Source organism: Streptomyces hokutonensis, from assembly GCF_000376565.1.
GTDB lineage: Bacteria > Actinomycetota > Actinomycetes > Streptomycetales > Streptomycetaceae > Streptomyces > Streptomyces hokutonensis.
On record NZ_BARG01000031.1, the window covers coordinates 111747 to 168437 of the forward strand.

A 56691-nucleotide genomic window follows, 5' to 3' on the forward strand; every position below is an offset into this window, starting at 1 on the left:
CGCGGCCTGGTCGCCGAACTCGACGTCGACCGCGCCGCCGCCGACCGGGCGAAGACGGGCACCTGACCTGCGTGCCGGTCGCGCCGTCGCGGAACCCGCCGAGCGCGATCGGCGGGAGAAGGCCGCCGTAGCATGAGCAGGCGCTTGCGCGAACCAGGTCGGAACTGAAGGCGGCACGCATGGGTATCGGGGACGGCACGGATTCCCTCGACGAGGCGGCGGACGTGTTCATGGCGGCGCGCCCCCAGCTCTTCGGGATCGCCTACCGCGTGCTCGGCAGCGCCACGGAGGCCGAGGACGTCCTCCAGGAGGCGTGGCTGCGGTGGCAGCACACCGACCGTGCCGTCGTCCGCGAGCCGAAGGCGTTCCTCGCCACCGTCACCGCGCGGCTGGCGCTCAACGTCGCCCAGTCCGCGCGGGTGCGCCGCGAGTCGTACGTCGGCCCCTGGCTGCCGGAGCCGGTCGACACGCGCGCGGACCCGCAACTGGGCGCCGAGCGGGCCGAGGCGCTCGACACGGCGGTGCTCTTCCTGCTGGAGCGGCTCAACCCCGTGGAACGGGCCGCCTATGTGCTGCGCGAAGCCTTCGACTACCCCTACCGGCAGATCGCGGACATGCTCGAGACCAGCGAGACCAACACCCGTCAGCTGGTGAGCCGCGCGCGCAGACACCTCGCGTCGGAACGCCGCAAGCCCGTCGACGCGACCGAGCACCGGCGGCTGATGGAGGTCTTCCTCGCCGCCGCGCAGACCGGCGATCTGGCCGTGCTGGAGAACATCCTCGCCGAGGACGTGGTCAGCTACACCGACGGAAACGGACTGCGCGGGGCGTCCAAGTTCCCGGTCGTCGGCCTGGCACACGTCTCCAGGTACCTCGCCGCCTTCGCGCCGCGCTTCTGGCCGGAGAAGGAGATCCACTGGGTCGAGGCCAACGGCGGTCCTGCCGTCCTCGTCACGGCTGGGGATACGCCGGTGGTGCTGCTGACCCTCGACATCTCGGAACGCGGCGTCGAGCGGGCCATGTGGGTCATGAACCCGGAGAAGCTGGCACCCTACGTCGCCTCGCTGGGCGGCGGCACCACGTCCTGAGCTGTCACAGATCGCGGGGCTGTCCGGTCGTACCGGATGAAGACCCCAGTGATCGGAGTGGACCGTGGCTGTCACCGAACAACGTCTCGCCACCATGGTGCTGGTGATCGGCACCGGAGGAGCCGGTCTGCGGGCGGCGATCGAACTGGCCGAGGCCGGCGTCGACGTCCTCGCCGTCGGCAAGCGCCCCAAGGACGACGCCCATACGGCACTGGCGGCCGGCGGCATCAACGCGGCGCTGGCCACCATGGACCCCGAGGACAGCTGGCAGCAGCACGCCGCCGACACCCTCAAGGAGAGCTACCTCCTCGCCGATCCCCGCACCGTGGAGATCGTCACCCAGGGGGCCGCCCGGGGCATCGAGGACCTCGAGCGCTACGGCATGGACTTCGCGAGGGAGGAGGACGGCCGGATCTCGCAGCGCTTCTTCGGCGCGCACAAGTTCCGCAGAACCGCCTTCGCCGGCGACTACACCGGCCTGGAGATCCAGCGCACCCTCATCCGGCGCGCGGAGCAACTGGACATCCCCGTGCTGGAAGGGGTGTACATCACCCGGCTGCTGGCCCACGAGGGCGCCGTGTTCGGCGCGTACGGCTTCGACCTCACGAGCGGACGGCGCTACGTCATCCACGCCGACGCGGTGATCCTGGCCGCGGGCGGCCACACCCGCATCTGGCGGCGCACCTCCTCGCGGCGCGACGAGAACACCGGGGACTCCTTCCGCCTGGCCGTGGAGGCCGGGGCCAGACTGCGCGACGCCGAACTGGTGCAGTTCCACCCCTCCGGCATCATCGAACCGGAGAACGCCGCCGGCACCCTGGTCAGCGAGGCCGCCCGCGGCGAGGGAGGCATCCTGCGCAACGCGCTCGGGGAACGCTTCATGGCCCGCTACGACCCCGGGCGCATGGAACTCTCCACCCGCGACCGCGTGGCCCTGGCCGCGTACACGGAGATCAAGGAAGGGCGCGGCACGCCCAACGGCGGAGTCTGGCTCGACGTCTCGCACCTGCCCCGGCAGACGATCATGACGCGGCTGCCCCGCGTCTACCAGACCCTGCTGGACCTCCAGATGCTGGACATCACCCGCGACCCGATCGAGATCGCGCCCACCGCGCACTACTCGATGGGCGGGGTGTGGGTACGCCCCGAGGACCACAGCACCGACGTACGCGGCCTGTACGCCATCGGTGAGGCGTCGAGCGGGCTCCACGGCGCCAACCGGCTCGGCGGCAACAGCCTCATCGAACTGCTCGTGTTCGGCCGCCTCACCGGCCGGGCCGCCGCGGCGTACTCGCAGTCCCTGACCGCCCAGCCGCGGTCGGCGTCGGCCGTCGCGGAGGCCCGCGCCGAGATCGACGGGCTCCTCGCCGCCGACGGGCCCGAGAACGTGCGGGCCCTGCAACGCGCCATCCGCGACACCATGACCGAGCACGCCGGTGTCGTACGCGACGAGGACGGCCTGCGTGCCGGGCTGGCGGAACTCGCGGTGATCGAGAAGCGCATCGAGGCCGTGGGCATCCACCCGGACATCGCGGGCCATCAGGATCTGGCACACGCCTTCGATCTCAAGTCGGCCGCGCTCGCGGCCCGGGCCACCCTCGAATCGGCGCTGGAGCGCCGTGAGACGCGTGGCTGCCACAACCGCAGCGATTATCCCGAACAGGATTCCGCGCTGCGGGTGAATCTCGTGTGGTCCCCGACGACGGGCGTCACGCGCGAAGCCATTCCAGCCGTCCCGGACGAGATTTCCGCCCTGATGGAGGAAGTCTCGACCACGGGAAAACTCGTCGAATAGGTCGTGTCACAAACAGATCCCGTGCCTGGTCTCTACTGATGCAGGCATCAGACAAACCCGAAAGGAATTCCGTCATGAAGGTCGTAGTGATCGGTGGCACCGGACTCATCGGCTCGAAGGTGGTCGCCGGGCTCGGTGAGCACGGGCACGAGGTGATCGCGGCGGCGCCCAGCACCGGCGTCAACACCCTGACGGGCGAGGGACTGGCCGAGGTACTGAAGGGCGCGTCGGTGGTGGTCGACGTGTCGAACTCGTCGTCGTTCGAGGACCAGGCGGTCATGGACTTCTTCCGCACCTCGACGACGAATCTGCTGAAGGCGGAGACCGAGGCGGGCGTCGCGCATCACGTGGCACTGTCCGTCGTCGGCACCGAACGCCTCCAGGGGAGCGGGTACTTCCGCGCCAAGCAGGTCCAGGAAGACCTCATCAAGGCGTCCGGCAATCCCTACTCCATCGTCCACGCCACCCAGTTCTTCGAGTTCGCGAAGGGACTCGCCGACGGGGTCACCGAGGGCGACACCGTGCACCTGCCCGACGCGAAGATCCAGCCCATCGTCTCCGACGACGTCGCCGAGGCCGTCGTCCGCACGGCGGTCGGAGACCCGGTGGGCGGCGTGGTGGAGGTCGCCGGCCCCGAGGCGTTCCAACTCGAGGAGTTCATCCGCATGGGGCTCACCGCCCAGGACGACCCCCGCAAGATCGTCACGGACCCGCAGGCGACGTACTGGGGCGCCGAGTTGGAGGAGAACACGCTCCTGCCGGGACCTGACGCACACATCGCCGGTACGCGGTTCGCCGACTGGCTGACGCGACAGAAGTAGAGTCCGTTCGTTCCGGGTGGCCCTTTCCTCCGAAAGGGCCACCCGAGCTGTTTCAACCCTCGACGAACGTGACCGTCTCCCCGATCGGCGCTCTGCCCGTACGGGCGTCGTCGACCGTGACGTCCTCGTATCCGATCGACATGCCGCAGAAGAGCATGAGCTCGGCCGGGGGTGACAGGACCTCCGCGACGCTCCGGTAGAACTTCGCCCATGCCATCTGCGGACAGCTGTGCAGCCCTTCGGCCCGCAGCAACAGCATGACGGTCTGCAGAAACATGCCGCAGTCGGACCACTGGGCCGGGCCCAGATCACGGTCGATGTAGCAGAACAGGGCAGCGGGCGCGCCGAAGCAGTCCCAGTTCGCGGAAGCGGCCCGCTGCCGCGCCTCTACGTCCTCGCGCGGGATGCCGAGGGCGCCGTAGCGCTGCTCGCCGAAGGCGGACCGACGCTCTCGGTACGGGGATTTCAGCACGGGCGGGTATTGCTCGTACTCCGGCTTGTCCCAGGCGTCGCCCGCGGCCAAGCGCTCGCCGGCGCGCTTCTTTATCTCGGCCAGTGGCCCGCCGGTCACCACGTAGGGGTGCCACGGCTGGAGGTTCGATCCGGACGGCGCCCAGGCCGCGGCGGACAGTACGCGCTCCAGCACTTCCCTCGGGACGGGCCGGTCGGTGAATCCGCGCACCGCCCGCCGGCTCGTGACCGCCTCGTACACGTCCAAGTTCGTCCCACTCCTCATCTGTTCAACTGCGTGTCCGCTCAACGGGTTTGGTCACCCCTGAACTTCTTTGGCCGGTATTTCCCTGTCGTCGTATTCCTGTGCCGTCGGTTTGGTGATCTGTGTGCCCTCGCCGTAAAGGCTCTCGCTGAGCCGGGAGCGCAGATTCCGGGTTCCGGTGTCGATCGGAAGGTACTGGTCGTGCTGGGTGAGAAGGTGGAGTTGATCCTGGGTGAGTGGCTCGTGCAGCTCGACGAATTCGCCGTCGGGCAGGCGTTTGACGATGCCGGTCTCGCGGCCGTGGAGTACCTTTTCGCGGTCGCCGCGCTGAAGTCCGAGCGCCCATCGCTTCGTCAGTGAGTAGGCCGCGACAGGCACGACGAAGAGACCGATGCGGACAGCCCAAGTCACCGACTCGACCGCGAGATGCAGACGGACGGCGATGATGTCGTTCCCCGCGCCGATCAGCGCCACCGCGTAGAAACTCAGCCAGGCAACGCCAAGTGCCGTTCGTGCAGGACGGTTACGCGGTCGGTCCAGCAGGTTCTGGTCGCGCCTGTCACGGGTCACCCAGTACTCGATGAACGGATATACGCCCAGGGCCAGGAAGAAACCGACACCCGCGGTCAACGGGATCAGGTTGTCGAGCGCGAGGGTGTGGCCCCAGAAATTGATCTCCCAGCCCGGCATCACCCGCAGCAGTCCGTCCGCCACGCCCATGTACCAGTCGGGCTGCGACCCGGCCGAAACCTGGTCGGCGCGGTAAGGGCCGTACTGCCAGACGGGGTTGATCTGCGCGACCGCGGCGATGACGAAGATTGCGCCGGTCACCAGCAGGAAATACCCGGCCGACTTGACGGCATGGACCTTGGCCGGCACGCCCACGACATTGCTGTTGGTGCGTCCACGGCCCGGGTACTGGGTGTGCCCGTGGTGGAGCACCAGGGCCAGATGGGCGGTCAGGAGGCCCACCATGAGGGCGGGGATGATCAGTACGTGAATGGTGTTGAAGCGGGCCACGAGTTCGTGGCCCGGGAACTCGCCCCCGAAGAGGAACACCGACAGATACGTTCCCACGATCGGAATCGAAAGGATCGTGCCGTTCACGACGGCGAGGCCGGTCCCCGACAGCAGGTCGTCCGGGAGGTCGTATCCCGTCAGTCCCGCGAACATGGCGAGGACCAACAGCAGGAATCCGAACACCCAGTTGACTTCGCGCGGCTTGCGGAAGGCGCCCGTGAAGAACACCCGCATCATGTGGGCGAGCAGGGAGGCGACGAAGACCAGCGCCGCCCAGTGGTGGGCCTGCCGGATCAGCAGACCGCCGCGGACGTCGAAGGAGATGTGCAGGGTCGAGGCGAACGCCTCCGACATCATCCGGCCGCGCAGCGGTGCGTAACTGCCGTTGTACTGCACCTCCTTCATCGACGGATGGAAGTAGAAGGTCAGATACACGCCCGTGACGACGAGAATGACGAAGCTGTAGAGACAGATCTCTCCCAGTAGGAAAGACCAGTGGTCCGGAAAGGCACGTCGCGCCTTCTCTCTGACGATGCGGCGGAGGCCAAGACGTCCGTCGGCCCAGTCGGCGAGCCTTTCACCATTGCCCATACCGCTGCCGCCTCTCATAGATCGCTCGGCCAGCGTTGTGCGCGCGAGATGTCGAGTCCGCGCATCGCACGGCGTTCCCTTTCCGTTGTTCCGCCCCAGATGCCGTCCGCCTGCCCCACCCGCATCGCCCATTCGAGACACTGCTCCGCGACCGGACAGCGGCCGCACACGGCCTTCGCTTCGTCGATCTGCCGAAGCGGGAGACCACTGCTGGATATGGGGAAGAAGAGCTCGGGATCTACGTGCAGACAAGCTGCCCGTTCACGCCAGTGCATGGCATGGTCACCTCGTTCGGCAGTGAAGGAAAAAAATGCGGTGCTGCCCTGTAAGACCGCGCAGCCGCCGAATGTGTGACATGCGAGCACGGCGGGCCGTGTCACAAGATCCGGGAGTTCCCGGTCTCAAGGGGTGAGCCCATGCCCCTGCCGTGTGAGGGGCCGTGCGAGCGAGAGGGCGGGTGCGACGTGGACCAGGGTGATGCGGTGCCGATCGCCGAACTGTGGGAGGAGCGCCGGTACCTGCTCGACGTCGCCCACTGGATGCTGGGCGACCCGGGTGCTGCGGAAGCCGTCGTCGACGAGGCCTATCGGCGGTGGTACGGGCTGTCCGGCGCGGCACGCCGACAGGTCGCCGTTCCCCGGTCCTGGCTGGCGAGGACCGTCGGCGGGATCTGCCTGGGCCGGCGCGCACTGCCCGGCCGGGATACGGCCGGCCACGAGGCGGGGCACGGACGGCCCTCGGAGGCGGAGGCGGAGGCCGGCCGGGTCGTCCTGACCGCGCTGGAGTCGCTGACGACGGCCGAGCGTGCCGCGTTCGTGTTCCGCGCCTTCGGGATGGCCCCCGGCACGGTCGCCGACATCGTGGGCCGCCCGGAGCCGGAACTCACCGAACTCGCCGCACGGGCCCGGCAGTTGGTCCAGTCGCAGCGCACCCGCTCCACCGCGCCGCACCAGCACGACACCGTCGTCCGCGCCGTACACCGGGCATGCCTCACGGAAGACGGTGCCCTGCTCACATCGCTGCTGTGCCCGGACGTCACGGCGTTCTTCGACGGCGGCGGCAAGATACGCGCGCTGACCGGACCGCTCCACGGCAGCCGGCCGGTCGCCGACAGCCTGCTGGCCCTCCTGGCCCGCCGCCCGCACACCACCCTGAGCACCCACTCCGTCAACGGCCGGACCGGCCTCGTCGCCCGCTACGGCCACCAGGTCACCGCCGTCATCAGCCTCGACGTCGCGCACGACCGGGTCGCCCTGTTCTGGGTCATGCTCAACCCCGACAAACTGCGGCCCTGGAACCGGCCGCCCACCGACGGCGCTACCCGCCCGGACGCGAGCCCGTGACAGCGGCGAGCTTGCCCGGCGCGAACACCCACAGCAACTGGTGGATGCCGTCCTTCGAGGCGGCCGCGGTCATGAATGCGAGAGGCCGGCCGTCCCGGCGGACCACCACCCCCGTGGAACCGTTGGCCTCGACGAACTCGGGCTCCGCCTCCCGCCAGAACCGCCGATGGACCGAGAGCCTGGCCACCCGGGCCCGGCCCAGCACAGGCACCCGGGCACAGCCCCGTACGCCGTTGCCGTCGGAGAGGCTGACGGCATCGGGTGTGAGCAGGGCCTCCAGTGACGCCACGTCTCCCGTCCGGGCCGCCGCGACGAAGGCGCCCAACAGGCGCCGGTGCTCGGCCGCGTCCACGCTCTCCCGCCGCTCGTCCAGCAGATGACGGCGGGCACGGCTGACGATCTTCCGCACATTGACGACGCTCAGTTCGAGCATCTGGGCGATCTCGGCGTAGCCGTAGGCGAACGCCTCGCGCAGCACATAGGCGGCGCGCTCGACGGGAGTCAGCCTCTCCAGTACCAGCAGCAACGCCAGCTCCACCGCTTCCGCGCGCTCGGCGCCGAGCGCGGGGTCCGCGCTCGTGTCGACGGGTTCCGGCAGCCACGGTCCGATGTACGTCTCCCGGCGCACGCGTGCCGACTGCGCGACGTTGATGGCCAGCCGGGTCGTGGCGGTCGAGAGGAAGGCCACGGGACTGACCACCGCCGCGCGGTCGGCCTTCTGCCAGCGCAGCCACACCTCCTGGACCACGTCCTCGGCCTCGACCGCGCTGCCGAGTATCCGGTAGGCGATCCCGAAGAGCCGTCTGCGGTGGCGCACGAAGAGGGCGACTGCCTCGTCGAGATCGTCGGTCCGGGTGGGGGACGGTTCGACATGCATGATCCGGTGACCTCCGTTGCTCCGCTCCATTCGCTGTATGGACCGGGGCCGACGGACGCCTGTGACAGAACCGGACAGTGTCTCTTCGCGGACGTCAGCGCGACGAGCCGAGGACCACCACGACGCAGGCGCTCATCGCCAGGGTGACCAGGACCATGGCGACGAGCGTGCCCCGCAGCCACTGCCGGACCCGGACCCGGTGCCGCGCTTCCATCGCGGCGACCTGTTCGGCGATGTGGTCGGTCACCATGCGGGCGACGTGTCGCTGCTCGTCGACGTACCACTTCCCGATGTCCCGCTGCTGCTCGGGAGTGAGCCCCTCCACACGCGCGGTGAGGTCCGCCACGCGGCGGTACGCCGCTCCCATATGGGCCTCCCGGTACAGGAAGCCCTCGATGTCGGTCAGGCCGCGAGCGGCCTCGTCATGTGCGGTCATGGCGTACCCCCGGTGGAAACGAGAACCCCGCGCGGTCATGCCGTGCTCCCCTCCTTCGTGCGGTCGACACCGTCTCCCTGTGTATGCCCACTCGTGACGAAGGCGTCCCGCGGATGCTGCACGGAGGCGAGGGACACGAGGTCCCGGCCCGTCAGCGCCGCGGTGAGCCAGACCGCCAGCACGCGGATCTTCCGCTCCCAGCTGGGCACCGCCAGCACGTGATAGCCCCGGTGCATCAACCATGCGGGGAATCCCTTGATGACGATGCCCTTGTACTGGAAGATTCCCCGCCCCAGCCCCAGCGTCGCCACCACGCCGAGGCTGCTGTGGCGGTAGTTGCGGACGTGCTTGCCGCGCAGGTCGGCCACGAGGTTCCGGGCGAGGAGCCTGCCCTGCCGTACGGCGTGCTGGGCGTTCGGCACCGTGCGGGCCCCCGGCACCGGCGAGGCCAGGTCGGGAACGGCCGCGTCGTCGCCGGCCGCCCACACGTCGGGCACCGGTGCGGCGTCCGTGCCCACGCGCAGATCGGCGCGGACCAGCAGCAGGCCCCGCTCGTCGACCGGCAGGTCCGTGTGGTTGTGCACGACCGGGTTCGAGGCGTTGCCCGCGGTCCAGACGATCAGCGTGGAGTCGTACGACTGCCCGTCGGAGAGGACGACATGGCCGCCCTCGGCGGACAGCAGCTGGGTGTTCAGGTGGACATGCGCGCCCCGGCGTTCCAGATCGCGCACCACCCAGGCACCGGGTTTGTCGCTCACCTCGGGCAGGACGCGGTCCCGGGCCTCGACCAGGTGGAAGGACAGGTTGTCGGCGGTCAGCTCCGGATAGGACCCGAGCATCGAGGTCGCCAGCGAGAGCAGTTCTCCGAAGCCCTCGACGCCGGAGAACCCGCCGCCCACGAACGTGACGGTGAGCAGCTTCCGCCGCTCGGGGCCGGGCGGCAGCGACGCGGCCTGGTCGAACGCGGTCATCAGCCGGTCACGGACCGCCACGGCCTCCTCGACGTGCTTGAGGCCGATGGCCTGCTGCGCGAGACCGGGGACGGGGAAGGTACGCGTCACGGCACCGGCGGTGACCACGAGGAGGTCGTAGCGCAGCTCGTAGGCGGCTCCGCGCACCGGGCGGACGGTCACCGTGCGGTCCGCCGCGCTGATCCCGGTCACGGTCCCCGCGATCAGCCGCGTGCCGCGCAGATGACGCCGCAGTGAGACGACGGCGTGCCGAGCCTCCACCGAACCGGCGGCCACCTCCGGCAGGAAGGGCTGATAGGTCATGTACGGGCGCGGATCGACGACCGTGACCCGCGCCTCGCCCGGACGCAGCCTCTTCTGCAGGCCCCATGCGGTGTAGAAGCCCGCGTAGCCGCCGCCGACGATCAGAATCTCTCGCATGATTCCCTCTGCTTCGTTGTCCGTCACCACATAGACCGTGCGGGCGGCCCGGATGTGACATGCGAGGCGGTCAAGGACACCGCATGGGGAATCCGTGGGCGTGAACGAGGAATGGACGGGCACACGGAGGATCGGAGGTTGAAAACTATGATTCCCCTGCTTCTTGTTCTTCTGCTGGCCCTGATTCTCTTCGGTGCGGGTTTCGCACTGAAGATTCTCTGGTGGGTCGCGATCATTGTCCTGGTGCTGTGGCTCGTCGGCTTTGTGGCCCGTCCGAAGGGTGGGAGCGGCCGGTGGTATCGCTGGTAGCACTGTTTTTCGGCACGTGGAATTAGTTCCCGTGCCACCGACGTGGAAAAGGGGACCGGCGGCATTGTCCGCGGGTCCCCTTCCCCGCGTCAGCGCCTGTCGGGTCCGGCGTACCCTACGGTGCGGATGTCGACAGGGTGGGGGGAACATGGGCGACATGGTCGTGGTCGAGGACCTGCGTCGGACGTACGGCATCGGCGACACCGCCGTGCACGCCCTGCGCGGTGTCTCCTTCGGCGTGCCGCGCGGTGAGCTCGTCGCCCTGAGAGGCCGATCCGGCTCCGGCAAGACCACCGTGCTCAACCTGGTCGGCGGGCTCGACACTCCTGACGGCGGCCGGATCACCCTGGACGGCACCGACCTGGCCGGCCTCGGCGAGGACGACCTGCTGGCGCTGCGCCGGGACCGTATCGGCTTCGTCTTCCAGTCCTTCGGGCTCATCCCGATTCTCACCGCTGCCGAGAACGTCGGGGTCCCGTTGCGGCTGCGGAAGGTCCCGGCCCGCGAGCGCGAGGCCCGCGTCGGCCTCCTGCTCTCCCTCGTCGGGCTCGCCGAGCATGCCGGCCAGCGTCCCGGCGAACTCTCCGGCGGCCAGCAGCAGCGCGTCGCCATCGCCCGCGCGCTGGCCAACAACCCGGCCCTGATCATCGCCGACGAACCCACCGGCCAACTCGACGCGGACACCGGTCTCACCGTGATGGACCTGCTGCGTGCCGTCGTCCGCAGCGAGTCCGTCACCGCGCTCGTCGCCACCCACGACACCCAACTCCTGGCGCTGGCCGATCGCGTACTCGAACTCCGCGACGGCCGCATCGTCGAGGACGCCTGACCGCACCCGCCGCCGCGTACTCCACGCGCCGTTCCGCACTAGCCTGGCCGCTGTCCCACCGCTTCGGTGCCAGACCTCAACTCCCGGGAGTCCGCGTGGCAGTTCCTCAACAGCCCACCGGGGCACCGGACTTGGACGAGCTGCGGCGGCGGGCCACCGCGGCTGCCGCCCCGCGACGCGAGGAGGGGCTGGTCGTCTGCGAGAACCTGGTGCGGATCTACCAGACCGAGGGAGTCGAGGTGCAGGCCCTCCAAGGGCTCGACCTGGCCGTCGCCGAGGGCGAGATGATCGCGGTCATCGGCGCCTCCGGCTCCGGCAAGTCCACCCTGCTGGGCATCCTCTCCGGCCAGGACGTGCCGACGGCGGGTGCCGCCGAGGTCGCCGGACACGACCTGCTCGCCATGAAGCGCCGCGACCGCCTCAACTACCGCCGTACGACGGTGGGTTTCGTCTGGCAGCAGACCTCCCGCAATCTGCTGCCCTACCTCTCGGCGGCCGAGAACGTGATGCTCCCGATGTCGTACACCGCGGTCAAGCGGTCCCAACGGCGGGCCCGCGCCGAGGAGTTGCTCGACCTGCTGTCCGTCGGCCACTGCCGGGACCGCACCCCCGACACCCTCTCCGGCGGTGAACAGCAGCGGGTCGCGGTCGCGGTCGCCAACGCCAACGAGCCCCGGGTGCTGTTCGCCGACGAACCCACCGGTGAGCTCGACACCGCCACCAGCGACGAGGTCTTCGCCGCACTGCGCCGGGCCAACGAGGACCTGGGCGTCACCGTGATCGTGGTCACCCACGACGCGCTGGTGTCCGAACAGGTCCAGCGCACCGTACTGATCCGCAACGGCCGCACCTCGACCGAGGTACTGCGCCGGGTCGCCACCGGCGAGGACGGCGTCGACGTGCTCACCGCCGAGGAGTACGCGGTCCTGGACGCCAGCGGCCGACTGCAGTTGCCCAGCGAGTTCACCGAGCGCCTGCACATGCGCAAGCGGGTGCGGCTCGCGTTGGAGAGCGACCACATCGGCGTCTGGCCGGACGAGGCCGCACGGCGCGCGAAGTCCGAGGCCGAGGACGCGAGTTAGCAGGCGTTCATGTGAGGCGCAGTACCGCCCCCAAGCGGCGTCGGCGGGCGAGGACCGTCTCGGTGGCCGCCGCCGTCAGGATCAGCGCGGTCACTCCGGCGACTAGGGCCAGGGTCAGTGAGTAGTCCGTCCGCAGCGCCGGCTGGGCGGGGCCGCCGGTGAACTGCCGCAGGTCCAACGTCCCTGCCATCAGCCGTGGTTCGAGCAGCCCGAGCAGGGTGCCGCCCACTGCCGAGGCCACCGCCAGCGGCAGCAGTTGCAGGAAGTGCAGTGCCCCGGCCTCTCTGCCGCCGAGTCCCAGTGTGCGCAGGAACGAAGTGGTGCGGCTGCGCTCGTCGGAGGTGAGCGTGAGTTCCAGGGCGAGTGCGAGCAGGCCCGTCAGCGCGGCGAGGATCGAGGTGACGGTGTAGATCGTGCCGAGCCCTCGCGTCAGACCGTCCGCGCGCAGGGTGTCCAGCGTCTCGGAGCGGACCCGGATCCGGGCCAGCGGCCCGAGCGTCCTGGCGGCCGCCGACCGCAGTGCGGCGGGTGGTGTGGTGGTGGGAGTGCCGCCCTTGAGGAGCAACACCGTGCTTCCCGAGGGTTGTTGGGGCAGCAGACGGTCGGCGTCGGCGGTGGTGATCAGCAGCGGGGTTCCGGCGGGGATCAGTGCCGTGACCGGTCCGAGGAGGGGGTCGTCGAGTTGCGCGGCGGTGAGGGTGCCGACCGGCTTGAGGGTCCGGTCCACCGGAGGCCGGCCCGGGGTCACGACGGTGGTGGTGAAGCCGCCGGTGCGCTCCCTCGCCCGGAGACCGGGGGAGAGGAAGGACGGCAGCGGGGTGCCCGAGTCGGCCGTGAGTCCGGACTGCAGGGCTTCGGCCAGCGGTGACTTCGGGGCGACGGCGGCCAGTTGGCGGGGATCCACGGTGACCACGGCGACCTGGGGGATCGCCGCACCGTCGGCCTGTCCCGCCAGGTCGAGCATGCGCAGCCGCTGGACGGCGGTCCGTACACCGGTCGTGACGGCCCCGGTGGAGGCCGCGGTCCCGGACACGGTCGCGCTCGCGTCGGCGCCGGTGGTCCAGGCCGCTCCCGTGGTCAGACCGTCGTCGATCGTACGGTGCACCAGGCCGCCGAACACGGCCGTCCCCAGGGTCAACACCAGGACGAACAGGGCCAGTCCGGTCGCCGGCGCGTCATGGGCGGCCCGGGCCGCTCCGACGAAGCCCACTGTTCCCCGGCCGCGCCGGGCCCGCCGTAGCACCAGGCGCAGGACGAGCGGATAGATCCGCAGCAGGAGCAGTACGACGGCCAGCGCCACCAGCACCGGAACCGCGCCCAGGATCCCGTCGGGGCCCTGCGAGCGCAGCGCGACCACCCCGGCCGCCGTCGTGAGCAGCACCGTCAGCTCCAGGACCAGGCGGCGGCCGACGACCGTCCTCCGGCGCGGGCGCCGCAGTCGGCCGGGTCTGCGCGGTTCGCGGACCGCGAGCCAGGTCATCAGCGGCACCGTCAGCGCCACCACGGCGGTGGCACAGGCGGCGGGCACCGGTTGCGGCGATCCGGAGGTGCCGGTGGGCGCGAGGGCCCGTCCCGCCGCCCAGCCGAGCAGCGCGGCGGTCAGGACCACCGGCCAGGCCACGGCACAGCGCAGCAGCACCAGCCGCGCGGTGGACGCGCCCCGCGCCCGCTGCAACCGCAGATGCGCCCGCCTTCGGCGCAGCAGCAGTCGTACCGCTACCGCCGCAGTGGCCAGCGTGACCGCGGCCAGCGCGTCGACGGCGAACGTCGCGAGGGACCTGGCCTGTTGGTCCTGTGCGGTGAACGCGGCGAGCATCGGTGTCAGGAAGTCGGTCAGCAGCAGGGGGCCGGTGGTCTGGCCGTCGACCTGGCAGGCGATGTCGTTGGTGATCGGGTCGACTCCCTGGCACAGGGCGGCGCTCAGGTCCGCGCTGTAGTGGGACAGCGGTCCGGTCAGGGCGCGGGCCCGGTCGAGGGCAGCCCCGGACAGGTCCGCGCGCAGCTGCCAGGTCACGCGCGGGCCGCCCACTCCGGCGCCGGCCAGCAGGTCGGCGGCGTCGAGGCCGACGAGACCGCGGACGGCGAGCACGGTGCCCGCGGAACGCTCCTGAGGGTGGCGCGACGGCTGGTCCAGGGTCTCCCGGCCGGTCCAGAATCCGTCGGTCGCGGCCGTGGTGCGATAGACCCCGCTCACCACCAACTGCGCCTGGGGCGGGGCGTTCTGCGCCCCGGGCGTCTTGGCGAACCCGAGCGTCAGCCGGCTGCCGACCCGGACACCCAGCGCCCGCGCGATGGTCTGCGACAGCGCGATCTGGGGCGTGGTGGCAAGCGGTGTGCGGTCGGCCGGCGCGTGGCCGCTGACGTAGCGCAGATGGGCCCGCGCGGACGGCAGATAACTGACCGTCAGCTGGGTGCTGGTGGTCGCCGGTCCTGGTGGTCGCGGTGAGAGCAGGGACGCCTGGTCGTAGTCGTAGCTGCCGCCGCCGGTGAAGGACACGTGCCGGGCGGCTCCGCCGCCGAGCTGCTTGGTGAGGGTGCGGCCGGCGCCGAGCAGGGTGGCCATGTCCACGGCGGGCGGCTGGGTGTTGAAGACCTCCGGAGTGGTGCTCAGGCTGATCAGCGGCGCCTGGGACTGCGCCGCGTCGACCCGCTGCCGTAGCGCCCGGTCCTCCTGGCCGCCCGCGAAGGCGGGGGCCCAGGCGCACAGTGCCGTCAGGGCCAGGACCAGCGCGGCGAGGCAGGCCAGCAGGGGTAGGTCGCCCCGGGTCTCCCTGCGGATCAAACGGCGCGTCACTGAATCGATTCCGGCCGTACGGCTCAACGGTCTTCCCCCGCTCGCAGCACACGCACCAGGTCCACCCGGGACAGCAGGCGGGCCAGTGCCAGGACGACCGCGCTGATGACGAGCGCCGTCGCCAGCGCGGTCAGGGCCACGGTGCCCCAGGGGATGATCTGCGGGAGCGGCGGATAGGGGGCCTGCCCGCTGTCGTCCACGGTGACCAGCGGCAGGACAGCCGCCGCCAGGGCCATGCCCATCAACGCCCCCGGGACCACCGCGAACAGCGCCAGACTCAGCTGCTCGGCGCCCAGCAGCGCGGACAGGCTCTGGGCGCGGACGCCGATCGCCCGCAGCAGGGCGAACTCCTTGCGCCGCTGCCGGGTGGAGACCACCGCGTGCACGGTGAAGGCGATGACCGCGAAACCGGGGGCGAGATAGCGGACCAGTTCCAGCGTCCGGCGCAGTCCGGTGCGGAAGGGGTCGGCCCGGAGGGACGCGGCGGTCTGCGCCGTGGTGGTGACCCGGCCCAGCGCCGGCTGTGCCTCCACGGCGGCGGCCGTACGCGCGCTGTCGCTGCTGTCGAGCCACCAGAACGCGGGGTCCTCCTGGTCCACGCCGGCCTGTGTCATCGCGGTGGCGAGTTGCCGCTGATCGGCGATCAAATGCCCTTGACCGCGGCCCAGTCCGGGCAGCGAGTCGACCTTGCCCACGATGCGGGCGGTGATCCGGCCCTCGCCCAGGTCCAGGGTGGTCGTGCCGCCCACGCTCAGCCGTGCCTGGCGCAGCGTCGTCGCGTCGGCGCGCACCGGAAGCGGCGCCGGACCGCCCGCCGGACCCGCGACCAGCCGCACCTGGCTGCCGGCCTGGGTGTCGTAGTCGCTGTCGGACAGACCGCCGAAGGCGTCCGAGGTCGCCCGGGAGGGCCGCATGCCGGTGCTGATGACGGTCCGGAGCACGTTGCTGCTGCCGGGAGCGATCGAGCACACCCCGGAGGTGCCCGGTTCGTAGCTGTCGGTCAACTGCCCTTTGCAGGCGCCCTCGGTGGAGTCGGCGGCGTGGTCCGTGCCGTCGGCCCAGACCTGCCCGCCGGGGAGCCGGGTGACCCAGCTGTCCGTGGTGGCGCGCGCGCCGACCCGGATCAGATCGAGGTCCAGGCGCGCGGGAGGCGTGTTCGGCTGTGGCAGGACGTTGACGGCCGTCACGGTCAGTGGATAGGCCCTCGGGTGGCCGCCGCTCAGCGCCACGCCGAGCGGGATCGCGACGGTGTGTCTGGTTCCGTCGGCGGTGGGCAGCCGGGTGGTCACGACGCCGACGAGGCCGGACGCGTCCTGCACGGTCAGCTCCAGGCTCGGTGCCACGCGGTTGCCGTCGCTGCGCAGCCGCTCGTCCAGCAGCAGCGCGGTCGGACGCCCGGGGAGCGGTATGCCGGGGACGACCGGTGCCGGGGTGCGGGGAGCGGGTCCGCCGACCGTGCCGACCAGGTCCTCGGTGGCGCCGCCGGGCAGGTTCACCGTCGACCGGGTCACCGGGGCCACGTCGGTCACCGCGGGTAGGGCGCGATAGGCGGCGCCCAGGACGGAGGAGGGGTAGCCGTCGTCCGCCGACGGGGTGATCCGCACGTCCGCGCCGACGGTGAACGCGGCCCGCTCCGACGCCAGACCGCCAAGACAGGCCAGCGCGGTGGTGGCGAAGGCGCTCACCGACATGGCCAGGCACATCAGCACCACCGGGCCCGCGTTGCGCGCCGCCCGCCGGCCCAACTGCCAACCGGCCAGCGGGAGTACGAGCCCCCGACCGCGTCGGCCGTACGCGTCCAGCAGCAGCGAGGTCAGCGGCAGCAGCCGCAGCAGCAGGAGCGCGGCGGCACCGGCCACCAGGGTCGGCACCAGGACCAGCACCGGGTCGGCGGAGGCGCTCCCGGTGCCCATGTCGGCGATCAGCGAGTGGTGCCGCCGTAGCTCCAGATAGCCCAGGGCCGCGACGGCCAGCAGGGCCAGGTCGGCACCCAGCCGCTGTGCGGCGGCGGCCCGTGCGCCTCGGGTCGGCCGCGAGCGCGCCGACGGGAGCACGGGCAGCAGGACCGCCGCCGCATGCACCAGCAGGGTCAGCCCTACGGCCGCCCACGCGTCGGTGCCCCGGCTGCCGGGGTGCAGCAGCCCGGCCAGGAAGGGGGCGGCGACGGCGGCCGGGACACCGGTGAGCGCCCACTCGGCCGCCGCGCCGCGCAGCAGCCTCGGGGTGCCGGCGCCTCTGGCCTGCTGGAGCGCCAGTTCCTCGCGCCGGCGCACGGTCAGTTCGCGGGCGGCCAGCACCAGAGTGGCGAGGGCGAGGACCGCCAGCAGCACGCTGGGCAGGTACAGCGAGGACCGGGCCGCCACCGTCGGGACCGTCAGGTCGTCGATCGCGCCCGGCAGTCCGGAGGCCACCGTCACATCGGCCAGCGACGGCTGATGTCCCCGGAACACCGACACTCCGCTCTGGCTGCCGGAGAAGGCGCGCAGCCGGTCGCGCAGCGCGGTGAGGCCGTCCGCGTCGAGCCGGGAGAGGTCGGGCTGCACACTCCAGTGGGCCGTCAGATGCCCGTTCAGGACGGCGCTGCCGTTGAGAGCCGACGGCGAGACCACCAGCAGGTCCTGGTCCGCGGTCTCTCCTTCGGCGAGGTCGCCGGCCATCGCGGGCCAGAACCCGACGGCACCGGTCGCCCGGAAGACGCCGGTGATCCGCAGGGTCATGGCGCGGTTGAAGGCGTCCCGCACGCGGAGGGTGGAGCCGGGACCGAGGCCCAGACGTTTCGCCAGCGCGTCCGGCACCGCCGTGTCGACCGGGGCGGTGGACCCGGTGGAGACCCTGACCTCGGGCAGCGAGGTGAACGCGCCGGCCGGGGCGTCTGCGGTGCCGGCGGGCCACCGCCCTGCGGTCAACCGCGCGAACCCGCCCCCGTCCTGCACCGCGACCGGATGCAGCCCGGTGCCTCCCGGGGTGCGCGGTGCGCCCGCGACCCCGTCGACGCCCGTCACCGAGACCGGCGAGGTGCCCAGCAGCCCCACATACGTCCGCTGCGGCACCCCGGCGAACACCCGGTCGGCGGCGGCCCGCACATCGCGGTCGGCGGCGGCCATGCCTCCGGCCCGGAAGGAGGCGTTGACGTTCACCTGCGCGTCGAGGTCGGCGGCCAGCCGCCGTACGGCACCGGCCTGCACCGAACTGCCCGCGAGTGCCGCGAGGGCGGCCAGTGCCGTCGCGCACAGCAGTACGGTCACCGCGACGGCGGCCAGCACCAGCCCGTGCTGGGCGGCCCGCCTGGCGACCACGGGAAGCCGCCGCCGGGCCGGACGCGGAGCACCCGGGCCTCGCCGCGGCGAAGACCTGACGGCCGTGGCGACCACATGAACCCCCGCAGAATCGAACATGTGACGTACGGCGCGCCACAGTCCTACCAGGCACGCTTCGGGCGACGCAAGAAACGCCGATCACCGGCGCCCGCGAACTGACCTTGCGGATGGCCTCGGTTGAGGGGCGGGAACGGTGCTTGTACCACCGGCCGCACGCTGCTGACCAGGGATTCGGCCGCCGCGTTCAGGTTGTGTTCAGGCTCGGACGGGCCTCGGCCAACTCACGCACCAGAAGCACCAAAGCTCTGGCAAAGGGGGCTGGGGCCAGCGCCGGACACCGTGCCATCGTGCCTGCCATGACGACAGATCACCTCACGCACCGACGGCCCCCGGGCCACGTACGACACACGGCGAGCAAGGTGCCGGAGGTGACCGTCTACTTCTGGATCATCAAGGTACTGACGACCGGCATGGGCGAGACGGCCTCCGACTTCCTGGCGCACGCGTTCGGCCCGATCCCCGCCGTCGGCCTCGGCGGCCTCGCCCTGGTGGCCGCCCTCGTGGTGCAGCTCACCGTCCGGCGCTACGTGGCCTGGATCTACTGGACCGCGGTCGTCATGGTCAGCGTCTTCGGCACGATGGCCGCCGACGTCTTGCACGTCGGCCTCGGTGTGCCGTACGCGGTCTCGACACCGTTCTTCATGCTCGCGCTGGCCGCGGTCTTCGCTCTCTGGTACCGCTCCGAAGGCACCCTGTCCATCCACAGCATCCACACCCGGCGCCGCGAACTCTTCTACTGGGCAACCGTGTTGGCCACCTTCGCCCTGGGCACAGCCGCCGGGGACCTCACCGCCACGATCGGCCTCGGCTACCTGGGCTCCGCCGTCCTCTACGCCGTCGCGATCGCCGTTCCCGCAATCGCCCACCGGTGGGGCGCCCTGAACGCGGTGGCCGCGTTCTGGACGGCGTACGTCATCACCCGCCCGCTCGGCGCCTCCGTCGCCGACTGGATGGCCGTAAGCCACGGCCGCGGCGGCCTCGCCATGGGGCTCGGCCCGGTCACACTCTCCTGGACGGTGGCCATCCTCGGCTTCGTGGGGTACCTGGCGTTCACCCGCAAGGATGTCGGGCAGGGCGCGGCGTCGGCATGAGGTGAGGGGCAGGTGCGCGGTCGGCCCGCGGGCAGTGTGACCAGGAACCGTGTTCCGGGTGCGTGCCCGGGGTCGTACGTCACGTCGCCGCCGGCGGCGGAGCGGGCGAGGCGTCGGGCCAGGGGCAGATCGAGGCCCGTCCTGCCAAGGATGTTGGGCAGGGCGGCATGAGGTGAGGGGCAGGTTCGTGGTCGGCCTGCGGGGAGTGTGACCAGGAACCGTGTTCCGGGTGCGTGTCCGGCGTCGTATGTCACTTCGCTGCCGGCGGAGCGGGCGGGTGTCGGGCGTGGGGTACTTCGAGGCTGGCCCCGCCAAGGATGTCGGGCAGGGCGGTTCGGGGTGGGGGCAGGTTCGTGGTCAGCCCGCGGGGAGTGTGACCAGGAACCGTGTTCCGGGTGTGTGCCCGGCGTCGTGCGTCACTTCGCCGCCGGCGGAGCGGGCGAGGCGTCGGGCCAGGGGCAGGCCGAGGCCCGCCCCGCCGTGGCCGTCGGCCGGGTCCGCCCGTCGGCCGGGCTCGAAGAGCAGCCCGGTGAAAGCGGGCGGTACGCCCGGGCCGTCGTCGGTGATGTCGACGCCCACACCGTCGGGCGTGCGGTGCACGCGGACGGCGACGGTGGAGCGGGCGTAGCGGCAGGCGTTGGCGAGGAGTGGGCTGACGATGCGTTCGAGGAGGGCGGGCGGTACTCCGGCCACCAGGGACGGGCCGTCGACGGTGACCGTCAACTCGCCCGGCACACACAGGACTTCGGCCGGCCGCCGCAGCGTGGACAGCATCTGCGCGGTGCCCGGAGCGGTGAGCGTGCCGTCGCGGGCGTCGGCCAGCAGGGTGTCGCAGATCGTGCGCATGGACTCGGCGGCCTCCGCGATGACCTGGTGGCTGGCGTCGGTCTGGTCGGCCGTGCGGGGTCGGGCCCGCCACCAGTCGAGCTCGGCGATGATCCGGCTCAGGGGCGTACGCAGCTCGTGCGAGAGTTCCCCGGTGAGCTGCCGCTCATGGCGCAGCAGGGTGCGGATACGGTCGAGGATGGCGTCCAACGACGCGCCGAGACGGGCGAGTTCGGCCGGGTGCCGCATGCTGCCGAAGCGTTCCCCGGAGGCCACGGCGCTCCACTGGCCGGCCTGGTCGGTCATCGTGCGGACCGGGCGCAGGGCGCGGCCGACCGCCAGGCGGGTCAGGACGTAGGTGCAGGCGAGCATGACCGCGTCCAGGGCGAGCGATCCCAGGAGCAGGGTGTCGGCCGAACTCCGGTACGGGGAGAGGTCCAGCGCGGTGACGACGGTGGCGCCGCCGGAGATCGGGTAGGAGCACAGGCGCAGTGGGCCCCCCGCGTCCGCGGTGACGCACCGCTGTCCGCCTCGGGAGGCGAGCGCGTCGGCGACCCGGGTCAGATGGCCCGCGGCCGGCGGCGCCTCCAGGAGCCGTCGGCCGGAGTAGATCCACACGTCGGAGTCGAGGAGTTCGTCGTGGGAGGTCTCCAGGACGCGCACCGTCGGGCCGCTGGTGTCGACCGTGGTCGCGACGGCCGCCGCGCGGGTGCGCAGTTCGTCGTCCGCCTGGTGCTGGAGGCGATGGCCGGCCACGGAGTTGAAGGCGACGGTCAGGACCAGCATCAGCAGCGTGGCCGTGACGAGAGCCACCAGCGAGAGCCGGCCGCGGAGCGTACGGGGCGCCGCACGGCGCAGGAGGGCGGTCGCGCGCCACCGGCGACGGGCACCGTTCACGCGCCACCGGTGCAGGACACCGCTCATACCAGGTGATGCCCGATCCCGCGCGCCGTGCCGATCGTCCGTTCGCTGCCCGCCTCGCGGAGCTTGCGGCGCAGCCGGGTCAGGTACTGGTCGAGGGTGTTGTCGTGCACCCGGGCCCCCTCGGGCCAGCCCGCCCGGACCAGTTCGCGGCGGCTGACGGTCCCGCCGTGGGCCGCCATGAGCGCGGCCAGCAGCCGGAACTCGGTCGGCGTCAGATCGACCCGCGCGCCGCGCACGTCGACCGTGTGCCGGACGGCGTCCAGCACCAGGTCTCCCGCCGTGGCGGCGGCCGGTGGCGCGGCCCGTTTGAGGGCCGCCCGCAGCCGGGCCGCGAGCTCGGCGAGATGGAACGGCTTGGACAGATAGTCGTCGCCCCCGGCCGAGAACCCGGCCAGCCGGTCGGGCAGCCGGTGGTGCGCGCTGAGAAAGACCACGGGGGAGCGGAACCCGTTCGCGCGCATCGCCTGGCACACGTCCCGCCCGTCGGCATCGGGCAGCCCGATGTCGAGCACGGCGGCACAGATGTCGTCGGTGGCCAGCCGAAGAGCGGTCGCACCGTCCGACGCGGGCACGGTGTCGAAGTCCTCGTCCCGCAGCCCGCGCATCAGCACGTCCCGCAGCGCGTGATCGTCCTCGACGACCAGGATGGTCCGGCGCATGATGCTCCCGTGGATGACTACAATTCTGTAGACCGTCTACGGCACTGTAGACGATGGCGGGGCGGGGACGCGTCGTACGGCGGTCGGGACGGGTTCAGCTCGGCCCCGGTACGGCGGGCTCGTCGGCCGTACCGCTCGCGATCCTGATCGCTCTGGCGGGCCACGTCCTCCTCAATGAGCGCCGGAGCCCCGCCCGGCCCACCTCCCCGCCACCCGGGACCGGCGGCGAGCGATACCGGGTCACCGAGCGGACCGCCTGACCACACCCCCACCCCCTCCGAGGGACATCGAAGCGCCCGACCGGGGCACGCGGGAGTGTGGGCCACCTACCGTGCGCCCGCACATCGGCCCGTCCAGTGTTTCCAGGAAAGGCATCATGACCTCGTCTCATACACACAAGTGGGGCCTGCGGAACGGCAGTTCCACCGGCCGCCGGAGCCACGCGCCGGGCGAGGCCGAGGGGAAGCGCGCGCTGGCCGTCACCGGGCGTGCCGGATTCGTCGCACGGGGCGTCGTCTACGTCCTCGTCGGCGCCCTCGCCCTGCGGATCGCGTTCGGCGACGGGGGCCGGGAGGCGGACCGGCAGGGCGCGTTGCAGCAGGTCGCGGCGCAGCCCTTCGGGAAGGCGATGCTGTGGATGCTGGTCGTCGGCTTCGGCTGCATGGCGATCTGGCGGGCCTCCCGGGCGCTGCTGGCCAAGGGACCGAAGAACAAGGTCGGTTCGCGGTTGCTGGACGCGGGCCGGGCCGTGTTCTACGGCTTTGTCTGCTGGGGTACGGCGTCCTTCGCGGCCGGGACCGGTGGATCGTCCGGCAGTGACGCGAAGTCACAGGACTGGACCGCCTCGGCGCTGAAACTCCCTGGCGGCCAGGTCCTGGTGGGTCTCGCCGGCTGTGTCCTGATCGGAGTCGGGGTGACCCTCGCGGTGCGTGCGGTGATGCGGCGCTTCCTGCGGAGGCTGGAGACCGGGAGGATGAGCCGCCGGGTACGGCAGGTCGTCACCGCTCTCGGTGTGGGCGGCGGCGCCGCGCGCGGTGCCGTGTTCGCCGGCGTGGGCGTCTTCGTACTCGTCGCGGCCGTCCGCTTCGACCCGCACCAGGCCAAGGGCATGGACGCCACCCTCCGCACCTTCGCGCACACCCCGGCAGGCCCATGGCTCCTGGTCGCGGTGGCCGTCGGGCTCGTCCTCTTCGGCGGTTTCTCCTTCGCCTCGGCACGCTGGCGCCGCCTGTGACCGGTGCTCGGGGGACTCCGGCGGGAGGGCCCGGGAACAAATATCCGTCCGCGCGGACATGAAGTCGCCCGGAGGGGGCACGTGGGGTTCGTCCTGTCCTCCCACTCAAGGCGGCATCGTGGTTTCCTCCGTGAACACCCTCGGCGCAACTGCCCCTGCCCGCGCGGGAACACGGCAGACGGCGGACGAACTGCCCTGGATCGAGGACGGGTCCAAGGTCGCCCCCAAGGACGCACGCGTGATGTCGCGGCTCTTCCTGGACCGGCTGCGGGAGTTGGAGGAGGGCACCCAGGAGTACCAGTACGCGCGGAACACGCTGATCGAGATGAACCTGTCCCTGGTGGCCTTCGCCGCCCGCCGCTTCCGCAACCGGGGCAGCGGCGACATGGAGGACGTCATCCAGGTCGGCACGATCGGTCTGATCAAGGCCATCGACCGCTTCGACCTGACGCGCGAGGTCGAGTTCACCTCCTTCGCGATCCCCTACATCGTCGGCGAGATCAAGCGCTTCTTCCGCGACACCACCTGGGCCGTGCACGTCCCGCGCCGCCTCCAGGAACTCCGCGTCGACCTCGCCAAGAGCAAGGAGTCCCTCGGCACCGAACTGGGCCGCACCCCCACGGTCAAGGAACTCGCCACCCATCTGGAGCTGACCGAGGACGAGGTCGTGGAGGGGCTCATCGCCGCCAACGGCTATGTCGCCGGTTCCATCGACACCCCGGGCGGCGACGACGAGGCCGACGGCGCGCCCAAGTACGCCGACACCATGGGCGACGCCGACCCGGCCATGGAACTGTTCGAGGACCTCCATACGCTCGCCCCGCTGCTGCAACGGCTGGACGAGCGGGAGCGGACCATCATCGAGATGCGCTTCGGCCAGGAGCTGACCCAGGCCGAGATCGGCCGCGAACTGAACCTCTCGCAGATGCACATCTCCCGCCTGCTGAACCGCACCCTGAAGAAGCTGCGCACCGGCCTGCTGTCCATGTGATCCGGGCCCGCACATCAGCGAGCGGTCTGTGAGGATGGGCCCATGGATGTGCGGAGCAGAAACCGGGTGACCGTGACCGGCCGGGCCGGCGGGCCGGTGGTGGTGCTGGCGCACGGGTTCGGGTGCGACCAGCACATGTGGCGGCTGGTGGTACCGCTCCTGGAACGCGACTTCACCGTGGTGCTCTTCGACCATGTGGGCGCCGGACGTTCCGCTCTGTCGGCATGGAGCCCGGAGCGCTACTCGACGCTGGACGGCTACACCGAGGACGTGCTGGAGATCTGCCGTGAACTGGACCTCGGCCCGGTGACCTTCGTCGGGCACTCGGTGAGCGCGATGATGGGCGTCCTGGCCGCCGCGCGCGAGCCCAAGGCGTTCACCGGCCTCGTGCTGCTCGCCCCCTCGCCGTGCTTCGTCGACGATCCGGCCAACGGCTACCGCGGCGGGTTCAGTGCCGAGGACATCGACGAGCTCCTGGGCTCCCTGGACGCGAACTACCTGGGCTGGTCGGGCGCCATGGCACCGGTGATCATGGGCAATCCGGAGCGCCCGGAACTGGGGGAGGAGCTGACCAACAGCTTCTGCCGCACCGATCCGGACATCGCCCGCTCCTTCGCCCGCGTCACGTTCCTGTCGGACAACCGCGAGGACCTCGCCGACGTCACCGTGCCCACCCTGGTCGCCCAGTGCTCCCGGGACGCGATCGCGCCCCCGGAGGTCGGCGAGTTCGTACGGTCCCGGATCCGGGGGAGCCGCCTGGTCACCCTGAACGCGACCGGCCACTGCCCCCAGCTCGCCGCGCCGGAGGAGACGGCCGCCGCGATCACCGAGTTCGTCGGGGCCACCGGCCGATGAACACAAGCGGCGAGACCGCGAGTGGCGATCACAGATCTCCCGGGAACCAGCCCGGCGCCGAGCACGCGGCGTTCTCCGCGCTCCTGGAGGACAGCGCCGAGGACCTCTACGAACACGCGCCGTGCGGCTACCTGTCCACCCTCATGGACGGCACCATCGCGAAGATCAACACGACGCTCCTCGACTGGCTCGGCCACGAACGAGGCGACCTGGTGGGCCGCAGGACCTTCTCCGACCTGCTGACCGTGGGCGGCCGGCTCTACCACGAGACCCACTTCGCCCCGCTGCTGCGCATCCAGGGCGAGGTCAGCGGCATCGCCCTGGAACTGCGGACGACCGACGGCGGCCGACTGCCCGTGCTGGTCACGTCCACGGTCAAGACCGGCGCCGACGGCCGGCCGCTGCTGATCCGCACCACCGTCTTCGACGCCCGCGACCGCCGCGCCTACGAGACGGAGCTGCTGCGCGCCCGCCGCCAGGCCGAGCGCGAACGCGAAGAGCTCATGCGCCTCAACGCCACCCTCCAGCAGACCCTGCTGCCGCCAACTCTGGTGAACGTGCCGGGACTTGATGTCGCCGCGTACTACCACGTCGCCTCCACCGACATGGTCGGCGGTGACTTCTACGACCTCTTCCCGCTCTCCGCCGGGACCTGGGGGCTGTTCCTGGGAGATGTGTGCGGCAAGGGTGCCGCAGCGGCGGCCGTCACCTCGCTGGCCCGCTACACGCTGCGCGCCGCCGCCGTCTACGATCCCGACCCGGCCGCCGTCCTGAGCAACCTCAACACCGTCCTCAACCACGAGTACAACGGCCACGACCCGAGGTTCTGCACCGTCGTCTTCGGACTGCTCACACCCGAGGGCGAGTACGGCGGCTTCCGCATCACCCTGGCCAGCGGGGGCCACCCGCCGGCCCTGCTGCTGCGCGCCGACGGCAGCGCCGACCAGGTGGACACGCCGGGTGGACAGCTCATCGGTGTGCTGCCCGACGCCCACATCGCCACCGCCACCGTCCATCTGGCGGCGGGCGACACCCTGCTGCTGCACACGGACGGACTCACCGAGGCCCGCCAGGCCCGCACCGCCGACGGCGACCGCTACGGCGACGAGGCCCTCCTCGACTTCGCCCGGGCGCTGGCACCCACCACCGCCTCCGACGCCGTAGCGGCGATCCGCGATCTGCTCGACACCTTCGGCACCGGCATCGACGACGACACCGCCGTCCTCGCCATCAACGTGCCCCGACCGCCCAGCGAAGAGCAGCAGTGAACCGACTCGCCGTACAGACCCGGACCACCCCCGCGGGACCCGTCGTCGAACTGACCGGCGAGCTCGACTACGACAGCTGCGCCCAGGTGCGCGATCTCCTGCCCGCGCTCGCGCTCCAGGACGGCCAGCAGCTCGTCGTCGACCTGACCGGTGTCACCTTCTGCGACTCCAGCGGCATCACCGCGCTGCTCGCGGCCCGCAACCACGCCCTCGCCGCCCGGGCGGACATCGCGCTGGCCGCGGTCCCCGCGCACCTCGGCCGGATCTTCCAGATGGTCGGCCTGGACCAGGTCTTCTCCACCCACCCCACCGCACAGGCGGCCGAAGCGGCCTGGACCCCTCCGGCGGCCCGGCCCTGAACCGTCAACGGGCGAGATAGAACCGGATCGTCGTGCCCTCCGGAGCCGTATGCACACGCACGAGGTCAGCGACGGAGTGGACCAGGAGGAGTCCGCGCCCGCCGGGCAGGTCGCGTGAGGGCGGGCGGCGGCCGGCCAGTGGGTCGGTCAGCCGGCCGCGGTCCTCGACCTCGCAGACGATCTGCTCGCCCTCGGCCCAGATCCGCAGCGTCCCCGACCCGCCCCCGTGCACCACGCTGTTGGTGGTCAACTCCGCGACGGCCAGCGCCAGATCCTGCGACCGAGCGCCCGCCAGACCCAGCCGCTCGGCCTCCTGGACCGCGAACCAGCGGGACTTGGGGAGTTCTCCCGTGTCGAACGCGAGAGAGGCCGCGCCCGGCGGGTGGACGAGCGGCTCGTTGTAGCGGGCGATCATCCGCTCGGGATCGTAGGTGTCGACAGGGAGTTGACCCTGTCCGTCGATGACGAGGGGATGGGTGGCGCGGGCGTCGGCGAGCACCTGGGGTGCCAGGCGGTCCGCGTCGTAGGGACACAGGATCGTCAACTCGCGGTCCTCGAAAGCGGAGTTGATCAGCGCCTCGTGCTGGACGCACGCCGGGTACTCCACGGCCGTGCGACCGGGCCAGATCGGTTCCCCGATGATCCGCACCCGGCTGCCGGAGTGGGCGTCGGCGAAGGCCCGCAGGACGCCCGGGATGATCCGCCCCGGATTGCGGCCGACCTCGGTCATGTCGAGGAACCGCACCCCGGCCGCGCCCGGCCCGAGTCCGGCTCTGATCAGGGCGAGTCGAGGTCCCGGCACGGCGACCGCGACGGGCTCCCCGGCCGCCAGACCGTCCCGGACGAACGACACCGTGCCCGCCGTGTACTGCTCCTCGCCCCGGTAGAACAGCGCGGGATGGACGAACGGTCGACCGTCGGTGGCCGTACTCATCGCACCGCCACCTCGATCCTCGTCGGTCCGGCCGGAACATGTCCACGACGCGCGGCAGTCTACGGCGGTGGCCGCGAGGCCGTCAGGAACAGAAGTCCGTGAGGGTGTCGGTGAGGATGTCCGCCAGCCGGTGGAGGGAGGCGATGTCGGCCCATTCGACGGCCTCGTGGGCCCCCGCGCCGTCGGCCCCGAAGAGCAGACAGGGGATCCCGGCCCGGTCCAGGAGGGCGCAGTCCGTCCAGTACGGCTCGGCCAGGACGGCGGGCGTGTGACCGAGGACGGACCGCGCGTGGTGGAGCAGCGTGCGGACGACGGGCTGGTCCGGGTCGCCCTCGAACGGCTCGCGGTGCAGGCCTCGGCGCAGCTCGTAGCTGAAGTCCGGGACGGTGGCCGCGAGTTGGTCCAGGATCGCGGTCAACTCCGCCTGGACGGTGTCGGCATCTTCGCCGGGTACGGTGCGCCGCTCGAGCGTGATCCGGCACTGCGCGGGGTACGTCGAGGGCTCCTCGCCGCCGTGGATGACGGAGGCGTGCACGGTTCCGGAGCCGAGCCGCGGGTGGCCCTCGGCGGCGGCGAGGCGTCGGCCCAACTCCTCGACGGCCACGAGGAAATGACCGGCCTTGGCGATGGCGTCGATGCCCAGGTCGGGCCGCGACCCGTGGGCCGCCCGCCCGTGCACGATCACGTCGAACCAGACGAACCCCTTGTGCGCGAGGATCACTTGGAGCCGGCTCGGTTCGGTGACGATCGCCGCGTCGGCGGTGAACGACTCAAGTACCTCCTCGGTACCGGCACTTGCGTTCTCCTCGTCGGCGACAAGGGCGAGCAGCACATCACCGCGCAACGGCCCCCGCGCGGTGGCCCGGGCGGCGGCGATCATCATGGCCGCGACACCGCCCTTCATGTCGCAGGCGCCGCGCCCGTAGAGCCTCCCGTCCTCGATGCGGGGGCTGAGCGGCTCGCCCTCGTAGCCGCCGAGACCCACGGTGTCGAGATGCCCGTTGAGCATCAGCGAACGGCCGCCACCCGTGCCCCGGGCGATCGCGACGAGGGACGGACGACCCGGATTCCGTTCCAGCCGGTGCACCTCGAACCCGCGCGCGCCGAGCCAGTCCGCGCACAGATCGGCGATCGCCCCTTCGCCCGCACCCGAGGCCGCGAGCTCCGGATTGACGGAGTCGACCGCGACCAGCCGCTCCAACAGCCGTACGGGATCGAGTTCTTCGGACTTCCGCGTCATCGCTGCTCCTCCTGGGCGTGGGGGTTGGCGGCCGTGCCCTCGGTGCTCAGCAGGACCACGGTCGAGTCGGAACCGACGGCCAGGGCTCTACGGCGTCCCGCGGCGCCCGCCCCGGTCAGCGCGGCGCGGGCACCCGCGAGCGAGGCCGCGCCGCACGGGCCCGACGAGACACCGGCGGCGGCGAGATCGCGGGCGGCACCCGCGCTGTCGGCGTCCGTGACCGCGACGGCCGCGTCCAGACCGTCGCGCAGCAGGGGCCATGCCAGGCTGGAGACGGTGCCGCAGTTCAGCCCGGCCATGGTGGTGGTGCCGGTCGGCACACCGACCGGCTCCCCGCGGCCGAGGCTCGCCAGCACGCAGGCCGCGGTGACGGGCTCCACGGACAGCAACGCGGTCGCGGCGGCCCCGTCCCGCCGGCTGCGGTGGTGCGTGACGGCGGCCTGCGCGAGCGAGCCCACGCCCGCCGGGACGACCACCAGGCCCGGTGCCCCGGCGCCCAACTGCTCGTCGATCTCGGCGAACAGCGTGGAGTAGCCCTCCACGATCCAGGCGGGGATCCGCTCGTAGCCGGGCCAGCCGGTGTCCTGCACGAGCACGGAGTCCGACCCGGCCGCAGCCGTCTCGGCCGCCCGGCGCACGGCCTCGTCGTAGGAGCCGGGCACCAGGACCACGTCCGCGCCCTCGTCCTCGATGGCGGTCACGGCCCCCGGGTGGACGCCTCGCGGCACGAACACCTGGGCGCGCTGCCCGAACAGCCGCGCCATCCGGGCCACGGCCCGGCCGTGGTTGCCGTCGGTGGCGGTGACCAGGCGCACCGGGTGGCCGTCCGTCCGCCGGGCCAGCACCCGGTGGATCGCCCAGGACGCGCCAAGCGCCTTGAACGCGGGCAGCCCCAGACGCGCGGACTCGTCCTTGACGAACACCCGCCCGACCCCCAACTCGGCCGCCAGGGAGGGGAGTTCGGTCAGCGCGGTGGGCGCGTAGCCGGGCAGCCCGGCGTGGAACTCCCGCACCTCGGCCGGAGGCGGCGCGCAGGTCCAGGTCCGGGCGGCGGGTCTGACGTACCAGGGCAGGCGGCGCGGGGCGGAGCTGCCGGAGAGGAGAGAAGTCTTGGACACATGATCAGCGTGTGATCAATCGTATGATTAGTCCAGCGCATGTTTTCGAACAGTATTCGTCAGAAAAACTGACCAGTGGCTGACCGGGGAGGCCGGTGATGTTCGATCTGCACCGACTGCGCCTCCTGCGCGAGCTGAAGCACCGCGGCACGCTGGCCGCCGTCGCCGCCGCGCTGTCGTACAGCCCCTCCGCCGTCTCCCAGCAGCTCTCGCAGCTCGAGTCCGAGGTCGGTGTCCCGCTGCTGGTGCCCGTGGGGCGCCGGGTGCGGCTCACCCCGCAGGCGGAGATTCTCGTCGCGCACACCGAGGCCGTGCTCAAGCGGCTGGAGGAGGCCGAGGCGGACATCGCCACCTCGCTCACCGATCTCACCGGCACGCTGCGCATCGCCTCATTCCAGACCGCGGCGCTCGCCCTGGTGCCGACCGCGCTGACACTGCTGCGCGACGCCCACCCCCGTCTGCGGGTCGAGGTCGCCCAGGCCGAGCCGAGCGAGGCGCTGCCCGCGCTCCTCGCCCGCGATTTCGACCTCGTCATCACCGAGGAGTACCCGGGCAACCCGCACCCCCGGCCCGCCGAACTCGAACACGAACCCCTCTGCGAGGACCCGCTGCGGCTGGCCACACCGAGACCCGTCGACCAGGGCACCGGACCGCTGGACGAGCTCCGGGCGCTGGCCGACCACCCCTGGGTGATGGAGCACGTGGGCTCACCCGCCCGGCACTGGGCCACCGCGCTGTGCCGCACCGCGGGCTTCGAACCCGATGTGCGCTTCGAGTCCGCCGACCTGGTGCTGCATCTGCGACTGGCCGAACTGGGCCATGCCGCCGCCCTGTTGCCGGACCTCGCGTGGAACGGCCGCCCGCCCGCCGTCACGCTGCGAGAACTCCCCGAGGGCCATCGCACCCGCTCCCTGTTCACGGCCGTACGCAGCGGACGCGGCCCCCACCCGGCCATCCGCGCCTGCCGCCAGGCACTCCGGCGGGCCATCGCGCCCTAGTACGCCAACTCGCTTACGGAGCAGTCCTGTTCAGGTCGAGCCGGCCGACGCGGGCCACGTTCTCCCGGTCGTCGGCGTCCGGGCTCGGTTCCGCCGCGAACCAGGCGTCGAGGATCTCCTTGAGCAGCGGCTCGGACGTCAGGCGCAGGCCGAGGGCCAGCACGTTGGCGTCGTTCCAGCGGCGCGCGCCGTCCGCCGTGTAGGCGTCCGTGCACAGCGCCGCCCGCACGCCCGCCACCTTGTTCGCGGCGATCGACGCGCCCGTTCCGGTCCAGCAGCACACGACCGCCTGGTCGGCGGTCCCGGCGGCGACCTCGCGGGCCGCCGCCTCCGAACAGACCGCCCACTGCGGGTCGTCCCCGGGCCGCAGCGCACCGTGCGCCAGCACCTCGTGACCGCGCTCGCGCAACTCTGCGACGAGGGCGCGCGCCACAGGTTCGTCCATGTCCGAGGAAACAGAGATCCGCATGCCCCGGAGGCTACTCAGCGGACGACTTCCGTGCCATCCGGGCCGACGACGGCTACGACCGGCGCCAGTTCTGGTTGGCGCCGCCCGTACAGGTCCAGATGTCCAGTGCCGTGCTGTTGGCCGTGCCGTGGCCGACCGCGTCCAGGCACTTGCCGGAGCCGACGTTGACGACGCTGCCGTCGGAACGCACCCGCCACTGCTGGTGGGCGCCGCCGTTGCAGTCCCAGATCTCCACCGGGCTGCCGTCGGCGGTGGCACCGCCGGTGACCTCGAGGCACTTGGAGTCGTAGACGGTCAGCTGGTTGGTGGCCGTGGAGGTCCAGGTCTGGTGGGTGCCGCCGTTGCAGTCCCACAGGGCGGGCTTGGTGCCGTTGGCCTGATTCGCGCCGGGGACGTCCACACAGCGGCCGGACTCCTGGCCCTTGAGGGGTGCCGAGACCGCGCCGCGCTGCCAGCTCTGGTTGGTGCCGCCGGTGCAGGTCCACAGCTCCAGCAGGGTGCCCGGGGCGGTGCCCCCGGCGGTGGCGTCCAGACACTTGCCGGAGCTGGGGTTGACCACCGTGCCGTCGCTGTTCACGGTCCACTTCTCGGCGGCGGTGCCGTCGCAGTCGTAGAGCTGCACCGGGGTGCCGTCGGTCGTGGCGCCGCCCCTGGCGTCCAGGCACTTCGTGCCGTCGTAGACGGTGAGTTGGCCGGCCGGGGCCAGGGTCCAGGCCTGGTTCGCGGCGCCGTTGCAGTCCCAGAGCGCGAGTTGGGTGCCGTTGGTCCGGCTCGCCCCGGGGACGTCCGCGCAGAGGCCGGACTGGCGGCCCTTGAGGATGCCGGCGTGGTTCCCCGGCGGGTTCGCGGTGACGGACAGATTGTCGAACTGGTCGGTCTGGTAACCGACCACACCAAGGCCGATCTGTCCGGCCGAGAACGAACTGTCGTCCGTGGCACCGAGGTTGGTCCCGTCGGCGGTGGCGGTGATCCGGTCGCCGGAGAAGCCGAGGGAGAGCGTGTGCCAGGCGTGGGTGCCGAGCGCGGCCCGGGTTCCGGAGAGCAGGGTGGTCAGGGTGCCGGCCGCCGAGCTCCTGACGAGGGACCAGGCGCCGGTGTCGCTCACCCGGAACAGATAGGCGGCCTGGTGACTCTGCGGCCGGTTCTGGGTGTTGGCCCGGCCCAACAGCTCGACCGTACCGGCCTGTTGGAGGTTCACGTCGACCTTGACCGTGTAGTCGGTCCAGGTCGGGTCGCCCAGCAGCGAGAAGGCGTCGGAGTCGTCCTGCCACTCGATCGGCTTGACGGGGGCCACCTGCTGCACGCACTGCCCCGACCGCCCGTCGGCGCACGGACGTGCCTCGAACGCGCCTTGCATGTCGGAGAGATACGCGGCCTCGGTGCCGGTGGCGTCGCTGTCGAAGCTGTCGCCGTAGGGCAGTGCGAGGGCATGGGCGGCGGGCGCGGTGGCGGTGCCCTTGCCCTGCCCCGTGGTCGTGGTGGCCGTGTAGATCCAGCCCGGCTGGAGCGTCAGCGAGTACGCGCCGCCGGTCGGGGTGATGTCCTGCGTGTGCACGAAGTCGGTCGCCGGGCTGGGGCTGTTCACCCGGGTCGCCCACACGTGCACCGCTCCCGTGGACAGACCGCCGCGCACCTGCACGTCGACCGTCTGCGCCGCGGTCGCGGTGGTGGTCTCCAGGACCGTCGAGTAGTCGGACCCGTTCGGCGACTTCAGCGTCGCGTAGGTGCCGTTGGACTCGGTACCGCCGAGGTAGCCCGACGCGGAGTCGACGAACTTCCAGCCGGGCTGGGCGAATTGGGTGACCTGGGCGGTCGCCCAGGTGTCCTCGCCGATCGCGTAGGTGCCGGACCAGGGCGAGTTCGCGGTGGCCAGGCCGACCGTGCTGAACGGCAGGTTGGGGTAAATGGCCGCGACTAGCGGCCAGTTGAGGTATGCGGTCATCCGGGCGTCCACATAACCGCGCACGATCGAACGGATCAGCGCCGGGGCGCCGGAGTCCATGTCGAGGGAGCCGTTCTCCGACGCCCACAGCGGTTTGCCGTTGTTCTTCGCCGTGGTGGTGCTGGAGCAGGTGTCGGCGCTGCCGCCGTCGCCGCCCGCGCAGGGGTAGTGGGCGCCGATGACCGAAACGGCGTTGTCGAACGCGGAGTTGCTCGTCATGTCGTCCGCGACGCTCCAGCCCGAGTCGTCGCCGACGATCTGCACGGAGCCGTATCCGGCGCTGTCGAGCGCGGACCGCAGCTGGATGTACCAGTCGACGTCGTGCCCCCGCTCGTTCCAGCCGCCGAGGTAACTGATCGTCAGACCGTGCTGCTTGGCGCAACCCAGCCAGGAGGTCAGGTAGTTGATGGTGTCGGTGGACCAGAACCCGCCGCTGATCCAGCCCGGGGCGGCCCAGGCGAGACCGTACAACTTGAGGTCCGGATTACGGGACTCGGCCTGCTCGGCGAGCCAGAACTCGTATCCGGCGTCGCAGTTGATCTGTCCCTTGGTGTGCTCGATGGACGGCTCGGAGCCGTCGGTGGAGTTGGCGTCACCGCCGATCTCCAGCTTCAGCAGCTGCAGGTCAGCGCCGGAGCCCGGTTTGAACAGGTAGTCCAGGATCTGCGAGCGCTGGGCGGCCGGGTAGTCGCGCAGCAGCCGGGAGTTGCCCCCGCCGCCGCTGATCGCGCCGATCCCGTCGAACGTACGGCCGCTCTGACCGCCGTCCACGGTGATGGTGGTGGCCGCAGCCGCGGCGGCCCGGGCCGGCTGTGCGCCGACCGAACAGAGGGCGGCGACAAGCGCCATGACCCACAAGGGCAGGAGGTGCCTCAAGGTTCTTCGCACGGAGCCGTCCTTCTCCAGCGGGGGGTGAGGACAGCTTCGGAGAGCGCTCTCAGTGTGAGCCGGCGGAGCTGTCCGTGGAGGTTTGCGCGACAGTGTGGGGACGTGTTGAATTGGAGTCAAGGGTCTATACCTGTTGAACTACGGAGCAGTGATCCGGGCCGTGCTCATCCGGCCGACTCGCCTGCTACGTCGGCGAATCAGCCGTTCCCTGACCGCCGGTCCCGCCGCTCCACTCCGGGTACGCGGCCACCGCTGTCGGCAGGGTGGGGAAGATGTGGTCCTCGCCGACCGAGTCCACCAGCCCGTACGCCTCCAGGTCGACCCGGAGGTCCTGCTTCACCCGCGCCAGGGCGAACACCACGCCCCTGTGGGTGAGTTCGCGGCGGAGCTCGTCGACCGCGTCCAGGGCGGTGATGTCCACCTCCACATTGGCCTCGGTGTTGAGGACGAACCACCGTACGGGGACCGCCTGTTGGTCGACGGCGGCCAGCGCGCGGCGGCGGAAGTTCTCCGCGTTGGCGAAGAAGAGCGGTGAGTCGTAGCGGTAGACCAGCAGACCGGGGACGGTGCGGGCCTGCGGGTAGTCGTCCACGTCGTGCATGCCGGCCATGCCGGGGACCAGGCCCTCGACGGCGTCGTGCGGGCGCGCCACCCGGGTGAGGAGTTCGGCCACCGACAGGCCCACGGCGACGATCACGCCGTAGAGGATGTCCAGGGCGAGGACTCCGGCCAGGCAGCCGAGGGCGAGGAGGAGTTCGCGGCGGCGGAACGTGGCGAGGCGGTGGAAGCCGGAGAGGTCGATCATGCGGACGGCCGCGTAGACGACGAGGGCGCCGAGTACCGCCGAAGGGGTGCGGGACAGCAGGGGGCTCAGGAAGAGGAGGACCGCCAGGACGACCGCTCCGGCGACCAGTGAGTACGCCTGGCTGCGGGCGCCCGTCGAGGAGGCCAGCGCGGTGCGGCTGGCGCTGCTGCTCACCGGAAAGCCGTGGAGGACACCGGCACCGAGGTTGGCCGCGCCCAGCGCCAGGAACTCCTGGTCGGCGTCGAGCGCGGGGCCCTCGTCCTCGTCGCCGCCGGTGAAGGCGCGGGCGGTGAGGATGAAGTCGGTGTAGGCGACGAGCAGGACACCGAGTGCGGGCAGCACCAGGTGGGGGAGTTCGGTGAGGTCCGGCAGGCCGACCGTGGGAAGTCCCGCAGGGACATGGCCGATCACCTTGATGCCGTACCGGTCGTCGAGGTCGAACACCGCCACGGCCGCCGTGCCCAGCACCACGGCCAGCAGGGGGCCGGGCACCGCCTTGGACATGCGCGCCACCGTGAACAGGAACGCCAGCAGGACGGCGGCGAACAGCAGCGTGGGCCCGTGGAGGCGGTCCAAGTGCCGTACGAAGGACCAGAGTTGGGGGAAGAAGGCCGAGCCGGTCGTCGGCACCCCGGTGAGCTTGGGCAGCTGGTCCACGATCATGATCAGGGCGACGCCCGCCAGATAGCCGATCAGGACCGGGCGGGAGAGGAGATCGGCGACGAAGCCGAGTCGTACCGCCCACGCGGCCAGGCAGAGCAGGCCGACCGTGGCCGCGAGGGCGGCGGCGAGGGTGGCGTACCGGCTCGGGTCGCCGGCCGCGAGGGGGCCCACCACGGTCGCCGTCATCAGCGCGGTCGTCGACTCGGGGCCCACGGACAGCAGCCGGGACGAGCCCAGCACCGCGTACAGGGCGAGCGCGGGGAGGATCGCCCACAGGCCGGCCACCGGGGGCAGTCCGGCCACCCCGGCGTACGCCATCACCTGCGGGACGAGATACGCGGCGACGGTGACACCGGCCAGCAGGTCGCCGCGCAGCCAGGCACGCCGGTATCCGGCGAGCGCGGCGATTCCGGGTGTCAGCCGCCGCCACTCCACGCGGCGCCCGCCCGGGCTGTGGGACACGGTGTTCCTCGGCTCGCCCGCTTCAGAGGCTCGCCGCGTGGTCCGGGACGTAGGTCTGGAGGTCGCGCGGCGGGCGTTCGTAGCCGGTGGACGGCGGGCGGGGCGGGAGTTCCAGGACCGGCGGCGCCACCTCGTGGTACGGGAGCGAGTCGAGCAGGTGGGCGATCATGTTCAGCCGGGCCCGGCGCTTGTCGTCGCTCTCGACGACGTACCAGGGCGCCTCCGAGACATCGGTGTGCACCAGCATCTCGTCCTTGGCCCGCGAGTAGTCCTCCCAGTGGGTGATCGACTCCAGGTCCATCGGCGACAGCTTCCAGCGCCGCAGCGGATCCTCCAGCCGGCGCCGGAAGCGGTCCTGCTGCACCGCGTCGCTCACCGAGAACCAGTACTTGCGCAGCACGATCCCGTCCTCCACGAGCATCCGCTCGAAGATCGGGCACTGGCGCAGGAACAGCTGGTACTCCTCCTTGGAGCAGAAGCCCATCACCCGCTCGACACCGGCCCGGTTGTACCAGGACCGGTCGAAGAGCACGATCTCCCCGGCGGCCGGCAGATGCTCGACGTACCGCTGGAAGTACCACTGCGTGCGCTGCCGGTCGGTCGGCTTCGGCAGCGCGGCGATCCGGGCGACGCGCGGGTTGAGGTGCTCGGCGACCCGCTTGATGGTGCCGCCCTTGCCCGCCGCGTCCCGGCCCTCGAAGACGATCACCAACCGGGTCCCCTCGGCCCGCACCCACTCCTGGAGCTTCACCAACTCCGTCTGCAGGCGCAGCAGTTCGGTCTCGTACGTCGCGCGCGGCAGCTTTGCCGCCTTCTTGCCGGCCATGCCGCCTCAACCCCTCGATGACGTGCGGAGTCTCCCGTGTCCAAGGTCGAACACCTGGACAGCACCGTACTGATCGCCGGGCGCCCGCGCACCCCCGGACACCCGCCCGCCGGGTTTGGGGCAGCCTGCGGCGGCAACCCGGACTCCGTGACAGCGATGACGACCCAACAGGAGCTCGTCCGGTTTCTGGAGGACCGCTTCGCCTGCGCACAGGCCTGCACCGCGTGCGCGCGGGCCTGCGTGCTGCGCGTCAGCCGCACGGATCCGGACGCCACCGACCACGAGGCGCTCCTGCGACAGAAGGCCCTGTGGTGCGCGGAGGTCTGCGACGCGACCTGCCGCATGCTCGCCGAACAGAACCTCCAGGACGAGCCCACCCTCCGCCTCCAGGCCAAGTGGTGCCTCCTCGTCTGCCTGGAGTGCGCACAACTCTTCGACGAGCGCCCGGGCGCGGAGGCCGATGCCCGAGCCTGCCGGGACTGCGCACGGGCGTGCACGGAGTTCCTGGCGACGCTGATCTGACGGGCGGGCGGCCCCCATTGAGGCCGCGGCCAAGGGACAGCCGGCCCATCCGGATCGACGCCGCCCGCGCTACCGGATCCAGGACCCGCCCGGCGGAGAAGGCGGGCCGCCCTCACCGACCCGAAGGGCCGACTTTCGGTCGACGTCACACGTCTTACCGGGCATCGCCGCCTCGCCATTCCCAATTTCTGGAACACGTTCTACGGTGTGCGCCGTCAGGACCGGCCTTGGGAGCCTGGAGGCGCCGTGCATCTCGAATACACGCCCGAGCAGCAGCGGCTGCGTACCGAACTGCGCGCCTACTTCGCCGAGTTGGTGCCCGACCACGCCTACTCCCGCTACGCCGACCCGGCCGCCCAGAAACGCTTCTACCGCGAGACGATCCGCCGGCTCGGCACGGACGGCTGGCTCGGGGTCGGCTGGCCCGAGGAGTACGGCGGGCGCGGGCTGACGCCGATGGAGCAGTTCATCTTCTTCGACGAGGCCGCGCAGGCCGGCGTGCCGCTGCCGCTGATGGCGCTGAACACCGTGGGCCCGACGATCATGCAGTTCGGCACCAGCGAACAGAAGGCCTACTTCCTCCCGAAGATCCTCTCCGGCGAGATCGACTTCGCGATCGGCTACAGCGAGCCCGAGGCCGGCACGGACCTGGCCGCGCTCAAGACACGTGCCGTACGGGACGGCGACGAATACGTCGTCGACGGGCAGAAGATCTGGACCACCAACGGCGACACCGCCGACTGGGTGTGGCTGGCCACCCGCACCGACCCCGAGGCCCCGCCGCACAAGGGCATCACCATGCTCCTCGTGCCGACCGCCGACCCCGGCTACACCTGCACGGTGATCAACACCCTCGCCTCGCACGACACCACCGCCAGCTACTACGAGAACATCCGCGTCCCCGTCTCCCGCCGCGTCGGCGAGGAGAACCGGGGCTGGCGCCTCATCACCAACCAGCTCAACCACGAACGTGTCACTCTCGCCGCCCACGGCACGATGGCCATCCGCGCCCTGCACGACGTCCAGCACTGGGCGATGGAGACCAAACTCGCCGACGGCCGCCGCGTCGTCGACCTCCCCTGGGTCCGCCGCCTCCTCGCCCGCACCCACGCCAGGCTCGACGCGATGAAACTCCTCAACTGGCAGATGGTGAACGCCGTCCAGGAAGGCACCCTCACCCCCCAGGACGCCTCCGCCGTCAAGGTCTACGGCTCCGAGGCCCGCCGCGACGCCTACGCCTGGCTCATGGAGATCGTCGCCGCGGCCGGTGCCCTGCAGGAGGGCTCCGCGGGCGCCGTCCTGCACGGCGAACTGGAACGCGGCTACCGCTCCGCCGTGATCTTCACCTTCGGCGGCGGCAACAACGAGATCCAGCGCGAGATCATCTCGTGGATCGGTCTGGGAATGCCGAGGGTACGGCGTTAGCCTGCGGACATGGACGCCCCTGGGACGGGCGACCCGGGACTGTTCGGGCCGGACTCCGTGACCTGGCAGCTGCACGACGATCCCATGATGTGGGTCGCCGGCGTCCGCGCGCTCTACTTCCAGGCTCTGCACCCCCGTGCCGTCCGCGGAGTCATGCAGAACTCCGACTTCCGGCGAGACGCCCGGGGCCGGCTGATGCGCACCGCGAACTTCGTCGCCATCCTCACCTACGGCACCACCGAGGCCGCCGAGAAGGCCGGCGCCCGGGTGAGGAAGATCCACAGCATGCTCGGCGCGACCGACCCGGACACGGGGGAGCGGTACCGAATCGACGAACCCGAGCTGCTGCTGTGGGTGCACTGCGCCGAGATCGACTCGTATCTGCACGTGCTGCGCCGCTCCGGCTTCCGCCTCACCGACGCCCAGGCCGACCGCTACCTCGCCGAACAGCGGGAGAGCGCCCGCCTGGTGGGCCTCGACCCCGCCGCCGTACCGGGCGACCGGGCCGAACTCGGCGCCTACTTCGAGCAGATCGGGCCCGCGCTCGCCGCCGGACCCGAGGCACGCGAAGTGGACGACTTCCTGCTCCGTCCACCGACGCACCCCCTCCTCGTCCCGGCGCGCGAGCTGCTCTGGCGGCGCGTGGCACACCTGGCGTACGCCTCCCTGCCGCCGTACGCCCACCGGCTGTACGGCAGACCGGCACCCGCACCCGCCATCGTCACGCGGCAACTGCGCGTCACAGGCACCCTGTTGCGCTGCGTTCCCGCGCATGTGCGCTGGCAACTCCCGCCCAAGCACATCATCCGCGCCATGTCACGGCTCGGCCCCGGGTCCCGGCCGGCCCCGTACAAAGTCGGACGATCGCTCGCCATACTGGACGAGCCAGGGGAGGGCAGGACGAACACCGACGGGGGCGATCGCGGGAAATGGGGGACAGCAGGCTGATCCAGGGCCGCTACCGGCTGCTCGACCTGATCGGGCGCGGCGGCATGGGCGAGGTGTGGCGGGCGCGGGACGAGTCGCTGGGGCGCCATGTCGCCGTGAAGTGCCTCAAGCCGCTGAACCCGCACCACGACCAGTCGTTCACCCGCGTCCTGCGCGAGCGGTTCCGGCGCGAGGCCCGGGTGGCCGCCGCGCTCCAGCACCGCGGAGTGACCGTCGTCCACGACTTCGGCGAGTCCGACGGCGTCCTCTTCCTGGTGATGGAACTCCTCGACGGCCGCAACCTCTGCCAGCTCCTGGAGGACAACGAGCAGCGTCCGCTGCCGGTCGGTGACGTCGTCGACATCGCCGAGCAGGTCGCCTCCGCCCTCGCCTACTGCCACCAACAGGGCATCGTGCACCGGGACTTGAAGCCCGCGAACATCATGCGGCTGACCGACGGCACGGTGAAGATCTGCGACTTCGGCATCGCCCGCCTCGGCGCCGACATCGGCTTCACCTCCCGGCTGACCGGCACCGGCATCGCGATGGGCACCCCGCACTACATGTCGCCGGAACAGATCGGCGGCTCCGAGGTCGACCAGCGCAGCGACCTCTACTCCTTCGGCTGCGTCCTGTACGAACTCTCCACCGGCGCCCCGCCCTTCGACCTCGGCGACGCCTGGGCCATCCTCATCGGCCACCGCGACACCCCGCCCCGGCCGCCCCGCGCCCAGCGTGCCGAACTTCCCGAGTACCTGGAGAAGGTCATCCTCGACCTGCTGGCCAAGCTCCCGGAACAACGCCCGCACGACGCCCGCGAGTTGGGCCGCCGCATCACCATGGGCCGTACGACACCCCTGTACGTGCCGACAGTTGTCACCCCGCGACCCCAACTGCCCTCGCCCGAACCGGTGTCCCGCGAGGCGTCGAGAGAGGTGTCCCGCGAGGCGCGGCTGCCGTCGTGGACGCGCGGGATGACCACCGGGCACAAGGCGACCGGTGCCGGACTGCGCACCACCCCGCCGGACGCCGGGGCCGGCCTCACCGGCGAGTGGATCGCGCGCCCGGCCACCGGCCACACCGAGGAACCCGCACCGGAGTCACCGTCCGCACCGCCTCCGGAGGCACTCAAGGCCCTGGCCGGACGCCACAACGCGGGCTTGAGCCTGGGGCGCCTCGGCCGCTGGGCGGAGGCCGGTGAGGTGCATCGCGCGGTCGCCGCCGAACGCACCCACCTCCTCGGCCCGGACCACCCCGACACCCTCGCCAGCCGCTACGAACTCGGCTTCACCCTCAGCCGCACCGGCCACGCCGCCGACGCCCTGCGCGAGTACACCCACGTCGCCCGCGCCAGGGAACGGGCGCTGGGCGCCGACCACGCCGACACGCTCGCCGCCCGGCAGGAAATGGCGTACGTCCTGGGCCAGTTGGGCCGCCACTTCGACGCACACCAGGTGTACACGTCCGTACTCGCCGCCCGCGAACGCACGATGGGCCCCGACCACCCGGACACCCTGCGCTGCCGCCACAACCTCGCCTTCAACCTCAGCCGCCTGGGCCGCCTTGAGGACTCGTACCGCATGGCCTGCGAGGTCGCCGCCGCCCGCGCCCGCGTGCTGGGTCCCGGCCACCCCGACACCCTCGTCACCCGCTACGAAGTCGCCTACGCACTGGGCCAGTTGGGCCGCTGGCAGGAGGCACTCCAGACCTACGGCGAGGTCGCCGAGGCCCGCGCGCAAGCCCTCGGCCCGGACCACGCCGACACCCTCGCCGCTCGCTACGAGATCGGCATCAGCCTCGGCCGCCTCGGCCGCAGCGCCGACGCCCTCAAGCTCTACCGCGACCTGATCGACGACCGCACCCGCGTCCACGGCCCCGCCCACCCCGAGACCCTCCGCGCCCGCCACGGCCTCGGCGTCAACCTCGGCCGCCTCGGCCGCTGGGAGGAAGCCCTCGCCGAGTCCCGCGACGTCTGCGCCATCCGCGAGCGCGTCCTCGGGCCCGACCACCCCGACACCCTCGTCAGCCGCCGCGAGGTCGCCGTCGGCCTCGGCTGGCTCGGCCGCTGGGCCGACGCCCTCACCGAATACCGCCGCGTCGCCGCCGCCCGCGACCGCGTCCTCGGCCCCGACCACCCCGACACCCTCGCCAGCCGCAACGACGAGGCCCACTGCCTCGAACAACTCGGCCGCAACGCGGAAGCGGTCGAGCTGTACCGCCGGGTGGCGGTGCTACGACAGGGACGGGCGTCGGGCGGGCACTGACGGCCGGCGCCCCCAGGGCACTGCGGGCGCTGACGACCGGGCCCTCGTGCCCGCCGGCGGCCGCGGACAGCCGCCCCGGCCGTCGGCCATCCCGCCTCTCGCCTCCGCAGCCCTGGAGGCGGGCGCCCGGCACTCACCGACGGCCGGAGCGGCGCGTGCCGCCCGTGGGTGCTGGCGACAGCGGGCCCGCGTCTTTCCGCGGATGCGGCCAGCTGGGCTTGCCTCGGCCACACTCGCCTCCGCTACGGCAGCTCTGGATGCGGGCGACGGGAATTCACTGATGGCCGGTGCTGTCCGTGCCGTCCGTGGGTGCCGGCGACAGCGGGCCCGCGTTTTTCGGCGAGTGTGGCTGGCTGGGCCTGCCTCGGCCACACTCGCCTGCGCCTCCGCGGTCCTGGATGCGGGTGACGGGGGCTCACTGATGGCCGGTGGTGTCCGTGCCGTCCGTGGGTGCTGGCGACCGGGCGGCCGTGCCCGTCTGTGGACGCGAACGTCCGCGCCTGCCTCGGCCACCCCGCCTGCGCCTCCGCAGCCCTGGACGCTGGCGACGGCGACTCACTGATGGCCGGTGCTGTCCGTGCCGTCCGTGAGTGCCGGCGAAAGCGTGCCCGTGCCCGTCTGTGGACACGAACGTCCGCGCCTGCCTCGGCTCGGCCACACCCGCCTCCGCCACCGCAGCCCTGGACGCGGGCGCCCGGCACTTACCGACGCCCGGAGCGGCCCGCGCCGTCCGTGATCGCTGAACGCTGCACCCCCGCGCTTTTCCGCGGATGCGGCCGCGCCTGCCGTCGGCCATCCGTATCCGTCCCCGCCGCCGCACCCCCAAGGGACCCCGCCCCACCCCTGGCCGACCTAGATCACCTCGTGTTACGAAGAACCATGCCTGTACACGAGGGACCCGGACACCGGACCTACGACGCCGTGATCGTCGGCGGTGGCCACAACGGCCTGGTCGCCGCCGCCTACCTGGCACGGGCCGGGCGCTCCGTGCTCGTGCTGGAGCGGCTCGACGGGACCGGCGGCGCGGCCGTGTCGACGAGACCGTTCGCCGGGGTCGACGCACGGCTGTCCCGGTACTCGTACCTGGTCAGCCTGCTGCCGAAGAAGATCGTGCGGGACCTCGGTCTCGACTTCCGTATCCGGGGGCGCACCATCTCGTCGTACACCCCTGTCGAACGCGGCGGCCGCCCCACCGGCCTCCTCGTCGGCGGCGGCGAGCGCCGTACCCGCGACGCCTTCGCCCGGCTGACCGGCGGCGAGAGCGAGTACGCGGCCTGGCAACGGCTCTACGGCATGACCGGCCGCCTCGCGCAGCGGGTCTTCCCCACGCTCACCGAACCGCTGCCCACCCGCGACGAACTGCGCAGCCGCGTGGACGACGAGGAGGCCTGGCGGATGCTCTTCGAGGAGCCGATCGGCGTCGCCATCGAGGAGAACTTCACCGACGACCTGGTCCGGGGAGTCGTCCTCACCGACGCCCTCATCGGCACCTTCGCCGACGCCCACGACCCCTCCCTCGCCCAGAACCGCTGCTTCCTCTACCACGTCATCGGCGGCGGCACCGGCGCCTGGGACGTCCCGGTCGGCGGCATGGGCGCCCTCACCGACGCCCTGGCCACCGCCGCGCGCACCGCAGGCGCCGTACTCGCCACCGGCCACGAGGCCGTCCGCATCGACACGGACGGACGCGCCGCCGAGATCACCTACCGCACGGCGGACGCCGAAGGCGTCGTGGGCGCCCGGCACGTCCTCGTCGGCGCCTCCCCGCAGCAACTGGCCGCCCTCACCGGCGACGAACCGCCCACCCCCGCCGAGGGCGCCCAGCTCAAGGTGAACATGCTGCTCAAGCGACTCCCCAGACTCCGTGACACCTCGGTCGACCCGCGCGAGGCCTTCGCCGGCACCTTCCACATCGCCGAGGGCTACGACCAACTGGCCGCCGCGCACGCCCAGGCCGCGTCCGGTTCGCTGCCCGCCGCACCGCCCTCCGAGATCTACTGCCACTCCCTCACCGACCCGAGCATCCTCGGCCGGGACCTCGTCGAGGACGGCTACCAGACCCTCACCCTCTTCGGCCTGCACACCCCGGCCCGGCTCTTCGAACGGGACAACGACGCCGTACGCGAGGAACTCCTGAAGTCCACCCTCGCCCAGCTGGACGCCCACCTCGCCGAACCCCTCGCGGACTGCCTCGCCACCGACACGGACGGCCGCCCCTGCATCGAGGCGAAGACCCCGCTCGACCTGGAACGCGACCTCCGGCTCCCCGGCGGAAACATCTTCCACCGCGCGCTGACCTGGCCCTATGCCCAGGACGACACCGGCCGCTGGGGCGTCGAGACCCGGCACGCGAACGTGCTGCTGTGCGGGGCGGGCGCGGTGCGCGGCGGGGGAGTCAGCGGGGTACCGGGGCACAACGCGGCGATGGCGGTGCTGGAGGGCGACGCGGGCTGACCGAGCTGGTGCCCTGCCGGGGAAGTGGTGCTTTTCTGGGAGTGGACGAGAGGAGCGACCGCCATGAACACGGACACGGACACAGATGGCGCGCACATGGTGCCGGGGCACATGGAATCCGTCTCGGTGGAGATCAGCGGGTGCAGCAAGGAGGACGCCCGGATCGTGTTCGACACGCTGTGCGCGTGCTTCGGATCCGACCGCTGCGCCGACGACATACCCCGCGACCACCACGAAACCCGCCCCACGGTATGGCTCGGCACCTTCGACGTCGCCGACGCGCACGAGCGCCCCACCGGCGACCCGGCCCGCCTCGCGGCCTCCGTCGACGCGGACGTCCAGGGCGGCTACTGGGCCGTCGAACAGTTCCGTACGACCCTGGACTCCCTGTTCACCGTCCACGACCTCGCGCTGACCTCCGGCGACCAGGAACGGGAACTGCACGTCCGGCTGGAGAGCCGCTGAAGAGAAGTTATGGACAGGGTTTGCGGCTGTCCGTTGTCCGCACTGCCGGACTGCTGGACTGGATGTTCTTGCCGAGTTGCGCGGCGCGGATCGCGGCGGCATACCCGCGCGAGCCGGTACCGAGGTCGATGACGTCGTAGTGCGCGCTCATGACGTGCCCCCTTTGCAGGGTGGTTGACGGTCGGTTCGTGGAGCGAGCGGTCATGCGGCGCGGTGGTGGGGTGCCAGGGTGGCGTGGATCTGGTCGCGGATGTCGGCGAGGACGGCTTCGTCGCTGCGGTGCTGGTACATGGTGGCGGTGGTGCTGATGTGGATGATCGCGGTGATCACCCGCGCCAGGGTCGCCGCGTCGGCGGCGCCGATGTGCTCGTCGCGGGTGAGCAGGCCGGTGACGCCGTCCTCGAGGCGGCCGGCAAGGGCCAGACCCGCTTGCCGGTAGGGCTCGGCCGGGTCGCCGAAGACGAGTTCGTGCAGGTATGTGCGGCCGTTCTCGATGTGCTCCCTCATGCACTCCACCACGGGACGGATGAGAGCGATGACCGGCTCCAGCGCGCCCCGTCCGACGGCGGCATCCGCGGCGGCGAGGCCGGAATCGATGGCGGCGGCGAACTTCTCGTTCTGCACCATGATCAGCAACTCGGCCTTCGTGGACGCGTACAGGTAGAGCGTCCCGATCGCGACATCGGCCCGGCGGGCGACCTGCTGCGTCGTGACTCTGTCGACGCCGTGTTCGACGAACAGCTCGCGGGCTGCGGCCATGATGCGCTCGCGCTTGTCCTGTTTGGCCCGCTCGCGGCGCCCGATCGGCATGTGGCCGCGTCCCATGGGGACCTCCCTTGACAATAATTCTGAGTGGACTCATAGTTGAGTGTACTCGGATTAGCGGGGTGGGGCGAGGTCCCGGATGTCGCACCGAGTTTGCCGGTCCAATCTCAAACCCGGATAAATAGGACGAAGACTAGGAGTGGCGCCCCATGAGAGCGTTCGTCGTCACCAAGTACAAGGAGCCGCTGCAGGAGGCGGACGTCCCCGAGCCCACCGTGGGAGAGCACGACGTGCTGGTCCGGGTGGAGGCCGCCGGGCTGAACCCGCTGGATGAGAAGATCCGCGCCGGTGAGTTCAAGCAGGTCCTGCCCTACAAGCTGCCACTGATCCTGGGCAACGACGTCGCGGGCACCGTCATCGGTGTCGGGACGGCGGTTCGCGGCTTCAAGCCCGGGGACGAGGTCTACGCCCGGCCCCACCAGGACCGCATCGGCGCGTTCGCCGAGCGCATCGCCGTAGCGGAGGGTGACGTGGCGATCAAGCCCGCCTCGATCAGCATGGATGAGGCCGGCTCGCTGCCGCTGGTGGCGCTCACGGCGTGGCAGGCGCTGGTGGAGCGCGGGAGGGTGCGGCCCGGACAGAAGGTTCTCATCCACGCCGGCGCCGGCGGGGTCGGTTCGATCGCGATCCAGCTCGCCGCACACCTCGGGGCGCACGTCGCCACGACCGCCAGCGCATCCAACACGCACTTCGTGCGCGCGCTCGGCGCGGACACGGTGATCGATTACCGCACCCAGGACTTCGAGCAGCTCCTGACCGGCTACGACCTGGTGTTGGACAGCATCGGTGGGGAGACTCTCGAGAAGTCCCTGCGGGTGCTCAAGCCCGGCGGCAGGGCCATCGGGATCGCCGGCCCCCCGGACCCCGCGTTCGCCCGCGAGGCCGGCCTGAACCCGCTGCTGCGCCTGGCGGTCGCAGGCCTGAGCCGCAAGATCCGCAAGCAGGCCAAGAAGCTCGGCGTGACGTACGAGTTCCTGCTCATGCGCGCCAGCGGCGACCAGCTCCGCCAGATGACCACCCTCATCGACGAGGGCGTGGTGCGCCCGGTCGTGGGAAAGGTGGTCCGCTTCGACCAGACCCCGCAGGCGCTGCAGTCCCTGTCCCAGGGCGGCATCCGCGGCAAGGCCGTCATCGGCAACAGCTGACCCGCCGCAACCGCGACGGGCGACACAGAACAGACCAGGAGAATCCGTCATGAGCAGCACAGGCACCCCGAACGAAGCTGTCATCACCTCCTACGCGAAGGCTCCGGCCCGCACCGTCAACGCCGGCGGCGTCACGTACGCCTACCGGGAGCTGGGACCGAAGGGCGGCATCCCCGTCGTCTTCTTCGTCCACCTCGCCGCGACCCTGGACAACTGGGACCCCCGCATCATCGATCCCATCGCGAAGGGCCGTCACGTCATCGCCTTCGACAACCGCGGTGTCGGAGCGTCCACCGGCCAGGTACCGGACAGTGTCGAGGCGATGGCCGACGACGCCTACACCTTCGTCAAGGCGCTCGGGTACGACAAGATCGACGTCTTCTCGTTCTCCCTCGGCGGCATGGTCGCCCAGGCCCTGGTGGTCAAGCACCCCGAGCTCGTCCGCAAGCTGGTCCTCACCGGCACCGGACCCAAGGGCGGCAAGGACATGGACAAGGTCGCCAAAGTCACCTACTACGACATCCTGCGCGCCACCCTGACCCGGTCGGACCCCAAGGAGTTCCTGTTCTTCAACCGCAACGCCACCGGCAAGCCGGCCGCGCGCGCGTTCGTCAACCGTCTCAAGGAGCGCACTGTCGACCGCGACGCGGAGATCAAGACCAAGGCGTTCCAGACGCAGCTGAAGGCGATCAAGAAGTGGGGGCGCTCCGCCCCCGACGACCTGTCGTCGATCACGCAGCCCACCCTGATCGCCAACGGCGACAACGACCGCATGGTGCCGTCGGTCCTGTCGGAGGACCTGCACCGGCGCATCAAGGGCAGCGAGCTGATCATCTACCCCGACTCCGGGCACGGCGGCATCTTCCAGTACCACCAGGAATTCGCCCCCGTGGCGGTCGAGTTCCTCGCCCGATGACCACCGCCTGACCTGGAAAAAAGGGCGACATCATGAGTACGTCACCGGCCGTCGCACCCCTTGTGGTGAAGAAGCCTCTCACCTCCTCGATCCTGCTGTGGGTGCGGACCGATCAGCCCCGCCAGACCGGCATGGACCACTGGAAGGGACCGCACTCGGGGATCATCTCCGCCACCCCGGGCCTTGAGGAGTACCGGCAGATCCACCTCGCCGAGGACAACCCGGGCCGGTGGCCGGCCACCGACGGGGTCCAGACCACGATCCCCGCCGACCGGAAGATCGACGGCGTCGCAGAAGTCACCTTCCAGTCGGCGCTTGCACCGCTGAAAGGGCGCAAGCAGACGAAGCTGGCCTACGCCGACGAGATCAACGTGTTCCGCCGCACCCTGCTCTACGCCGGCCCGCCGAACTCATCCCGCTGGTACGACGTCGCAGGCCCCGGACAGCCGGTCGGTGCCCGCGCGCTGATCTACCTGCGCCGCAGAGACGAGGTCGGCGGCGGCGCCTTCCGGAAGTTCGTCAACGAGCAGCTCGCTTCCGCGCTCGCCGCCACCGGAGCGCTGAAGGAACTGCGCACGCAGACGTTCCTGCCCTGGATCGAAAAGCTCTGGGACACCCCGGACGTCGCCCACGACAACCCCCACGACCAGCGCTTCCACGCCTCCCTCAGCCTCGGGTTCACCGACACCGCAGCACGGGACGCCTTCTTCACCGGCAACGTGATCGAGGACCTGTCCGACCGGCTGGCATCGCAGGTCTCCGCGATCCACGCCTACGACGTAACCGCCGCCCTCACCTACGTCAAGAACGGCGAGATCCTCCCGCACTACGAGGAGTGAGCAGCGCGCAGACGGGAAGCGGGACCGCCGGATCTGCTCGGCAGATCCATCCGCCCCGGCTTCCCGGCCCTCTCCGCGCCCCTGTCGCCATCTGTTACCCACCACGCATCCGGAGCCAGCCATGAGCGAGCAGCAGAGCACCATCCAGTACGAGCGCACCTCACCGCAGATCGCGAAGATCACCTTCGCCAACCCGCCCGTCAACCTCATCGTCGGCGAGACCGTCCTGCGCCTCATCGAGATCGTCACCGAACTGGCCACCGACCCGGACATCCAGGTCGTGCTGTTCGACAGTGCCACCCCCGACTTCTTCTACAACCACTTCGACCTGGCCGCCGCCGCCGACTTCCCCGCCTCCGAGGACCCGGACGCGGTGCCGGCCTGGACGAATCTGGTCCTGGAACTGTCCAAAGCGCCGTACGTCACCATCGCGGCCATCCGGGGACGCACCCGCGGCGGCGGGAACGAGCTCGCCCTCGCCCTCGATCTGCGCTACGCCAGTCGTGAGAAGGCGATCTTCGGACAGCCCGAGGTCGGAAGCGGACTGCTGCCCGGCGGTGGCGGCAGCGAACGCCTCCCCCGGGCCATCGGACGCGACCGCGCCCTGGAAGCCATCCTCACCAGCGACGACTACGACGCCGACACCGCCGAACGCTGGGGCTGGGTTACCCGCGCCCTCCCCGACAGCGAACTCGACGCCTTCGTCGGCACCGTCGCCGCCCGGCTCGCCTCGTTCGACCGCACCTCACTCGCCTCGGCCAAAGCCCAGATCAACCGGGCATCCCTGCCTCCGGACGCGGACCTGGTCGCCGCGTACGGCGAGTTCGCCCACTCCCTCACCCTCCCCGGTTTCCTCACCCGGGCCGCAGGCACGCAGGCCGTCGTCGAACAGGCCGGCATCGACTTCGAATACCGTCTCGGGCACTACATCGGCCTCGCCAACCAGCAACGCTGACACCCATCGGAAAACGAGGACGGACGCAGCCGATGCCGCGTCCGTCCTCTTTTGCCGCGGGGCCCACCCGATTTCCGACGTCTTCGGCACCGTGGTCGGATCGGGCTGCCGCCGGACCGACCGCCGATGTCATCCACCGCTCGACGGCCGCGACGGCGCACCCCCTCTCGACACCGGCCGGCCAACCGTTCGAACGCCATGGATCACGGGGGCCCGATGTGAAGAGATCACGTCGAGACCGAAGAGCAAGCTCAGACGTCCGTGCTGTGGAGGTCCGGGAAAAGTGCCTCGACCGGGCCGCTCAGAGCCGCCTTGACCCCCTTGGTCAACTCGTCGGCCAGGACCTCGTCTTCTCCGGCCTCGACGGCGTCGTAGACCGTCGTCACCCGCTGTGTCGGCAGCATCTTGGGTCCGTCGGCGTGCGCGGCCATATCGGTGTCGACGTAGCCCTTCTTGGCGGCGAGGATCGGTGCGAAGGCGCGGGCGAGGAAGACCGGTCCGAAGAAGTTCGTCTCCATGTTCGCCCGGATGTCCGCCTCGGTGACGTCCAGCAGGCTCGCGCTCGAGGGATGGCGCCCGGTGACGCCAAGGGTCAGGGGGACGATGCGTTCATCGTCCCAGACGCGGGGGTACGGGCGGTGGCGTCGACACGTCGCCCCGCGATGGGAGAATGAACGGAGCCACATTTGAGCCCACACGCTATTGACTATCATCATAACTGATTACAGTCATAATCTACTCCTGGAGGACACGGCCATGCCTGTCGGACGGCGCGAGCGGAACAAGCAGGAGAAATTCGACCGCATCGTCGTCGCCGCCAGTGAACTGTTCGCCGAACACGGCGTCGATGAGGTCACGACCCAGCAGATCGCCGACAAGGCCGACATCGGCACCGGAACCCTGTTCCTTTACGCCAAGACCAAGGGCGAACTCCTCCTGCTCGTGCAGAACGCCAAGTACGTCGAAGCACTCGAGGAGGGCCGGGCGGACGCCGAGACCGTCCCGGGCGTGCTGAATGCGGTGATGGCGATCGTCCGGCCGATCGTCGAGTGCAACCGCACCCAGATCGACAACGGACGTACCTACCTGCGAGAGATGGTCTTCGGCGACCCCGAGGAGCCCCGGCACGGCGCGGCACTCGCCATCGTCGCGCAGACCGAGGAGGCCATCGCCGCCGTGCTGCGCCGAGACGAGCGGGTCACAGAGGGTGACGCCGCGACACTGGCACACATCGTGTCCGCCGTGATGTTCCTCAGCATGGCGGCGAGCGTGAACATCGCCTTGAGTGTCGAGGAGATCGTGCAGGACATCCGGGAGCAGGTTGACGTCCTGCTGCCTCGCTGACGCGCGACCCGTTCCGGCGTGGCCGGAGGGGTGGGGCGGGCGGCCGGAGGGCTACCGCCACCGCGTGCTGCTGGGATTTCGGAGATCGCCTACCTACGTGGCGTCGAGTCCCTGTCGTGCAGCCGATAGTCCGTGGACAGCTGAACAGCGCATAGGTGCTCCTGTGGATGCGCCGGGTCCTCCGCGAGGACGGGCTCCTGCTGCTCGGCGTCCGGGACTACGACACGATCCGTGCCGCCCGCCCACGGTCCGCGCCTCCGCAGGTGGCGACGACCGCCCAAGGCCGCGCGGTCACCTTCCGGTTGTGGCACTGGCGCGAGGACGGCGAGCGCGGGGATCGGCTTCCACCAGCCCGTCCTCACGGCACGACGCACCTGACTGTCGGGAAAATCTGACGGAGCATCAGAAAAGGCCTTCCGTCGTCCGGAGGACTGCGGCATTCTGCGCCCATGCAGACGGAGTTGAGCAAGAAACTGGGAATCGAGCACGCCATCTTCGGCTTCACGCCGTTCCCCGCCGTCGCCGCGGCCATCAGCCGGGCCGGCGGTTTCGGAGTGCTCGGCGCGGTCCGCTACACCGCCCCCGACGACCTCAAGCGCGACCTCGACTGGCTGGAGGCGCACGTCGAGGGGATGCCGTACGGCCTGGACGTCGTGATGCCGGCGAAGAAGGTGGAGGCTCCGAAAAATCAGATACTGACCGAGGCCGAGGTCGAGGCGATGATCCCGGAAGGGCACCGGCGGTTCGTCACCGAGACCCTGGCCAAGTACGGCGTGCCCGAACTCGCCGAGGGCGAGGCGTCCGGCTGGCGCATCACCGGGTGGATGGAACAGGTCGCCCGCAACCAGCTCGACGTCGCCTTCGACTACCCGATCAAGCTGCTCGCCAACGCGCTGGGCTCCCCACCGGCCGACGTCGTCGCCCGCGCCCACGACCAGGACGTCCTGGTCGCCGCGCTCGCGGGTAGCGCCCGGCACGCCCGCAAGCACGCCGAGGGCGGCATCGACATCGTCGTGGCCCAGGGCTACGAGGCGGGCGGACACACCGGCGAGATCGCGACCATGGTGCTCACGCCCGAAGTCGTCGACGCCGTCGACCCGTTGCCGGTGCTCGCCGCGGGCGGCATCGGCAGCGGACAGCAGGTGGCCGCCGCGCTCAGCCTCGGCGCCCAAGGCGTGTGGCTGGGCTCCATATGGCTGACCACCACGGAAGCCGACATGCACTCGGCCGGCGTGACCCGCAAACTGCTCGCCGCAGGCTCCGGCGACACCGTCCGCTCCCGCGCCCTGACCGGGAAACCGGCCCGCCAGCTGCGCACCGAGTGGACCGACGCCTGGGACGACCCGGACGGCCCGGGCACCCTCCCCATGCCGCTCCAGGGCCTGCTCGTCGCCGAGGCCGTCTCGCGCATCCAGAAGTACGAGATCGAACCACTGCTCGGCACCCCCGTCGGCCAGATCGTCGGCCGTATGAACAGCGAACGCAGTGTCCAGGCCGTCTTCGACGACCTCACCCGCGGCTTCGAACACGCCGTCGACCGGATCAACCGCATCGCCGGAAGGAGCGGCCAGTGAGCACACCCCCCGCCGGCTTCTGGGCCCAGGCCGCCCAGAACCCCGACCGTACGGTTCTCATCGCGCCCGACGGCGAGGAGTGGACCGCAGGCCGCCTGCACGCCGCCGCCAACCAACTCGTCCACGGCCTGCGCGCCGCCGGACTCGAACGCGGCGACGCCTTCGCCGTCGTCCTGCCCAACGGCGTCGAGTTCTTCACGGCCCATCTGGCCGCCACCCAGGCCGGGTTCTACCTCGTCCCCGTCAACCACCACTTCGTCGCACCGGAGATCGCCTGGATCGTCGCCGACTCCGGCGCCAAGGTGCTCATCGCCCACGAGCGGTTCGCCGAACCCGTCCGCCAGGCCGCCGACGAGGCCGGCCTCCCCGCCACCCACCGGTACGCGGTCGGCACGGTCGAGGGCTTCCGGCCGTACCCCGAACTCCTCGACGGACAACCGGAGTCGGCGCCCGCGGACCGCACGCTCGGCTGGGTCATGAACTACACCTCGGGCACCACCGGCCGCCCCCGCGGCATCCGCCGCCCGCTGCCGGGCAGGCCGCCCGAGTCGGCGTACCTCGGCGGCTTCCTCGGCATCTTCGGCATCAAGCCCTTCGACGACAACGTGCACCTGGTCTGCTCGCCGCTTTACCACACGGCCGTCCTCCAGTTCGCGGGCGCGAGCCTGCACATAGGGCACCGCCTGGTCCTGATGGACAAGTGGAGCCCGGAGGAGATGCTCCGCCTCATCGACCGTGAGAAGTGCACCCACACCCATATGGTCCCGACCCAGTTCCACCGCCTCCTCGCCCTCCCCGAGGACATCCGGGCGCGCTACGACGTCTCGTCCATGCGGCACGCGATCCACGGCGCCGCCCCGTGCCCCGACCATGTGAAGCGGGCCATGATCGAGTGGTGGGGCGACTGCGTGGAGGAGTACTACGCGGCCAGCGAGGGCGGTGGTGCCTTCGCGACCGCCGAGGACTGGCTGAAGAAGCCCGGCACGGTCGGCAAGGCCTGGCCCATCAGCGAACTCGCGGTCTTCGACGACGACGGCAACCGGCTCCCGCCCGGTGAACTCGGCACCGTCTACATGAAGATGAGCACCGGCGGCTTCGCCTACCACAAGGACGAGGCCAAGACGAAGAAGAACCGCATCGGCGACTTCTTCACCGTGGGCGACCTCGGCTACCTCGACGAGGACGGCTATCTCTTCCTCCGCGACCGCAAGATCGACATGATCATCTCGGGCGGCGTCAACATCTACCCGGCCGAGATCGAGTCCGCACTCCTCGCCCACCCCGCCGTCGCCGACGCCGCGGCCTTCGGCATCCCGCACGACGACTGGGGCGAGGAGGTCAAGGCCGTCGTGGAACCGGCCCCCGGCCACGAACCCGGACCCGCCCTCGCCACCGCCCTCCTCGGCCACTGCGCCGAGCAACTCGCCGGCTACAAGCGGCCCAAGAGCATCGACTTCATCACCGAGATGCCCCGCGACCCCAACGGCAAGCTGTACAAGCGGCGGCTGCGCGATCCGTACTGGGAGGGGCACACGCGGCCCATGTGAGTGCGGCCCGTGTGGGCCCGGCACATGTGGGCCGGGCCCACCTCGACCACCCGGCTTGACCCGCCCGGGCCCCGGCCCGAGGATCATGTGTCATGACGCCCGGACACGGCAGCACGGTTGACGGGGTACTGCGACGCAGTGCCCACCGCACTCCCGCCCGCGTGGCGGTGGACTACGGCGAGCGCTCCTGGACGTACCAGGAACTCGACGAGGCCGTCTCCGGCGCGGCGAGCGTGCTCCTCGACCAGGGCCTCGCACCGGGCGACCGGGTCGGCTCCTACGGCCACAACTCCGACGCCTATCTGATCGGCTTCCTCGCCTGCGCCCGCGCGGGCCTCGTGCACGTGCCGGTCAACCAGAACCTCACCGGCGACGACCTCGCGTACATCGTCGGCCAGTCCGGCAGCACGCTGGTACTCACGGACCCGGATCTCGCCGCCCAACTGCCGGACGGCGTAAGGACGTTGCCGCTGCGGGACGCGGACGGCTCGCTGCTGGAGCTGCTGGCGTCCGCGTCGCCGTACGACGGGCCCGAGCCGCGCACCGAGGACCTGGTGCAGTTGCTCTACACCTCGGGCACGACCGCGCTGCCCAAGGGCGCGATGATGACCCACCGGGCCCTGGTGCACGAGTACTTGAGCGCGATCACCGCCCTGGACCTGAGCGCCGGGGACCGCCCCGCGCACGCGCTGCCGCTGTACCACTCGGCGCAGATGCACGTGTTCCTGCTGCCGTATCTGGCGGTCGGCGCCACCAACCTCATCCTCGACGCGCCCGACGGCGACCGGCTGTTGGACCTGATCGAGGCCGGGCGCGTGGACAGCCTGTTCGCCCCGCCCACCGTGTGGATCGGCCTCGCGAACCGCCCGGACTTCGCGACCCGCGACCTGAGCGGCCTGCGCAAGGCGTACTACGGGGCGTCGATCATGCCGGTGCCCGTCCTGGAGCGGCTGCGCGAACGCCTCCCCAAGCTGGCCTTCTACAACTGCTTCGGCCAGAGCGAGATCGGCCCCCTGGCCACGGTCCTGGGCCCCGACGAACACAAGGGCCGACTGGACTCCTGCGGACGTCCCGTGCTGTTCGTGGACGCGCGGGTGGTCGACGAGGACGGCAAGGACGTGCCCGACGGCACCCAGGGCGAAGTCGTCTACCGTTCACCGCAGTTGTGCGAGGGCTACTGGGACAAGCCCGAGGAGACGGCCGCCGCATTCCGCGACGGCTGGTTCCACTCCGGGGACCTCGCGGTACGGGACGCGCACGGCTTCTTCACCGTCGTCGACCGGGTGAAGGACGTCATCAACTCCGGTGGCGTACTGGTCGCTTCACGCCAGGTCGAGGACGCGCTCTACACCCACGAGGGCGTCGCCGAGGTCGCCGTGATCGGCCTCCCCGACGACCACTGGATCGAGGCGGTCACCGCGGTCGTCGTCCCGCGCGGAGAGGTCACCGAGTCCCAACTCATCGACCACGCGCGCGAGAAGCTCGCCCACTTCAAGGCGCCGAAGCGGGTCGTCTTCGTGGAGAAGCTGCCGCGGAACGCCAGCGGGAAGATCCTGAAGCGGGAGCTGCGGGAGCGGTTCGGCGACTGAGTCTTCTCTTGCGCCCAGGCTCCGTCGGCCGTGATGATCTACCGTCATGCAGACCGTGACCGGCACCTTCACCGCCACCGACGGAACCGAACTCGCCTACCACGCAAGGGGTGAGGGCGAGCCGCTGGTCGTCCTGCCCGGAGGGCCCATGAGAGCCTCCGCCTACCTCGGGGACCTGGGCGGACTCACCGCGCATCGACGGCTGATCCTGCTGGATCTCCGGGGCACCGGTGACTCCGCGGTGCCGGCCGACAAGGGGACGTACCGCTGCGACCGACTGGTCGACGACGTCGAGGTGTTGCGCGCCCACCTGGGCCTGGACCACATGGACCTGCTCGCACACTCGGCGGGCGGCAGCCTCGCCATGCTGTACGCGGCCCGCCATCCCGAGCGGGTGACACGACTGGCACTGATCACCGCCACCCCATGGGCGCTGGGCATGCCCGCCACGCCCGAGGGACGGCTCGCCGCCGCCCTGCTGCGCAAGGGCGAACCGTGGTTCGAGGACGCGTTCCCGGCATTCGAGGCGTGGCTCGCGGGCACCGCCGACTTCGACCCGGTCTTCGAACCCTTCTTCTACGGCCGTTGGGATGCCGCCGCCGAACAGCACGCCGCGCTCGCCGACGAACAGAGCAACGACGAGGCCGCCGAACTGTACTTCTCCGAGGGCGCCTTCGACCCGCCGGTCCTCATGGCCGCCCTCGGCCGACTGCCCGCACCCGTGCTGGTTCTCGCGGGTGAACTCGACGGCGGCCCCCGGCCCGAGCTCGCCGGCCGCAGCGCCGACGTGTTCCTGAACGCCACGTCGGTGGTGCAGCCGGGTGCCGGTCATTACCCGTGGCTTGACGATCCGGAGTGGTTCGTACGCCATGTTGTCGCGT

At 71.2% G+C, this 56691-nt stretch carries 52 protein-coding genes (2 of these 52 running past the window's edge); 32 read left to right on the top strand and 20 right to left on the bottom strand.

What is annotated here, in order from left to right:
- From SSP08S_RS18085 to SSP08S_RS18100, 4 genes are all read left to right on the top strand, one after another.
- A protein-coding gene (locus SSP08S_RS18085; protein WP_019069018.1) for a UTP--glucose-1-phosphate uridylyltransferase crosses the window boundary here: on the top strand, nt 1-66 show its 3' end. The gene continues 864 nt to the left of window position 1, outside the view; the window shows 66 of its 930 coding nt (coding positions 865-930); its start codon lies beyond the left edge, outside the window; its stop codon occupies nt 64-66.
- 113 nt (nt 67-179) lie between these two features.
- Entirely contained in the window at nt 180-1088 is a 909-nt protein-coding gene (locus tag SSP08S_RS18090; RefSeq protein ID WP_019069019.1) for an RNA polymerase sigma-70 factor, read from the top strand.
- 94 nt (nt 1089-1182) lie between these two features.
- Nucleotides 1183-2883 (top strand): L-aspartate oxidase, encoded by a 1701-nt coding sequence (locus tag SSP08S_RS18095; protein ID WP_043259535.1) that lies wholly within the window; start codon nt 1183-1185, stop codon nt 2881-2883.
- A 74-nt stretch (nt 2884-2957) separates the two neighbouring features.
- Nucleotides 2958-3704: an SDR family oxidoreductase gene (locus SSP08S_RS18100; protein WP_019069021.1), complete on the top strand. Its 747-nt coding sequence runs from the start codon at nt 2958-2960 to the stop codon at nt 3702-3704.
- Between the two features lie 52 nt (nt 3705-3756).
- Here the strand turns inward: SSP08S_RS18100 and SSP08S_RS18105 are convergent, their stop codons facing one another.
- The 3 genes from SSP08S_RS18105 to SSP08S_RS59365 are packed head-to-tail and all read right to left on the bottom strand — an operon-like array spanning nt 3757 to nt 6305.
- The gene (locus SSP08S_RS18105) at nt 3757-4422 is read right to left on the bottom strand and encodes a nitroreductase (protein WP_019069022.1); all 666 of its coding nucleotides are present in this window, start codon (nt 4420-4422) and stop codon (nt 3757-3759) included.
- A 51-nt stretch (nt 4423-4473) separates the two neighbouring features.
- The gene (gene qcrB / locus SSP08S_RS18110; protein WP_019069023.1) at nt 4474-6030 is read right to left on the bottom strand and encodes a cytochrome bc1 complex cytochrome b subunit; all 1557 of its coding nucleotides are present in this window, start codon (nt 6028-6030) and stop codon (nt 4474-4476) included.
- Nucleotides 6031-6044: 14 nt separating this feature from the next.
- Nucleotides 6045-6305, bottom strand: coding sequence for a WhiB family transcriptional regulator (locus SSP08S_RS59365; RefSeq protein ID WP_019069024.1), 261 nt, complete (start codon nt 6303-6305; stop codon nt 6045-6047).
- A 189-nt stretch (nt 6306-6494) separates the two neighbouring features.
- Between SSP08S_RS59365 and SSP08S_RS18120 the strand changes: the two genes are divergently transcribed.
- Nucleotides 6495-7373, top strand: a complete 879-nt coding sequence (locus SSP08S_RS18120) for a sigma-70 family RNA polymerase sigma factor family protein (RefSeq protein WP_019069025.1) — start codon at nt 6495-6497, stop codon at nt 7371-7373.
- Here SSP08S_RS18120 and SSP08S_RS18125 read toward each other — a convergent pair.
- The 3 genes from SSP08S_RS18125 to SSP08S_RS18135 all read right to left on the bottom strand — a co-directional run bounded on the left by SSP08S_RS18125 (nt 7348) and on the right by SSP08S_RS18135 (nt 10077).
- Nucleotides 7348-8250 carry an RNA polymerase sigma-70 factor gene (locus tag SSP08S_RS18125; RefSeq protein WP_019069026.1) on the bottom strand — a complete coding sequence of 301 codons (903 nt, stop codon included), beginning with the start codon at nt 8248-8250 and terminating at the stop codon, nt 7348-7350. The genes SSP08S_RS18120 and SSP08S_RS18125 overlap by 26 nt on opposite strands.
- A gap of 94 nt (nt 8251-8344) precedes the next feature.
- Nucleotides 8345-8686, bottom strand: a complete 342-nt coding sequence (locus SSP08S_RS18130; RefSeq protein ID WP_026178600.1) for a hypothetical protein — start codon at nt 8684-8686, stop codon at nt 8345-8347.
- Between the two features lie 35 nt (nt 8687-8721).
- Complete coding sequence (locus tag SSP08S_RS18135) at nt 8722-10077, bottom strand: NAD(P)/FAD-dependent oxidoreductase (RefSeq protein WP_019069028.1); 1356 nt, start codon at nt 10075-10077, stop codon at nt 8722-8724.
- Between the two features lie 147 nt (nt 10078-10224).
- Between SSP08S_RS18135 and SSP08S_RS18140 the strand changes: the two genes are divergently transcribed.
- From SSP08S_RS18140 to SSP08S_RS55490, 3 genes are all read left to right on the top strand, one after another.
- Entirely contained in the window at nt 10225-10386 is a 162-nt protein-coding gene (locus tag SSP08S_RS18140) for a hypothetical protein (protein WP_026178601.1), read from the top strand.
- A gap of 148 nt (nt 10387-10534) precedes the next feature.
- Nucleotides 10535-11215, top strand: coding sequence for an ABC transporter ATP-binding protein (locus SSP08S_RS18145; protein ID WP_019069030.1), 681 nt, complete (start codon nt 10535-10537; stop codon nt 11213-11215).
- Between the two features lie 131 nt (nt 11216-11346).
- The gene (locus SSP08S_RS55490; RefSeq protein WP_019069031.1) at nt 11347-12297 is read left to right on the top strand and encodes an ABC transporter ATP-binding protein; all 951 of its coding nucleotides are present in this window, start codon (nt 11347-11349) and stop codon (nt 12295-12297) included.
- A gap of 7 nt (nt 12298-12304) precedes the next feature.
- Here SSP08S_RS55490 and SSP08S_RS18155 read toward each other — a convergent pair whose 3' ends face one another.
- On the bottom strand, nt 12305-15091 hold the full coding sequence (locus SSP08S_RS18155) for a hypothetical protein (RefSeq protein WP_019069032.1): 2787 nt from the start codon (nt 15089-15091) through the stop codon (nt 12305-12307).
- A gap of 23 nt (nt 15092-15114) precedes the next feature.
- Nucleotides 15115-18387, bottom strand: a complete 3273-nt coding sequence (locus SSP08S_RS64190) for an FtsX-like permease family protein (RefSeq protein ID WP_019069033.1) — start codon at nt 18385-18387, stop codon at nt 15115-15117.
- Between the two features lie 377 nt (nt 18388-18764).
- Here SSP08S_RS64190 and SSP08S_RS18165 point away from each other — a divergent pair, with 377 nt between their 5' ends.
- The gene (locus SSP08S_RS18165) at nt 18765-19559 is read left to right on the top strand and encodes a COG4705 family protein (RefSeq protein ID WP_043259526.1); all 795 of its coding nucleotides are present in this window, start codon (nt 18765-18767) and stop codon (nt 19557-19559) included.
- A gap of 357 nt (nt 19560-19916) precedes the next feature.
- Here SSP08S_RS18165 and SSP08S_RS18170 read toward each other — a convergent pair whose 3' ends face one another.
- Together SSP08S_RS18170 and SSP08S_RS18175 are read right to left on the bottom strand one after the other, a co-directional pair.
- Nucleotides 19917-21308, bottom strand: a complete 1392-nt coding sequence (locus tag SSP08S_RS18170; RefSeq protein WP_019069035.1) for a sensor histidine kinase — start codon at nt 21306-21308, stop codon at nt 19917-19919.
- Complete coding sequence (locus tag SSP08S_RS18175) at nt 21305-21967, bottom strand: response regulator transcription factor (protein ID WP_019069036.1); 663 nt, start codon at nt 21965-21967, stop codon at nt 21305-21307. Before SSP08S_RS18175 ends, SSP08S_RS18170 begins: the two co-directional genes overlap by 4 nt.
- Nucleotides 21968-22020: 53 nt before the next feature.
- On the opposite strand from SSP08S_RS18175, the gene SSP08S_RS61760 reads away from it, so the two are divergent.
- The 6 genes from SSP08S_RS61760 to SSP08S_RS18200 all read left to right on the top strand — a co-directional run bounded on the left by SSP08S_RS61760 (nt 22021) and on the right by SSP08S_RS18200 (nt 26674).
- The gene (locus SSP08S_RS61760) at nt 22021-22227 is read left to right on the top strand and encodes a hypothetical protein (protein ID WP_158697179.1); all 207 of its coding nucleotides are present in this window, start codon (nt 22021-22023) and stop codon (nt 22225-22227) included.
- 116 nt (nt 22228-22343) lie between these two features.
- The gene (locus SSP08S_RS18180) at nt 22344-23201 is read left to right on the top strand and encodes a DUF1206 domain-containing protein (RefSeq protein WP_019069037.1); all 858 of its coding nucleotides are present in this window, start codon (nt 22344-22346) and stop codon (nt 23199-23201) included.
- Between the two features lie 115 nt (nt 23202-23316).
- On the top strand, nt 23317-24192 hold the full coding sequence (locus SSP08S_RS18185) for an RNA polymerase sigma factor SigF (protein ID WP_439654577.1): 876 nt from the start codon (nt 23317-23319) through the stop codon (nt 24190-24192).
- 42 nt (nt 24193-24234) lie between these two features.
- Complete coding sequence (locus SSP08S_RS18190; RefSeq protein WP_019069039.1) at nt 24235-25047, top strand: alpha/beta fold hydrolase; 813 nt, start codon at nt 24235-24237, stop codon at nt 25045-25047.
- Nucleotides 25044-26315 carry a PP2C family protein-serine/threonine phosphatase gene (locus SSP08S_RS18195; protein ID WP_019069040.1) on the top strand — a complete coding sequence of 424 codons (1272 nt, stop codon included), beginning with the start codon at nt 25044-25046 and terminating at the stop codon, nt 26313-26315. The genes SSP08S_RS18190 and SSP08S_RS18195 overlap by 4 nt, the downstream gene beginning before the upstream one ends.
- On the top strand, nt 26312-26674 hold the full coding sequence (locus SSP08S_RS18200; RefSeq protein WP_019069041.1) for an STAS domain-containing protein: 363 nt from the start codon (nt 26312-26314) through the stop codon (nt 26672-26674). The genes SSP08S_RS18195 and SSP08S_RS18200 overlap by 4 nt, the downstream gene beginning before the upstream one ends.
- 4 nt (nt 26675-26678) lie before the next feature.
- Here the strand turns inward: SSP08S_RS18200 and SSP08S_RS18205 are convergent, their stop codons facing one another.
- From SSP08S_RS18205 to SSP08S_RS18215, 3 genes are all read right to left on the bottom strand, one after another.
- Nucleotides 26679-27608, bottom strand: coding sequence for an anti-sigma factor RsbA family regulatory protein (locus tag SSP08S_RS18205; RefSeq protein ID WP_019069042.1), 930 nt, complete (start codon nt 27606-27608; stop codon nt 26679-26681).
- 82 nt (nt 27609-27690) lie between these two features.
- On the bottom strand, nt 27691-28848 hold the full coding sequence (locus tag SSP08S_RS18210; RefSeq protein WP_019069043.1) for an ArgE/DapE family deacylase: 1158 nt from the start codon (nt 28846-28848) through the stop codon (nt 27691-27693).
- The gene (locus SSP08S_RS18215) at nt 28845-29966 is read right to left on the bottom strand and encodes a diaminopropionate ammonia-lyase (RefSeq protein WP_019069044.1); all 1122 of its coding nucleotides are present in this window, start codon (nt 29964-29966) and stop codon (nt 28845-28847) included. Before SSP08S_RS18215 ends, SSP08S_RS18210 begins: the two co-directional genes overlap by 4 nt.
- A gap of 98 nt (nt 29967-30064) precedes the next feature.
- Here SSP08S_RS18215 and SSP08S_RS18220 point away from each other — a divergent pair, with 98 nt between their 5' ends.
- Nucleotides 30065-30964 (top strand): LysR substrate-binding domain-containing protein, encoded by a 900-nt coding sequence (locus SSP08S_RS18220; RefSeq protein WP_019069045.1) that lies wholly within the window; start codon nt 30065-30067, stop codon nt 30962-30964.
- A gap of 13 nt (nt 30965-30977) precedes the next feature.
- On the opposite strand, the gene SSP08S_RS18225 is transcribed toward SSP08S_RS18220, so the two are convergent.
- From SSP08S_RS18225 to ppk2, 4 genes are all read right to left on the bottom strand, one after another.
- A complete protein-coding gene (locus SSP08S_RS18225) occupies nt 30978-31433 on the bottom strand; it encodes an RpiB/LacA/LacB family sugar-phosphate isomerase (RefSeq protein WP_019069046.1) in 456 nt (151 codons plus the stop codon).
- Nucleotides 31434-31485: 52 nt separating this feature from the next.
- A complete protein-coding gene (locus tag SSP08S_RS18230; RefSeq protein ID WP_019069047.1) occupies nt 31486-34224 on the bottom strand; it encodes a ricin-type beta-trefoil lectin domain protein in 2739 nt (912 codons plus the stop codon).
- A 223-nt stretch (nt 34225-34447) separates the two neighbouring features.
- On the bottom strand, nt 34448-36193 hold the full coding sequence (locus SSP08S_RS18235; protein ID WP_026178603.1) for a SulP family inorganic anion transporter: 1746 nt from the start codon (nt 36191-36193) through the stop codon (nt 34448-34450).
- Between the two features lie 22 nt (nt 36194-36215).
- Nucleotides 36216-37019 (bottom strand): polyphosphate kinase 2, encoded by an 804-nt coding sequence (ppk2, locus tag SSP08S_RS18240; protein WP_019069049.1) that lies wholly within the window; start codon nt 37017-37019, stop codon nt 36216-36218.
- Between the two features lie 156 nt (nt 37020-37175).
- Here ppk2 and SSP08S_RS18245 point away from each other — a divergent pair, with 156 nt between their 5' ends.
- The 6 genes from SSP08S_RS18245 to SSP08S_RS18270 all read left to right on the top strand — a co-directional run bounded on the left by SSP08S_RS18245 (nt 37176) and on the right by SSP08S_RS18270 (nt 45076).
- Nucleotides 37176-37541: a four-helix bundle copper-binding protein gene (locus SSP08S_RS18245; protein ID WP_102133365.1), complete on the top strand. Its 366-nt coding sequence runs from the start codon at nt 37176-37178 to the stop codon at nt 37539-37541.
- Between the two features lie 246 nt (nt 37542-37787).
- Complete coding sequence (locus SSP08S_RS18250; RefSeq protein ID WP_019069051.1) at nt 37788-38966, top strand: acyl-CoA dehydrogenase family protein; 1179 nt, start codon at nt 37788-37790, stop codon at nt 38964-38966.
- A 9-nt stretch (nt 38967-38975) separates the two neighbouring features.
- Complete coding sequence (locus SSP08S_RS18255; protein WP_019069052.1) at nt 38976-39914, top strand: oxygenase MpaB family protein; 939 nt, start codon at nt 38976-38978, stop codon at nt 39912-39914.
- Nucleotides 39896-42157 (top strand): serine/threonine-protein kinase, encoded by a 2262-nt coding sequence (locus SSP08S_RS18260; RefSeq protein ID WP_019069053.1) that lies wholly within the window; start codon nt 39896-39898, stop codon nt 42155-42157. The genes SSP08S_RS18255 and SSP08S_RS18260 overlap by 19 nt, the downstream gene beginning before the upstream one ends.
- 879 nt (nt 42158-43036) lie before the next feature.
- Nucleotides 43037-44611, top strand: coding sequence for a phytoene desaturase family protein (locus SSP08S_RS18265; RefSeq protein WP_019069054.1), 1575 nt, complete (start codon nt 43037-43039; stop codon nt 44609-44611).
- A gap of 63 nt (nt 44612-44674) precedes the next feature.
- Nucleotides 44675-45076 (top strand): hypothetical protein, encoded by a 402-nt coding sequence (locus tag SSP08S_RS18270; RefSeq protein WP_019069055.1) that lies wholly within the window; start codon nt 44675-44677, stop codon nt 45074-45076.
- 7 nt (nt 45077-45083) lie between these two features.
- Here SSP08S_RS18270 and SSP08S_RS61765 read toward each other — a convergent pair whose 3' ends face one another.
- The gene (locus SSP08S_RS61765) at nt 45084-45227 is read right to left on the bottom strand and encodes a hypothetical protein (protein ID WP_019069056.1); all 144 of its coding nucleotides are present in this window, start codon (nt 45225-45227) and stop codon (nt 45084-45086) included.
- Nucleotides 45228-45277: 50 nt separating this feature from the next.
- Nucleotides 45278-45901, bottom strand: a complete 624-nt coding sequence (locus SSP08S_RS18280; protein WP_019069057.1) for a TetR/AcrR family transcriptional regulator — start codon at nt 45899-45901, stop codon at nt 45278-45280.
- A gap of 149 nt (nt 45902-46050) precedes the next feature.
- Here SSP08S_RS18280 and SSP08S_RS18285 point away from each other — a divergent pair, with 149 nt between their 5' ends.
- From SSP08S_RS18285 to SSP08S_RS18300, 4 genes are all read left to right on the top strand, one after another.
- Nucleotides 46051-47046 carry an NADP-dependent oxidoreductase gene (locus SSP08S_RS18285; RefSeq protein ID WP_019069058.1) on the top strand — a complete coding sequence of 332 codons (996 nt, stop codon included), beginning with the start codon at nt 46051-46053 and terminating at the stop codon, nt 47044-47046.
- A 49-nt stretch (nt 47047-47095) separates the two neighbouring features.
- Complete coding sequence (locus tag SSP08S_RS18290; RefSeq protein ID WP_019069059.1) at nt 47096-47962, top strand: alpha/beta fold hydrolase; 867 nt, start codon at nt 47096-47098, stop codon at nt 47960-47962.
- Between the two features lie 32 nt (nt 47963-47994).
- Nucleotides 47995-48801, top strand: a complete 807-nt coding sequence (locus SSP08S_RS18295; protein ID WP_051105924.1) for a hypothetical protein — start codon at nt 47995-47997, stop codon at nt 48799-48801.
- A gap of 121 nt (nt 48802-48922) precedes the next feature.
- Nucleotides 48923-49756, top strand: a complete 834-nt coding sequence (locus SSP08S_RS18300) for an enoyl-CoA hydratase/isomerase family protein (RefSeq protein ID WP_019069061.1) — start codon at nt 48923-48925, stop codon at nt 49754-49756.
- A 251-nt stretch (nt 49757-50007) separates the two neighbouring features.
- On the opposite strand, the gene SSP08S_RS55495 is transcribed toward SSP08S_RS18300, so the two are convergent.
- Nucleotides 50008-50442, bottom strand: a complete 435-nt coding sequence (locus SSP08S_RS55495; RefSeq protein ID WP_019069062.1) for a Rossmann-fold NAD(P)-binding domain-containing protein — start codon at nt 50440-50442, stop codon at nt 50008-50010.
- A gap of 70 nt (nt 50443-50512) precedes the next feature.
- Between SSP08S_RS55495 and SSP08S_RS18310 the strand changes: the two genes are divergently transcribed.
- The 6 genes from SSP08S_RS18310 to SSP08S_RS18335 form a co-directional block, all read left to right on the top strand.
- Nucleotides 50513-51100 carry a TetR/AcrR family transcriptional regulator gene (locus tag SSP08S_RS18310; protein ID WP_019069063.1) on the top strand — a complete coding sequence of 196 codons (588 nt, stop codon included), beginning with the start codon at nt 50513-50515 and terminating at the stop codon, nt 51098-51100.
- Nucleotides 51101-51267: 167 nt separating this feature from the next.
- The gene (locus SSP08S_RS18315; protein WP_158697180.1) at nt 51268-51495 is read left to right on the top strand and encodes a hypothetical protein; all 228 of its coding nucleotides are present in this window, start codon (nt 51268-51270) and stop codon (nt 51493-51495) included.
- Between the two features lie 54 nt (nt 51496-51549).
- On the top strand, nt 51550-52674 hold the full coding sequence (locus SSP08S_RS18320; protein ID WP_019069065.1) for a nitronate monooxygenase: 1125 nt from the start codon (nt 51550-51552) through the stop codon (nt 52672-52674).
- Nucleotides 52671-54221: an acyl-CoA synthetase gene (locus tag SSP08S_RS18325; protein WP_019069066.1), complete on the top strand. Its 1551-nt coding sequence runs from the start codon at nt 52671-52673 to the stop codon at nt 54219-54221. Before SSP08S_RS18320 ends, SSP08S_RS18325 begins: the two co-directional genes overlap by 4 nt.
- Before the next feature lie 92 nt (nt 54222-54313).
- Nucleotides 54314-55810 carry an acyl-CoA synthetase gene (locus SSP08S_RS18330; protein ID WP_019069067.1) on the top strand — a complete coding sequence of 499 codons (1497 nt, stop codon included), beginning with the start codon at nt 54314-54316 and terminating at the stop codon, nt 55808-55810.
- Between the two features lie 46 nt (nt 55811-55856).
- Nucleotides 55857-56691, top strand: the 5' portion of a protein-coding gene (locus SSP08S_RS18335) for an alpha/beta fold hydrolase (RefSeq protein ID WP_019069068.1). The gene runs 41 nt beyond the window's last position; only the first 835 of its 876 coding nucleotides appear in the window; it begins with the start codon at nt 55857-55859; its stop codon lies beyond the right edge, outside the window.

Bases quoted from the DNA above. Each gene is read 5' to 3' on its own strand.
- SSP08S_RS18090 (WP_019069019.1), top strand. From the start codon at position 180: ATGGGTATCGGGGACGGCACGGATTCCCTCGACGAGGCGGCGGACGTG.
- SSP08S_RS18095 (WP_043259535.1), top strand. From the start codon at position 1,183: ATGGTGCTGGTGATCGGCACCGGAGGAGCCGGTCTGCGGGCGGCGATC.
- SSP08S_RS18100 (WP_019069021.1), top strand. From the start codon at position 2,958: ATGAAGGTCGTAGTGATCGGTGGCACCGGACTCATCGGCTCGAAGGTG.
- qcrB (WP_019069023.1), bottom strand. From the start codon at position 6,030: ATGGGCAATGGTGAAAGGCTCGCCGACTGGGCCGACGGACGTCTTGGC.
- SSP08S_RS59365 (WP_019069024.1), bottom strand. From the start codon at position 6,305: ATGCACTGGCGTGAACGGGCAGCTTGTCTGCACGTAGATCCCGAGCTC.
- SSP08S_RS18125 (WP_019069026.1), bottom strand. From the start codon at position 8,250: ATGCATGTCGAACCGTCCCCCACCCGGACCGACGATCTCGACGAGGCA.
- SSP08S_RS18130 (WP_026178600.1), bottom strand. From the start codon at position 8,686: ATGACCGCACATGACGAGGCCGCTCGCGGCCTGACCGACATCGAGGGC.
- SSP08S_RS18135 (WP_019069028.1), bottom strand. From the start codon at position 10,077: ATGCGAGAGATTCTGATCGTCGGCGGCGGCTACGCGGGCTTCTACACC.
- SSP08S_RS18140 (WP_026178601.1), top strand. From the start codon at position 10,225: ATGATTCCCCTGCTTCTTGTTCTTCTGCTGGCCCTGATTCTCTTCGGT.
- SSP08S_RS18145 (WP_019069030.1), top strand. From the start codon at position 10,535: ATGGGCGACATGGTCGTGGTCGAGGACCTGCGTCGGACGTACGGCATC.
- SSP08S_RS18165 (WP_043259526.1), top strand. From the start codon at position 18,765: ATGACGACAGATCACCTCACGCACCGACGGCCCCCGGGCCACGTACGA.
- SSP08S_RS18170 (WP_019069035.1), bottom strand. From the start codon at position 21,308: ATGAGCGGTGTCCTGCACCGGTGGCGCGTGAACGGTGCCCGTCGCCGG.
- SSP08S_RS18175 (WP_019069036.1), bottom strand. From the start codon at position 21,967: ATGCGCCGGACCATCCTGGTCGTCGAGGACGATCACGCGCTGCGGGAC.
- SSP08S_RS61760 (WP_158697179.1), top strand. From the start codon at position 22,021: ATGGCGGGGCGGGGACGCGTCGTACGGCGGTCGGGACGGGTTCAGCTC.
- SSP08S_RS18180 (WP_019069037.1), top strand. From the start codon at position 22,344: ATGACCTCGTCTCATACACACAAGTGGGGCCTGCGGAACGGCAGTTCC.
- SSP08S_RS18190 (WP_019069039.1), top strand. From the start codon at position 24,235: ATGGATGTGCGGAGCAGAAACCGGGTGACCGTGACCGGCCGGGCCGGC.
- SSP08S_RS18195 (WP_019069040.1), top strand. From the start codon at position 25,044: ATGAACACAAGCGGCGAGACCGCGAGTGGCGATCACAGATCTCCCGGG.
- SSP08S_RS18205 (WP_019069042.1), bottom strand. From the start codon at position 27,608: ATGAGTACGGCCACCGACGGTCGACCGTTCGTCCATCCCGCGCTGTTC.
- SSP08S_RS18210 (WP_019069043.1), bottom strand. From the start codon at position 28,848: ATGACGCGGAAGTCCGAAGAACTCGATCCCGTACGGCTGTTGGAGCGG.
- SSP08S_RS18220 (WP_019069045.1), top strand. From the start codon at position 30,065: ATGTTCGATCTGCACCGACTGCGCCTCCTGCGCGAGCTGAAGCACCGC.
- SSP08S_RS18225 (WP_019069046.1), bottom strand. From the start codon at position 31,433: ATGCGGATCTCTGTTTCCTCGGACATGGACGAACCTGTGGCGCGCGCC.
- SSP08S_RS18230 (WP_019069047.1), bottom strand. From the start codon at position 34,224: ATGGCGCTTGTCGCCGCCCTCTGTTCGGTCGGCGCACAGCCGGCCCGG.
- ppk2 (WP_019069049.1), bottom strand. From the start codon at position 37,019: ATGGCCGGCAAGAAGGCGGCAAAGCTGCCGCGCGCGACGTACGAGACC.
- SSP08S_RS18245 (WP_102133365.1), top strand. From the start codon at position 37,176: ATGACGACCCAACAGGAGCTCGTCCGGTTTCTGGAGGACCGCTTCGCC.
- SSP08S_RS18255 (WP_019069052.1), top strand. From the start codon at position 38,976: ATGGACGCCCCTGGGACGGGCGACCCGGGACTGTTCGGGCCGGACTCC.
- SSP08S_RS18260 (WP_019069053.1), top strand. From the start codon at position 39,896: ATGGGGGACAGCAGGCTGATCCAGGGCCGCTACCGGCTGCTCGACCTG.
- SSP08S_RS18265 (WP_019069054.1), top strand. From the start codon at position 43,037: ATGCCTGTACACGAGGGACCCGGACACCGGACCTACGACGCCGTGATC.
- SSP08S_RS18270 (WP_019069055.1), top strand. From the start codon at position 44,675: ATGAACACGGACACGGACACAGATGGCGCGCACATGGTGCCGGGGCAC.
- SSP08S_RS61765 (WP_019069056.1), bottom strand. From the start codon at position 45,227: ATGAGCGCGCACTACGACGTCATCGACCTCGGTACCGGCTCGCGCGGG.
- SSP08S_RS18280 (WP_019069057.1), bottom strand. From the start codon at position 45,901: ATGGGACGCGGCCACATGCCGATCGGGCGCCGCGAGCGGGCCAAACAG.
- SSP08S_RS18285 (WP_019069058.1), top strand. From the start codon at position 46,051: ATGAGAGCGTTCGTCGTCACCAAGTACAAGGAGCCGCTGCAGGAGGCG.
- SSP08S_RS18290 (WP_019069059.1), top strand. From the start codon at position 47,096: ATGAGCAGCACAGGCACCCCGAACGAAGCTGTCATCACCTCCTACGCG.
- SSP08S_RS18295 (WP_051105924.1), top strand. From the start codon at position 47,995: ATGAGTACGTCACCGGCCGTCGCACCCCTTGTGGTGAAGAAGCCTCTC.
- SSP08S_RS18300 (WP_019069061.1), top strand. From the start codon at position 48,923: ATGAGCGAGCAGCAGAGCACCATCCAGTACGAGCGCACCTCACCGCAG.
- SSP08S_RS55495 (WP_019069062.1), bottom strand. From the start codon at position 50,442: ATGTGGCTCCGTTCATTCTCCCATCGCGGGGCGACGTGTCGACGCCAC.
- SSP08S_RS18310 (WP_019069063.1), top strand. From the start codon at position 50,513: ATGCCTGTCGGACGGCGCGAGCGGAACAAGCAGGAGAAATTCGACCGC.
- SSP08S_RS18315 (WP_158697180.1), top strand. From the start codon at position 51,268: ATGCGCCGGGTCCTCCGCGAGGACGGGCTCCTGCTGCTCGGCGTCCGG.
- SSP08S_RS18320 (WP_019069065.1), top strand. From the start codon at position 51,550: ATGCAGACGGAGTTGAGCAAGAAACTGGGAATCGAGCACGCCATCTTC.
- SSP08S_RS18330 (WP_019069067.1), top strand. From the start codon at position 54,314: ATGACGCCCGGACACGGCAGCACGGTTGACGGGGTACTGCGACGCAGT.